The sequence below is a fragment of the Polyangiaceae bacterium genome (assembly GCA_015075635.1).
Taxonomy (GTDB): domain Bacteria; phylum Myxococcota_A; class Polyangia; order Polyangiales; family Polyangiaceae; genus JADJKB01.
In genome coordinates this window covers 228,490-286,160 of the sequence record JABTUA010000002.1, presented here as the reverse complement: position 1 = coordinate 286,160, position 57,671 = coordinate 228,490, and the positions used below count along the sequence as shown (strand labels likewise).

Below are 57,671 nucleotides of genomic sequence, written 5' to 3'. Positions count from 1 at the left end.
ACACTCGCTCGATCACCGTGGCGATGCCCATGCCGCCGCCGATGCAGAGCGTGATGAGCGCGGTGGCCTTGCCGGAGCGCTCGAGCTCGTCCACGGCCGTGCCGAGTAACGCGGCGCCCGTGGCACCCAGCGGGTGGCCGAGCGCGATGGCTCCTCCGTTCACGTTCACCCGCGCCGGGTCGATGTCCAGCCGGCGGATGGTGTTGAGCGGGACCACGGCGAACGCCTCGTTGATCTCCCAGAGATCGATGTCCTTCGCGTTCATCCCCGCCTTCTTCAGCGCGGCCTCCGAAGCCGGCGTCGGGGCCGTGAGCATGATCACCGGCTCCGCGCCGTAGGTCGCCGTGGCGCGGATCTTCGCTCGCGGCCTGAGCCCGCTCTTCTTCGCGTAGGCCTCGGAGGCGAGGAGGACCAGCGCCGCGCCGTCGACGATGCCGCTCGAGTTGCCCGCGTGGTGAACGTGCCGGATTTCTTTCACTTCCGGGTAGTGCTGGAGGGCCAGCTGATCGAGCGTCTCGCCGTTCGGGCCGAACGGGGCGGAGCCCATCATGGTGAACGAGGGCTCGAGGCCCGCCATGCTCTCGAGCGTGGCACCCGGCCGCGGGTGCTCGTCCTTCTCCAGCACGACCTTGCCGTCGTCGTCCACCACCGGGAACAGGCTCTTGGCGAAGCGGTTCTCCTGAACGGCGCGCGCTGCGTTTGCCTGGCTCGTCACCGCGAAGCGGTCCAGATCCTCGCGCGTCGTCCCGTCGATGGTCGCGATGAGATCGGCGCTGATGCCCTGGGGCACCTGGAACAGGCGCTTGCGCAGCTTGAGGTTCAGGCCGTCGATCATCGCCTCGTCCGAGCCCATCGGGACCCGCGACATGCTCTCGACACCGCCGCCGATCACCAAGTCCTGCTGGCCGCTCATCACGCCCATCGCGGCGAAGTTCACCGACTGAAGGCCCGAGCCACAGAAGCGGTTCAGCGTGACGCCGGTCACCGTCTCCGGCCAGTCTGCCGCCAGGATGGAGTTGCGCGCGATGCACGCGCCTTGCTCCTTGACCTGGGAGACGCAGCCGATGATCACGTCTTCGACGTCCTCGCGTCGGAGATCGACGCGCTTCGCCAGCTGGTTCAGCGTCTGGGCGACCAGCTCTTGCGGGTGGATCCCGGAGAGGGCGCCTTTTCCAGCTTTGCCGCGCCCGCGCGGCGTTCGGACTGCATCGATGATGTACGCGACGGCCATGGCTATGACTCCTCTGGGGGCGGCAGCCTAGCGCGCCCGACCGAGAAAAACCCGGGAAATTGGGCGGGTGTGTGCCGGAGCGCTACGCTGGTCAGTGTAGTGCGCGCTTTCTTCGCGGCCACCGTCGTCTTGGTCGTGCTGGTGCTCTCGGCACCGGGCCGGGCGGAAGAGCCCGCCGGCCGGCGCTACGTGGTCGCGGCCATCGGCGACTCCCTGACCGACACCCGGTCCGGCGGAGGGAAGTACATGAAGCTGCTCGGCGAGCGCTGCCCGGAGAGTCGCTTCGACGCCTACGGCGTGGGCGGACAGCGCACGGATCACATGCGCTGGCGCCTGACCGAGGACCTCTTCGGGCGGAGCACGCCCTGGAACAAGCGTCCGCGCTACACGCACGTCGTCATCCTGGGCGGCGTCAACGACCTCGCGGCGGCGACGCCTCGGGACGCGAGCATCGAGCGCATCAAGGGCAACCTGACGCAGATGTACCGCATGGCGCGCGCGCGGGGAGTGTCGGTGGTCGCGCTCACGCTGGCTCCCTGGGGTCGGCTCCGCGGGGTTCAGGACAGGAGGGTCGAGGCGACCGAGAAGCTGAACGGCTGGATCCTCGAGCAGGCCGTCGTCGACAACGTGGAGCACGCCGTGGACATCCACGGCCGGCTCAGCTGCGGAGACAGCCATCTCCTGTGTCCCAAGCACCGGCGCTTCCCGAACGACCACATCCACTGGGGTACCCAGGGACACGAAGTCGTCGCGGCCGCGCTCTTCAGTGAGGTCTTCTCCGACTGCCGCTGACGTCTCAGCCGCCCGCGACCTGGGTGAGCGCGTCGCCGGTCAGGCGGAACACCGTCCACTCGGCCATCGGGACGGCGCCGAGCGCTCGGTAGAAGTCGATCGCCGGTTGGTTCCAGTCCAGGACGGCCCACTCCAGCCGCGCGCAGCCCCGCTCGACGGCGATCCGAGCCACCCTGGACAGGAGCGCCTTGCCCACGCCGCACCCGCGTCGGCTCTCGGAGACGAAGAGATCCTCCAGGTAGAGCCCCGGGCGCCCTCGCCAGGTCGAGTAGCTCTGGAAGAACAGCGCGAAGCCGCAGGCGCTGCCGTCCAGCTCGGCGATCAGGCACTCGAAGGGCGGGACAGCGCTCGAGAGCTGCGCGCGCAGCGTCTCCGCCGTGGCCTCCACGGCCAGGGGCTCGCGCTCGTATTCGGCCAGCTCGCGAATGAAGCCGAGCACGAGGCTGGCGTCGGCCGGAAGTGCGGTGCGGATGCGGAGTGTCACTGAATGACTACGGTCTTGCTCACCGTCACGTGCTCGCCCGAGAAGGCCGGCACCTTGGCGCCGCGCAAGGCGCCCGCGATGCAGCCACCGGTCTTGGTGCCGGCGAAGGGAGGACCGCTGATGTTGGCGCTGGTGACGCGCCCGGACGGGGCGAAGGTGACCACGACCGTGGCGGTGCCCGACGGATCGCCCTCCTGGCGACACCCGGAGGCCGCGCCGGCGGCGGAGTTGAGGGCGGCGCGAGCTGCGTTCGCGTCGAAGGGCGGCGCCATCGCGACCTCGCCGCTGGTGCCGCCGGTGCCTGCTGCGGGTTTCTCTTCCTTGACGGGTGGTTTCTCTTCCTTGACGGGCGGCTTCTCTTCCTTGGCCACTGGCGTCTCTCTCGGCTCCACCTTCTCGACGGGCTTCTCTTCCTTCTTTACCGTCGCTGCGTCTTCGCTGGGACCGGAGTCGACGACGGCTGGCGAGACCGTGGGAACCGTCGTCGGTGTCGTGGGCTGGGGTGTGGGGTCGGTCCGAGTTTCCGCCGTCGGCCGCGGCGTGGGCTCAGTCGAGCCGGCGCCGTCCGGGCTGCGGAGGAAGAACCAGTACACGGCGACTGCACCCAAGAGCGCGAGGACGATCCACATCGCGGGCGAGCCGCTCTTCTCCTCCTCCGCGGTTGCGGCCTTGGCGCTCTTGTCCTGCCGGCCGCTCGGTGCAGGCGGCGGCCGCTTGGTCTTGCCAGTCTTGGACTCCGCCTTCTTCGTCTTCGCGCGCGGCCGATCGCTGCTGGCGGGTGCGTCGTCGTCCCGGCGTTTTCGCGAGGATTTTGGGTCAGACGAGGGCGGAGGCGGCTCGATGTTGGTGAGGTCGATGGTCGGCAGCTGAGCGGCGATCCCGCCGCCGCCGATGGCGAAGATGTCCTCGGACACCGACTCGTCCTTGCTGCCGACTTCTTCCTTCGGTGGCACCAGCGAGCCGGTCATGAGCGTGCGCAGATCGGGAGTTCCACTGGACGGTGCGACCTCTTCTCCCTCTGGCAGATCCGGGTCCTCCGTCGCCGGCGGCGGCTTCGGCGGCGCGCTACTGAGCCATGCCGGCTGCACCTTCGGCGGTGCGGTCGGGAGCTTCTTCTCGGGCTTCGGCGGCGGCTTCGACGGAGTCTCGCCTCCCTTGGGGCCGTCGAGCTTCGCGGGGGGCACGGCGAGCGGCAGCGTGGGAGTTCCCTCCACGGGTGGGGGCTCTTTGGTCGCGTCCGCCGGCTGCGGCTCGGGTTTGGCGGCGGGCTCCCCGAGCTCCGGGCGATCGCTCATCGTGCCGGCGCCGACGCTTCGGAACGGGCCGACCTCGTCGTCACCCAAGAGCTCCGCCTCCGAGCCGACCGCGACGCCCGTGCCCAAGAAGCCGCCCACCTCGTCTTCGGGAGCAAGCTCCGCGAGCGCCGGCACTTCGCCGAGCATCAGCCACTCGTCGAGGCTGGTGTTCCACACCAAGGTCTCGCGGTTGATCTCGCCGTTCTCGAGCGCCTTCTTGACCTGCCCGACCGTGAGCTCGCGGTCGTCGTCGTCGCCGAAGCTCACGACCCACAGTCCCCCGACGGCGGGCAGCGAGCCGGGTCCCGAGAGCGGGACGGTCGGTGTCATGTCGCCTGCGGGCTCGTGCTTGGTGCCGTCGACGGTGATGTCCGCCCGGCACTTCTTGCAGCGAATGGTCACGACGCGCCCGCGGACCTTGCGCTCGTACAGATCGTCCGGGAGCGTGAAGCGCGCGCCGCACTTGCCGCAGTTGACTTCGAAAGCCATGGAAGCCGAGCGTATACCCGCTGGCCGATAAGGAAAAAAGTCGGGGCTTACTGCTCAGCCGTGCAGCACCCGCGGGACGATGGCCGAGAGGTGCCTCCCGCTTCGCGCACCGTCGCGGCGGAACGAGAAAAACCGCTCCGGTTCGAGCACCGTGCAGCCGGCGACGTCGTCGATGGCCGCCGGCGCGAGCCCGCGCGCGATCAGCTTGGCTCGAACCAAGCGTCGCAGATCCACGTGAGGGCGCGCGCCCGGCCGGCGCTCGACGACCCCAGGGTCCGGGGAGCAGGCCAAGAGCTCCGACGCGACTTCCTCGGAGACCTCGAAGGACTCGAGGGAAATGTGAGGGCCGATCGCGGCCACCAAGTCGGTTGGGGTCTCGACCAGGGTGGACAGCCGTTCGATGGCGCTCTCCACGGCGCCAGCCACCACCCCCCGCCACCCGGCATGGACCGCGGCCACGGCGCCGCTCCGGCGATCACCGAGCAGGACCGGAACGCAGTCGGCGGAGCGTACCCCGCAGGCGACGGTCGGGTCCCTGGACACGAGGGCATCGCCCTCGGTGCGGATGACGTCGTCGCGGAGCGCGCTCCCGTCCACGCCGTGGGCCACCCGCCCATGCACCTGAGACAGGAAGAACAAGCGTGCGGGCTCGACCCCGAGCGCCCGCGCCGCTCGCGCCAGATTTTCGCGCACGTTCTCGGGGTCGTCACCGACGGTGTGCGAGAAGCTGAGCGACGCGTAGGGTCCCGTGGACACGCCGCCATTGCGCGTGAAGAACGCGTGGACGAACCCCGCGTCGCGGAGGAGCGGGCTCTCGAGGAATTCAGCGGAATTCATGCTTCATCGCGAAACGGCGGGGGAGGCCTCGTAGTGGGCAGCCAACTTTGGTAGAAGCGGCCGTGGTGCGTCCAGCGGATCCGTTCATCGGCCGGGAGATTCTCGGCGGCCAGTTCCGGATCCTGCAGAAGATCGGCACGGGCGGCATGGGGTCCGTCTACAAGGCCGAGCAGCCGGCGATGAACCGGATGGTGGCCATCAAGATCCTCCACCCGAAGCTCGCCAATCGCAAGGATCTGACCTCGCGCTTTCGACGCGAGGCGCGCGCCATGAGCCAGCTGACCCACCCGAACACGGTGAAGGTCTTCATGTACGGCGAGCTCGAGGAAGACGGCTCGCTCTACATCGTGATGGAGTTCCTCGAAGGGCGGAACCTGAACCAGACCGTGCGCAAGGAAGGCCCGATGGCCATCGAGCGTGCCATCCCGGTTCTGGTCCAGGTGTGCGGCGCGCTCCACGAGGCCCACGAGATGGGGATCGTTCACCGAGACCTCAAGCCGGAGAACATCTTCCTCTGCTCCCAGGGCGGGCTGAAGGACTACCCCAAGGTGCTCGACTTCGGCTTGGCGAAGGTGACGGAGCGCCAGATGCGACCCGGGTCCATCATCCTGACGCAGGAGGGCATGGTGTTCGGCACGCCGGAGTTCATGTCGCCCGAGCAAGCCCAGGGAAAGACCCTCGACGCGCGCAGCGACATCTACTCTCTCGCCTCCATCCTGTACGAAGTGCTGACCGGCAAGCTGCCGTTCAACGCGAAGACGCCGATGGAGTACATCCAGAAGCACGTGATGGAGCCACCCATCCCGCTGAACGAACGCGTCCCGGGCAAGACCTTCCCGCCCGGCCTGGGCGAGGTGATCGCGAAGGCGCTGGCCAAGAAGCCCGAAGACCGCTTCCAGACGGCGGCCGAGTTCGCCCACGCGCTGGCGGCGTTCGGCGAGCCGGGCTCGGAGCGTGCGCTCCCCCTGCCTTCCTCGCCGCAGGCGAGCCCCCCGGCTCCCCCGGTGGCCAATCCCAGCGCCAATACGCTGCGCGCGCCCACCCGCTCGGGGCCCGGGGCCGGCCTGCTGATCGGCGTGGCGGCGGCCTGCCTGGTCCTCGGCGTGGTGATCGCCGTCGTGGCCATGAAATTCCTCGTGAAATGAGCGACGGGAAGCCGGCGTGACCCGCAGGCGTTTTCTTGTCGGTACGGGCCGCGCCTTGGCATGAAGGACGGCGAGCATGCTCCGGCGCATCACGAAGTGGCTGAAGAGACTGGCGCTGGGCGCTCTGGTGCTCGCCCTCGCCGGCGCCCTCACGGTCTACACGGTGATCCGCTACCACGAGGCGGATCTGCCGAGCGTGGCCGAGCTGCGCTCGAGCTACGCTCCGCCGCAGGTCACGCGAGTGCTCGGGCGTGACGGCTCGACGCTGGCCAGCCTGTTCACCGAGCGCCGCACGGTCGTCGAGCTCGGCGAGGTCTCGGACGTCGCCAAGCTCGCGTTCCTGGCGGCGGAGGACGCGAGCTTCTACGAGCACAAGGGGCTCGACTACTTCGGCATGCTGCGCGCGCTGGCGGCGAACCTGCGCGCGGGTCGCACGGTCCAAGGTGGCAGCACGATCACCCAACAGGTGGTCAAGAACCTGCTGCTCGACCCCGAGCGCACCTACCGGCGGAAGATCCGCGAGACCATCCTGGCTCGGCGCCTCGAGCAGCAGCTGAGCAAGGACGACATCTTCTCGCTCTACCTGAACCACATCTACCTGGGGCACGGCCGCTACGGCATCGAAGAGGCGGCTCGCTTCTATTTCGGCAAGAAGGCCTCCGAGCTCACGCTGCCGGAGGCATCACTGCTCGCCGGCCTGGTCGCTTCGCCCGAGCGCTTCTCGCCGCGCAAGAACGCCACGGGGGCGACGGAGCGCCGCCGCTACGTGCTCTCGCAGATGCTGGCCAAGGGCTTCGTCACGCCGGAGCTCCACGCGGAGGCGCTCGCGGCGCCGGTCCGCCTGGCTCCCGCCTCCGAGGGGGAGTCCGAGCTGGCGCCGGAGATCGTGGCCCACGTCTCGAAGCTGCTCGAGAACTTGGCAGGCGAGCAGGCGAGGCGCGGCGGGTTCACCGTCACGACGACCATCGATCCCACGCTGCAAGCGGCGGCGCGTCAGGCCGTCCGCAAGAACCTGGGGCGCCATGCGGAGAGGCAGAAGCTCGAGCCGCCGCACACCGCGACCAAGCGGCGGCTGTTCGGCGCGCCCTTCGTGGGCACGCCGAAGCCCCACCACGCCTACGTCGGTCGGGTCCTCCGCGTCGACGACAAGGCGGGCACGATCGACGTCGAGCTCGGCAGCGTGGTCGGCCGGATCCAGCTCGCTCGAGAGGAGCGCTTCAATCCCAAGCACCTTCCCCCGAGCGAGTTCACGAAGGAGGGGGCGCTGCTCCGGGCGAGCGTTGCCGCGCTGCCGGAGGGCTCGGAGCCCGTGCCGGCGCGGCTGGAGCTGGGGCCTCAGGGAGCGCTCGTCGCCATCGACCCGCGCTCGCGCGAGGTGCTCGCCCTGATCGGCAGCCACGAGGCCGTCGCGGGAGGGCTCGACCGCGCGACCCGCGCGCGCCGCCAGCCGGGCTCGGCGTTCAAGCCCTTCGTGTACGGCTACGCGCTCCACTCCAAGCGCTTCACCGCCGCCAGCCTGCTCGAGCTCCCGGCGTCGAAGGACGGCAAGCTCGAAGCTCGCAGCGTCAGCGTGCGCGCGGCGCTGGCGCAGAGCGACAACGCCGCCGCCGAGCGCTTGCTCGCCGAGGTGGGTGCCGAGAACGTGGTGCAGTGGGCGCGCGCGGCGGGCATCGAGTCCCGGCTCGAGCCGACGCCGAGCCTCGCGCTCGGCGCCTACGAGATCACGCCGCTGGAGGCCGCCAACGCTTACGCGACCTTCGCGAGCGGAGGGACGTACGCGGCGCCGATCTTGGTGACCAAGATCGTCGGCCCCGACGGCAAGGAGCTGCCGCTGCCGGCCGCGCCCCCGTCACGCCGGGTCATGAACGAGGACGAGGCTTATCTCGTCACCAGCTTGCTCACCAGCGTGGTCAAGGAGGGCACGGCGAAGCGCGCGCTCTCGCTCAATCGCCCGCTGGCAGGCAAGACGGGCACCACCAACGAGGCGAAGGACGCCTGGTTCGTCGGCTACTCCACGGATCTGGTGTGCGCGACCTGGGTGGGCTTCGACGACGCGCTGCCCCTCGGCTGGGGCGAGTCGGGAGCAGTGACCGCGCTGCCGGCCTTCATCGAGCTGATGAAGGCGGCCCACGACAAGAAGCCGGCCACCGATTTCCCGCGCCCGGCGAGCGTGCTCGTGGTGCGCATCGATCCGGCGACCGGACTCCTCGCCCGAGCCGATCAGGCGGACGGCAAGGACGAGCTCTTCCTCGAAGGCACTGCGCCGACCGAGACCGCGGACGCGGGCGTGGACGCCGCTCCGAGCGATGACGCCGGCGTCGAGCTCGATCCCGAGGCCGTCCAGGCGGGCGCCGCGCCGAGCGAGCCTCCTGCCGAGGTCGAAGACGCTGGCGTGGCCGACGACTCCGGACCGAGCCCGGAGCTGCCGCCGTTCTGAGCCTGGGTCGCACAGCTTCTCGGATGCTCCCGTCCAGTGCAGCGCAACGGGTGCGCGCCACGATGCGCTCGAAGTGAGCTCTCGGGTTGACCACGTGCCAGGGCCGCGCGAAACTGACGTCCAAGGGTGGAGGACAAAATGCCGACGCAGAGCACGCAGCACGCAGCACGCAGCACGCAGCACGCAGTACGCTATTGTTGATTGCGTTGAGCGGGTCGGTCGCAGCGTGCGGGGAGGCGGGCGAGCTCGACCTGGGTCGCGTGCAGGACGGCGTCGTTGAAGCTTGTGCGGGGCCGCCGGTGCTGACGACGCGCCACACGTTCGAGAACATCAACCGGGCGGTCGTGATCCAGACGTGCAGCTCGTCGACTGGCGCTTCGCACTTCGCCGTGACCGACGAGGCAACGGGACTGCCGGCGGACTTCGCGGAGCTCGAACGACTCGACGCGCTGGCATTCCACAACGTCAACGCCAGCACTCGACCGGGGTTGCGCGCCGCGCTGGACGCCAGTCCCGCCGGCGAGGTCAACGTGCACATCTGGTTTCGACCGGACCTGCCCGACGAGACCCCGAAAGAGGAGGTCGTCGCAATGAGCGGTCACTCGCAAGAGCAGTCCAAGCGGGAAGCGAGAACCTTCGCGCAGGCGAAGCAAGCTCTGAAGCGCCTTTCCGGCATCCCGGGCCTGACGCTGCTCTCGAGCGCGGAGGGGTTCTCGGAGTTCGGTCCGCCCATCATCCTGGCCCGCGGCAACCGGAGCGCGCTGGAGCAGGCCGGCATGGCGGACGAGGTGTGGGAGATCGTCTCCGCCGAAGAGACCTGGGTGCCCGGCACCACCGACTACTTCTTCACCACGAACGATGTTTGGCTGGATTATGCCGGCCATGACGGAACGGGGCAGACCGTTGCGATCCTCGAGTTCGAGCGCCCGGAAAGCTCCCTGAACCTCCCGGGGTGGCCCTCTGGTTCCTGTGCGCCGTGGTCGGGTTTCGGCACCGCGCGCCTCTGTCACTGCTCCGCAGGGACCCGCGGAGGGCACCCTCGGATGGTCATGGGGGTCGTGCGCGCCTCGAGCGGCTCGCTCTGGTTCGAAGGCATGGCCGATGAGGCGACCACCATCGCTGCGAACACGGACGGGGGGTGCACGACGAACGGACCGGATGCGTTCTCGAGCGCGCTGAACTGGTCGACCTCCAATGGCGCGAGGGTGATCAACTGCAGCGATCAGATGGGACTCGACCCGCTCGTCGACTCCTTCCAGTCCTCGCGGGATCGCCTGTACGACTACAAGGCGTCGGTTTCGCCCTATCCGTTCATCGCCGTGATCGCCGGTAACGCCGGAACTGGCTCGAACGTGATGAGCCGCCCGCGCAACGGCGTCTCCGTGGGCTCGGGTCAGGAGAACTCAGGTACTGACCGCAACGGCGTCGTCATGGCGGCGCACTCGAGTAACCTGAACCCCAACGGGGGCTCCGGCTTCGAGGTGCCGCACCTCGTGGCCATTGGAGTGAACGTGGACACCGCCGGCAGAGATCTCAACACGACAGACACGGTCAACGGGACGAGCTTTGCCGCCCCGCAGGTGGCCGGAGTCGTCGCTGCTCTCCACGAGCGCAATCCAGCGCTGAAGTCCTGGCCGGAGGTCGTTATCCCGGGCCTGCTCGCGTCTGCCGACGAAGACGTGGACGGCACCCCGCTGAGCCTGCACGACGGCATCGACGACTCCGATGGGGCTGGCCTCCTGAACGCGGCGCTCGCGGCGGGCGTGCTCGGGGCCAGCTCGAAGCGCGACGGGAACAACCCCGCGTCGGTTCAGGGTCACGACTACGGCAGCATCTGGGAATCGACGACGCCGACGTACACGGCCTACTCCGAGAAGTGGAACGCCAGCGTGGCGCCCGGCAAGGTCCTGCGAGCAGCCGCGCTCTTTCAGTCTCGGCCGACTTGCCCTGCCAGCCCGGGGTGTTCCTCACCCGGCGGGTTCAACGGCTGCACTGCCTCTCAGGTCTGCTCGGCGAACCCGTTCGTCATCTTCTCGCTCATGGTCTACGACGGGACGACCCTGGTTGCGGCCTCGAACAGCACGAGCAACAACTACCAGTTCCTCCGCGTGACCAACGGCAGCGGCTCGACGAAGACCTACAACATCCGGCTAGTGCCCCTGAACTACGGCGGACTGCCGGGGACGACCTGGGGAGTGGCGTGGGCCGAGGCGGACGAATGAGCGCGCCGCGCGCCGGGCTCGCGTGCGCCGTGATTTTTGCCCTGCTGCACGCGTCCGCTTGCGGCGCGACGACGACCGATCGAACCGACTGGGACGACCTGTCGAGCTTCGAGGACAAATTCCCTCCGCCGTGCCCGGCCCTGACCGAGCTGGTCCGCTTCGTCTACGCGAACAAGGCCTGCACCGCGAGCTCGGACTGCGCGCGGGTGGATGGCTGCTGGGAGGTGAAGGAGCACTGCGGAGGGGCGCTCTACCTGAGCTCGAGCGCTCCTTCGGCCCAGCTCGAGGCGCTGAAGGCAGGGGCGAACGCCTGCACGCTGACCGCGCCGTGCTGCGGCGCGCTGCCGGTCGAACCGGCCTGCGTCCATGGCGCCTGCATGCCAAAGCCGGATGCTTGGGTCGAGACCTGCCTTCAGGAAATCGGAGAGACCTCGCCCTGCGCGCTGTGCCTGTGCGCGACCGACTCCGGTGATGCGGACTGCGCCAGGACTCCCGCGTGCGCTCCGATCTTCCAGTGCGCCACGCAGGCGGGTTGCTACGGCACGCTGCCTTGCGATCTCGCCTCCAAGACCTTTCCGTGCCGGAAGGAGGTGGACGCCGCCGGCGGGCCCAAGTCCGAGATCGCCACGATGTACCGGATGTCGAACGTGTGGGCCGTGCGGTCCGGCTGCGACGTCGCCTGCGGCAAGTAGCGAGGCGAGGCGCCGGAGCGCGGTCGCGCTACTCGAGGTCCATCGCCAGCCGAATGACGCGGCCCATCCGCGCGAGGGTTCCCGGCCGCAAGCGTCCGATCCTCTCGGGCGCAAACCGCTCGAGCGGCAGGCTCGTGAGATGGGGCACCACGGCCACCTTCGTCTTCCAATCCCCCGGCTCGGTCGGTGCGAGGGGAACGACCCCTGGAATGCCAGCGTACTCGGGAACGGATCGATCGAGCGGGACGACAATCACCGTCTCGAGCGAGTGCGAGAGCCGATCCGACTGCACCACGACGAAGGCTTCCAGACGCTCCCCGGGCAGAAACCCGATCCCGCGCCGAAGAGCCAGGACGTCACCGCGAGCCGCCACGAGCCTTCTCGACTGCGCGAGCGAGCGCGGCGAGCCGGCGCCGTGCGGCAGGCGTCATGTTCTGGTCCATGGCGCGGAAGAACTCGTCCCGCTCCGCCTGCTCGACCGCCTTCACGAGCAGCTCGCGCGCCAGTTCGGCCTCCTTCAGCTTCGCGTTCGCCGCGAGCTTCTTCAGCGCGGCGCGCGTCTCCGCCGGGACGTTCAGGTTCAGGCGCTCCATGACCTAGCTCAACACATTCTTGGGGACATCATCGAGGATGTCAACCGCATCCTGATGGACGAACGATTGATCGAAGTTCGGTCCAGAGAGGACGGGGGCGCGTGGACATCGTGCGAATATCGCGGTGACCAAGCGGCCAAGCTCGCAGCCATCGGCTGCGAGATCGACGTCGACGTCGTCTACGGAGAAGCTCAGAAGAATCTGCGCTCGGGCTCCTGACGGGCCGAGCACTGGTGCTACCGCCGCGCCGAGCTCACGGCCCGACGAGCTTGCACGTCAAGTCTTCGCTGTGCTCCGCGCCCAGAGCGAAGCCGCGGCGATCGGCCCGGGGCGTGGCGCCGAAGCGCGCGAGCACCATGGTCGCGATCTCCTGTCCGCCGAGCTCGACGGGTGCGGCTCCGACCGCGATTGCTTCGGCGCAGAGCCCGGCTTCGCTCCAGCGCACCACCGCCAGCGTGAAGGTCTCGCCGTCACCACCGAGGGCCGGGGCCTCCAGCGTCACCCAGCTCCGCGGCACGGCGATCAAGGCGCGCGCGCCGGTGCCGCCTGCGGGGCAGGCGCCGAGCGCGGCCCACGGGGCGAGGCTGACGGGCTTCTGCCCTGGTCGGAGCAGGAGCGCGGGGTCGTCCGGAGACGGGGGCTCGAGCGAAGGCAGGCGAATGACCGACAGGCTTCCGTCGTCCCCGAGCCCGAGCGCGTCGTCGTTCACCGGACAGGCGCGCCGCGACGGGCGCTGCGGGAGCTCGAGCAGGGTGCGGGCCCCGGCAGTCGTCACCGAAACGACGCGGGCCGCGCAGGCGTCGTCCTCCGACAGGACGACCAGCTCGTCCTTGCCGCGCACGAGGGCGCTCTTCGCGGAGAACGCCGCGTTCTCGCTGCCGAGCGACACGACCCGCGCGGCCTGCCCGGGGCGCGCCCAGAGGTAGACTCCGCTCGGATCCTGCACCAGCAGCCCGGAAGCGCCGTCGGTCTTCTCGGCCAGGACCGGGATGACGCTGCGGCGGTCCTCACCCAGCGCGCTGGGCGGCTCGCTGCTCGTCTGCGCTGCGCGCGTGAAGATCTCCTGCCAGCTGAAGCGCGTGTCCACGACCCTGGCTTCGCCCAGCGGGTCGACGAAGCGCAACACACGGGGCCGCCGGAGGGCCGCGGCGAACCCTGGCGCAGCCGTGTCTTCCGCCGCGCGCTCGAAGAGCGTCGCGCCCAAGAGAAGCTCGTCCGCCATGGCCTCGAAGCCCAGGCTGATGGTTCCGAGCGCGCCTTCTCGGGCCGCGAGCTTCCTGGCACCAAAGTCGAACTCTTCGCTCAGGACGCCGTCGGTGCTGCGGGCGCGGGTCACCCAGCGCGTGCGCGGCGGTGAGCTGCGCTCGCACGAGAGCCGCGGTCTCTTCCCGGGCGGCGCGAGCGCGGGGCGCGGCGCTTCGTTGACGAGGCTCGGCTTCGGCGGGCTCTTGCGATAGCCCAGTCGGTACCAGCCGCTGGCCTCGCAACCGACGCGCGAGCAGCGCTCGGGGTAGAGCGCTTGGCGGGCGTCGCTGCCCGGAGGACGCGCGACCTCCACCCAGTGCTGTCCGAAGTCGGCCGACTGCCAGAAGCGGTTCTCGCCGTCCACCGCCAGCGCCAGCGGGCCAGCGCTCTTGAGGGCGCGGAACGACTGCGGCGAAGGCTCGACGCGACCGTCGGCGTGGAGCGTCGACGAGCCGTTGCCGACGTAGCCGACGATGCGCCCGTCGTCGGTCTGGCCCACCTCGTCCGAGAGCAGGCCGCTCTGCGCGGAGAACAGGGCGTATTGGGTCTGGTGCTGATCGCTCTCGAAGCGAGTCAGCTTGCCGGTCGCGGGGTCGTAGAGGCCAGCGTTCTCACCGCTCACCAGCCCGATCGCGCCGCCGTCCCGCGTCGGCACCCAGCGCCCAATGTTGAGGGCGCGCGCTGGCGTTCCCGCGTCCGCAGCGGCGGCGGAAGCCGGAGACGTGAGCTCTCGCCAGGAGCCGTCACGTTGGCGGACGCACACCGCTGGCGCGGTCACGGCCCGCGCCTCGCAAGGCCCGGCGAACAGCAGCGTGCCGTTGCTCCCCGCGTAGAACGTGCCGGACCGGGCGAACTGGCGCTCGAGCCTGGGGCTCGGGCCGTTCACTCCGGACAGCACGACGTCCGTGCCTTGGCTGGTCCGACACAGCGCGAGCACGTCGGCTTCGACCGGCAACAGCTCACAATCCCGAGCGCTGGCCAGGAGCGCGGGAGACATCCCGAGGAGCGCTCCGCTCGCGAGATCGACCCTGGCGAGCGCACCGGCGACCTCGACGAGCGCGGTGTGCTCGTCCAGGGGGACGCCCCGGCGTACCGCGCGCGCGAGTGGCTCCTCGCCGACCGACGCAGGCCAGCGCGGATCGAGGAGCTTCTTCGGGCGAGTCAGCTCCTCTGGCAGCGTGCGGTGCGACGACAGCGAGCCATCCGCCTCCAATCGGAGCGCCGAGCCGTTCGCGCGTCGGAGCCACAGCTCGCCGTCACCCGCTACGAGGCCGGTCACCGGTCGCGCGGAGTCGCTCACGTCCCGCCAGGCCTTCTGACCGGCCCCCAAGCTCACGACCACGTCGGGCTCGACGAAGAGGACGCTGCGACCATCCGCGAGCGAAGCTGCGTCGATTAGCCCTGCCACAGGCAGAGCGATGCGCTTCCTCCCCGGCCACGACAGCGCCTGGCGCGCGCCGCTCGCCGAGTGCACGAGCACGTAGGAAGACGCGAAGCTCACTCGGTCCACGGCGGCGTCCAGCGCGACGACGGGCTCCAGATCGGCGAGGAACGTCCAGGCGAAGTACAGCGCGTTGGCGCTCCAGAACAGGAAGCCGCCGCCCATGTGTCGCGGCACGCGCGTGCCGCCGACCAAAGGCGGAGCTGCGCGTTGCGTCGCGGCGGCGCCGCCGAGCACGATGCGCTGGCCCGAGACCAGGGCTCCACCGTCGGGATTGGAGGGCGTGGGAGCCAGCGTATCCGCGGCGTTCCTGGACGCGGGCAGCCACTCCGGAAGCGGCGCACGCGCTCTGCCGGACGTGCCCGCGCTCGGGCTCGGCGGCGGCGCCGGCTTGGGGCTCATTCGGTACTGATGGCAGGAGACGACCAAGAGCACGGCGGCGAACGGCAGTCCCCAGGCGCGCATCGGCCCCATGATAGCTGCCCGTATGATCCGGTCTAGACAACCTCTTCGCATCGAGTAAACCGGGGCCAAAGCCATGACCATGAAGGGCGTTCTCCTCACGCTGTCCGCTACGGCACTCCTCTCCACGATGCTCGGCTGCGAGGACAAGCCGAAGGAAACCAAGGCGGCCGAAGCTGACGCGGGGCGCGCAACGACGACCGCCGTCGATCCGAAGCTGGCCGAGGCGGTCGCCGCAGCGGGCACCAAGGCGGGGAAGGGTGACGCGAGCGCCGCGGCAGAGGACGGGCCCCCGGAACGAGGAGTGTTCGAGGACGGCAAGGCCGACACGCAGCTGAAGCGCGGCGAACCGCCGAAGATCGTGCTGGGTGAGGCGGGTAGCGAACCGCGCGCGGTGCTGGCCGGCGACGTTCCAGCGGGCTGGAAGCAGAGCGGGAGCTTCGACGTCACGCTGCGCCTTGGCCGCGCGCAGCTGCCGGGCATGACCATCTCGGTGAACCTGGAAGCGCCCAAGCCCAAGGCGCCCGCGGCCGCCGCGCCGGGTGCGGCGCCCGCGCCGGTGGTGGCGCCCGCTGAGGACGGAGCGCCGCTCAGCGCCAAGGTCACGGAGGTGAAGCTCACCGCCGACACGGCCGGTCCGCAGGGCAAGGAGCTCGCGGCTCAGCTCGCCAAGATCAAGGGCAGCAGTATCCACTTCCGCGTGGTCAGCGGGGTCGGCACCGACTTCTCGCTCGAGCTGGCCAAGGGCGCCGCGCCGGATCTGGAGATGATCTTGCGGGCGGTCGCCGAGGCGCTGGAGTCCACGACCATCGGTTTTCCGAAGGAAGCGGTGGGCCCCGGCGGCTACTGGTTGGTGACAACCCGGGGCATGGTCAGTGGCGCCGAGGTCGTCTCATACCGTCTGGTGAAGCTCGAGAAGGCCGCGGGTGAAGAGCTCACCTTCAGCGTGAACACCAAGCGCTACTCGGTCTCGACCAAGCTGGAGTTCGCTGGCCTTCCGCCGGGCGCCGAGCTGGATCAGTTCCAGTCGACGACCGAAGCCAGGCTCACGCTGCACAAGGGCGAGCCGCTCGCGCGCACTGGGACGTCCAAGCAGACGTTCGCCGCCGCGCTCATTCCAGCGGGCGGCGGCGATCAGCGTCTGGGAATGCAGTCGGTCGCGGACGTCGCGATCACGCTGGGAAAGAAGTGAGGGCTTCGGGTCTCAGAACCCGAGCTCCTTCTTGCGGTCTTCGGCGCCGGGCAGCGCGCTGCCCTTCTCGTTGACGACGGGCAGGCCCTTGGCGCGGTCCGCGTTGACCTGCTGCCAGGCCTTCTGATCGTCCGGGAGCTGGGTCTCGTCGTAGATGGCCTCGACGGGGCACTCCGGCACGCAGGCGCCGCAGTCGATGCACTCATCCGGATCGATGTAGAGCATCTCGTCGTCGCCGTGGAAGCAGTCCACCGGGCAGACCGCAACGCAGTCCGTGAAACGACACCCCTTGCAGTTATCGGTGACGACGAACGTCATGAATCCTCGGCTCCTGTCTCTGGCGCGGGCGCGCGGCCCGCGACGAATTCGGGGGCGAATTTAATCCAAACCGGGGCGCACTGGGCCAGCTTTTGTTGTCTTGGCGCAGATTCAGCGCCCGAGATCAGTCTTGGAACGCCGACACGTCGCCGGCGCCCTCGCGAACCACGACCGGGGCCTGGCCGGTGAGGTCCACGACGCTGGTCGCTTCGATGCCGCCGGGACCGGCGTCCAGGACCAGCGCGAGCCCCGGAAACTCGACGTCGATCTCGTGGGGGTCGGGGTTGCCTTCGGCGCCGTGGCGCGCCGCAGTGGTCGAGATGATGGGCCGCCCGAGCTCGCGCACCAGCGCGAGCGGCACGGCGTGGTTCGGGATCCGGACGCCGATGGTCTTGCGCGGCATGTGCACGATCTTCGGGACTTCGCGCGTTGCCTCCAGGATGAACACGTACGGTCCGGGTAGATGGCGCTTCAGCGTGCGGAACACCTTGTCGTGCATGACGGCGTACTTCGCCGCGTCGCTGATGTCGGCACACACGAACGCCAGCTTCTGGTCGCGCTGCATGCCCTTGATTTGGTACAGGCGCTCGACCGCCTTCTTGTTGAACAGGTCGCAGCCCAGCCCGTAGACGGTGTCCGTCGGGTAGGCGATGACCTCTCCCGCCTCGAGCGCGTCGACGGCCCGTCGGATCTTCCGGGGCTCGGGGTGCTCGGGGTTGATCTCCAGAATCATGGCCGCGCGCGCTCTTACACGCGTTGCCCGGGAGAACCAAGCGGCGAACGTTCAGTCGTCGCGGACAAGCTCCAGCATGCGCGCGGTGCGACCGCTGATCGGCAGCTTCAGCCTGCCCGCGCTCGCCTCGAAGCGCGTGCCATCCAAGGCGTCGACGGCGAATTTTGCGCCCTCTGCGCCGACGCTCGCCTCGGCGGCCCACTCGCTCGGGTTGATCACGAAGAGTACCCGCGGCGTCCCCGCGCGATCGACGTGGACGGTCGCCTGTAGCTCGCTCGGAGCGACGTCGAGCGCCGGCAGCTCGAGCGCGGTCTTCATGCTCGCGACAAGTTCGTGGAGGCTCTCCGCTCCCAGGCCGACGCAGGGCGGAACGGGACGTGATCCCTTCGGGGGCTCGAGGGTCCCGTCCATCGGAAGAAAAGCGGCGTCGCGTTGCGGCAGGTAGGGGCCGATGCTGAGCGCTGCGCCTCGCTTCCAGGCGCGGCGCAGCTTGCGGCAGAGCTCTGGCTCGAGGCCGCCAGTGCACGCTACCACCACCCAGCGGGCCCGCCCGAGCGAGTGCTCGAGCAGATCTCCTCCCACGATCGCCCAGGGGATGCGAGCATCTTCCAACGCGTGCTCGAGCTGGCGAGTGAAGCGCTCCGTCTCGATCGCGACGGACGCGCCGAGGCCGAGATCGTCCTCGAAGCACGCCTCCTGCGCGCCGCCGCCCAGGATCTGGAACAACGCTGCGCTCAGCGGTCCGAAGGCGTGACACACCCGCGTGAGGCGGCGGAAGCTGCGCGGCACGACGATGTGCACGGCCGCGTCCCGGCGCAGCTCGGCGAAGCGCGTGCGCTCGAGGGCGGCGAGCAGCTTGCGCCAGGGCTCCGCAGCCGGCCGGATCTTCCCGGTCGGATCGATGGGCGCGCCGATCCAGCGATCGCGGTCGACCAGCATGTAGGCGTTGAAGCCGCGCAGCCCGTAGGCCAGCGCGGTCAGCACCGCGAAGGCGTTGTCGCGCTCGGTGAGCGGCGGGAAGAAGGGCGGGAAACCCGCGCCGAGCTCGCAGGCGAACGCAGAGTGGCCGCGCGCCGCCGAGCGCTCGGAGAGATCCGTGGTGCGCCGCGCGATCTCGGTGCGCTGCGGCGCGGAGGCGCCGTGGTAGTAGTCCAGCCCGACCAGGTCGACGACCTTGCCGATGCGCTCCGGATCGAGCGGCGTCGCGCCCTCGCTCACCGGCAGGTTGTGGGAGATCGGCACGCTGCCCAGGCCCACCTTCGTCAGGTGTTCGCGCATCAGGGCGAAAGACTCCGCGAGCATCTGTTCTTGCCACTCGGCCCAGTCGAGGTGCGGAGCGAGCTCGTCGGCGCTCTTGGCGTCGAAGCGCTTCGGCGGCTCGACTCGCGCGAAGGTCACGTGCTCGTCGCGGTGGGCGCGGCGCAGCGCCGCGACCTTCTCGTAGCGTGCCTGGAGGAACCGCCGGTACTTCCGCAGCGAGTCCGGGTGCCAGTCCTGGTCGTACACGCCGTCGCGAAAGTAGAGCGCGCCCTCGTTGTCGACCTGGCAGAGCACGATGGGACCGTTCGGGTAGACGTGCCCCGAGAGCTCGGCGCCGACCGCGGCGAACCAGCGCGCCACCTCGGAGTGGAAGGTCTCGCTGGCGTAGCTCGGAACCGGGAACGCCAGCGGCGGAACCGGCAGCACCACCGGGTTTCCGTGGGGGGAGCGCGCCTGACACTCCGCGTCCCAGATCACGCGCTCCGGCAGCCCGAAACCGGTGAGCTCGGCGTTGATGTGCGGTCCGGGGCGGACGATGCAGTAGAGCTCGAGCTCGGCGATCAGGTCGACGAAGGCCGCGACGTCCCGCTCGTCGGCGAGCTTGCCGAAGTCGAAGGTGCCGGGTCCTACTTCGTGGACGCTCCAGGGCACGTAGACGTCGATGAAGCGGAAGCCCAGGCTCTTCGTGGCGTCGAGCGTCGCGCGCCAGTGGCGCGGGTCGAGGCGCCAGTAGTGCACGGCCGCGGCGTGGAGCGGCAGTGTCTTGCCCCCGATGCTGAGCCCCTCCGGGACGAGAGCGACCCGACCTTCTGCGCGGGGGCGCGAGCGACGACGGGCGGCGTGCATCTTCGAGGCGGGAACGCTATCCCGACCCCATTAGTTGATCCAGAACAAGTAGCGGAGCTTCCGCTCCAGGGACTCTTCGCCGCGATCCACTTCGCCCTTCATGCGCGACAGCCGACTGGGCAGGGGCGACGGCTTCATCTGCCGACGGTAGTTGGCGCCGAGCAGGCTCCCGAGCGCCGCCTCGACGTCCTGCTTTCGTTCGGCACGCTCGAGCAGGTCGAGGTCGATGACGATGTCCCGCGGCGCGCTGAACGAGCCGCCCACGTCGATGAAGCCGCCGGGCGGGTTCTCCCAGCGGTGGTCGCCGAGCTGGGCCAGCTCGCGGACGCTGAGGCCCTCCTGTCCCCGAACCAAACGCTCGAGGTCGCCGACCACGCCTTCCCAGGTCGCGTACAGGGCGCCGTCCACCGGCAGCGGCAGCGGGTGGCTCTTCTGCCTCGGACTCGGCACCCACTCGCGGTCGTCGTCGCGCTCGCGCAGGTACGCTCTGCGGCTCTGCTCCGAGTGGGCGAGCCCACGAAGGACGTGCTCGCGCGCGCTCCGCATCCGCTCCGGGTGAACCAGGCGCAGGCGCAGCCGCTGCGGGCGCGTGCCCCGCTCGTCGAGCAGTCGATCCAGCTCGCTGAAGTCGTAGGCGGAGAGCACGTCGATCGCCGCGCGCTGGAAGGCGACGAACGCCCGCGCCCAGTACACGTCGCCCAGGTCGAAGCGGAAGGTCGGCTTGCGCCGCGGGTCGCCGTCGGGGATGGGCCGTCCCGAGGCGTCCTGCTCGATCTGGAAGAGCAGACGGTCACGCGAGTCCACGCGTCCGTTGCCGTTCCAGTCCTTCTCCCAGCAGGCCAGGCAGAGCTCCAGGGAGATCTCGGGATCCTGGCTCGCGAGCGCCAGGTCGCCCTCGACAGTGCGGAGCGCTGCGTCCAGCTCCGCGAGCGCGCTGGTGAGGTAGCGCTGATTCAGGCCGCCTGCCATCGCCCCGCCGATCACCACGGTGCGCAGATCCTTGGACGCCTGCTTCATCGCCCGTTCGTAGCGCGTGATGGCGCGCACGAGCGCGGCCTGCGAGTTCTTTCGGTCGCGGGACAGCGCTGCCTCTGCGTGGCGCCCGGCCGCGCCGAGGTCGCCCTTTCCCAGAGCACCCGTGGCAGGGGCGGCGGCCGCGCGTTGCTCGCCGGCTCGCGGCCCCGCACACCCGGAGAGACACGAGAGCACGGCAGCGGCGATCACCAGGCGTCGGAGCTCGAGCATGCCCCGGGGGCCAAGCAAGCCCGGGACCAGGCGGATTCCCCGGGTTTGTGAGCCGTGCTGCGCGATCGGTTACGCGCACCGGCGCGTAGCTCACCCACCCGAAGCAGCTCGGGCGTGTGAGTGTCTTGCCAGGCCGACGCGCTCGCTCGACCGAGGCTCCGCGGCGATCAGCCGCTGGAGCTCCCGCTCGATGGCCGTTCGGAGCTCCTCGCCGCAGAGGCGCACCAGTCGATCGAAGGTCATCTGCTTGGAGAGTGAGCGGGCGAGCCTATACCCGATGTAGTAGCCGGCGCGCTTGGGCACGTCTTCGCGCTGCCCAGCGCCCAGAAAGTAGTCGCGGTAGTCCTCTTCGCGCGCGTCGTCGAGCAAGCGCAGGAGCTCGCCGGCGAGCGGAGCCATCCTGGCATCGGCGGCCGACACCATCTCCGAGCTCAAGGTGAGCTCGCGCAGCGTCGCCTTGGGGTTCAGGTGGTGCGACACGTAGACCGCGAGCCCCTCCGTCCAGAGCGGAGGCCAGAGCCCGTTCGGACCTTCGGGCTTCGGCTCTGGCATCGAGCAGAGCTTCTGGTGATGGAGGTGGAACAGCTCGTGGTGGAAGAGCGGGCCGACGCTCGCGTCCGGTCCGTACAGGAGCGCGATCTTGTCGAGCCCGAACAGGAGCGCGAGCCGGCCGTCCACGCGCCGCACGGCGCCGTCGAAGGCATCCACCGAGACGGTGAAGTACACGGTGCCGTCCCAGCTCATGTCGGGGAAGACCTGGCGGAAGCTCGCATCGAAGCGACCCAGGTCCTGCTCCACGCTCCGGCCCAGGGCGCGCATGGCGTCGATGCGCGCGTCCAGGCTGGCGAGCCAGGGCGGAAGGCGCGCGCCCAGCTCGTCGGGGTTCAGCGGATCGCGGCCGATCACGCCGTCGCCGAAGAGCGCGGGGTTCTTGGCGATCACCAGCTCGCGAAAGCCGGCGAGGCGCGCCTCCGGCGTGGAGCGGGCGTGGGATTGCCAGAACGCCCAGAAAGGCGCCGTCGCGTCCACGACCCGGTAGCTCGGTGCGCGCGTGTCGGCGGACGCGGCGGGCGGGGCGGGAGCGCGTGCTGGCTCCGCCGGCCCGCACGACGCGAGCAGGGCTGCGGCCGCGGCGAGCTTGGCGAGGGCCCTCATCGATCGGCTCTGAAGCTCGCGCGGCGTGGAGCTCTCTCCGGCTCGAAGCGCGTCAGACCTTCTCGACCTTGTTGGTCCCGGACGCCGTCTTGTACTTCGAGATCTTCACGTTGCCGTCGAAGTCCTTCGACTTCACGTCGGCCACGCCGAAGAACGTCACCTGGACGTCCGTGCCGGCGTTGACATCCATGATGGCGATGCCGTGCGCGAAGCCCTCGACGTGCTTGTAGTGCGGGCTGGACTTCTGCACCACCTCGTCGAACTTCGCCTTGTCCGTCGCCAGGGGCTTGAGCCCGTAGTTGCCGTCGGGATCCAGGCCCAAGACCTGGGTGGCGACGATCTCCTGGAAGGGCGAGGAGCTGATGCCGGCGCACACGTACTCGACGCCGACCGGCTTGGCTCCGGGTGCGTCGAAGTCGGGGTGCAGCTCCCCGGCGTAGAAGGCGTGGATGTCGCCGGTGATGACCACCAGGTTCTCCACGCCGGAGAGCGCCTCGAGGATCTCCTTGCGCTCGCTGCGGAAGCCATCCCACTGATCGACGGTCAGGTACCACACGCCCTGGAACAGGATCGGGACGCCGGGTAGCGTCAGATCAGCGCACATTTGCAGGAGCTGCGTCTCGTTGCCCCAGATCTTCCAGCTGGCGTCCGAGGCCTTCATGCCGTCGATCAGCCACTGCTTCTGCTTCTGGCCGAGCATGGTCGGCTTCACGAACGCCTCGATCTTGTCGAACGCTTCTTTCTTGCAGAAGTTGCGGGAACCGAGGGCCTGGTTGGCCGAGAGCTTGCCGGCTTCGGCGTAGGTCGGCACGTCTGCCGGGGCGCCCGCCGGCTTGTCGGTGGTCTGCGCGCCCTCCGGGATGACGTGGTCGTCGCGGTAGCTGCGCTGGTCCGTCAAGAACAACTCGACGTGTTTGCCGTAGCGGAGCGTGCGGTAGATGACCAGGTCGTCGGGGAAGCTCTTGTTCGCGTCGAAGGTCACGTCCGCCGGTTGGTACTCGAACCAGGCCTGGTTGGCGTTCTCGCGGCGCTCGGTGCTCTTCTCGGCGCCCTTCTTCTCGTTGAAGTCGGTGGCGTGGTCCTGCCACGAGTCGTTGGCGAACTCGTGGTCGTCCCAGATGCTGATGAACGGGAAGGAGGCGTGGGCCTTCTGTAGGTGCTCGTCGCTGCGGTATTGCCGGTACAGGCCGCGGTAGTCCTCGAGGGACTTGGCGGCCTTCACCCCGGGCACGATCTCGATGCCGTCGGGGATGTCGATCTGGCGGTTCGGATCCGGAGTCTGGAAGTCCGGGTCGCCGTCCGTCTCGTAGATGTAGTCGCCGAGCCAGACGATGAAGTCCACCGGGGCCTCCTGCTCCAGGAAGGCCTTCCACACGTGGTAGTAGCGTCCGATGAAGTCCTGGCAGGAGGCGAACGCGAAGCGCACCGGCACGTCCTGGTCGGCGGCCGGCGCGGTCTTGGTCCGGCCGACGATGGACTGCGTCTTCTCCGCCTTGAACCGGTAGTAGTAGCTGGTGAAGGCCGAGAGCCCGGTGGGCTTGATGCGCACGGTCCAGTCGGTGGACTCGTCCACGCTCACGGTCTCCTTGCCTATGATCTTCGAGAAGGCCTCGTCGCTGGCGATCTCGCAGATGACCTGGACCGGGCCCGAGCCGGACTTCGGCACCGCGCGCGTCCACAGGACCACGCTGTCGGGCTTGGGATCGCCGGAGGCGACACCCTGCGGGTAGACCGCGGCCTGATCCGCGGGGTCGGTGCTGTACTTGGTGGGCTCTTCGCCGCCCCCGTCGTCGGAGCCGCAGCCGAGCGGCGTGACGGCGACCGTGATGACCAGCCCTGCGAGGAAATCGCGACGCGCAATTCGTGAAGCCATGGCGCGGCAGCCTAGCCGCCGAGGGGCCGGCTCGCAACGCACCCGGGCGTCAGTTCCGGGCGCGCTCGAAGCTGCCGCGGATCTCGGTGTGGCGCGACAGGAAGAGCGTCCACGCGAGGGCGCTCTCGGCGCTCCGCCCGAAGCGGATGGCGCCGAGGTCCCGGGCTTCGAAGACCATCACGCTCGCGCCGTCCAGGTGAGGGAAGTAGGCGTTGCGGTCGTTCCAGATGCCGACGAAGAGCTTGGGGCGTTTCACGTCGATTTGGCAGATCGACGGACGGCAGCGCCGAAGGATTCAGCCGACCTCCACGTCCGTACGCGTCATCACGGGGTTAGACGCGGCGCGCCCGCATCGAGCGGATGGTCTCCCGCAAATTGTGCCGTGCGGCGAAGCCCGTGGCCTTGGCGAACCGGGTGCCGTCCACGGTGCAGGGGAACTTGAGGAAGTCGAGGGCGCCCTGCGGGATGCGCGCGAAGCCCAGGCGTCCGCGCACCAGCTTGATCACCGGCTCCGGCAGCGGCACGCGGCTCGCGCCGCTCTCCTCCACGACGACGTGCAAGGGCACCTCGCCCGGGCCCGTCACGTTGAACACGCCCCGGAGCCCCGGTTCGAGCGCGTACTCGAAGGCCACCGCGAGGTCGTCTTCGTGCAGCACCTGCTGCACTGGATCGTAGCCGGCCACCGTGAACACCCGCTTGGGCGAGAGGTAGCGAGAGAAGAGCGTGTTCACCGTCGGTCCGAGCACGTTCACGGGGCGGAGCACCACGACCTCCGTCTCCGGGTTCCGCCAGAGCATGGCGCAAGCGAACAGATCCGCGGCGACCAGGTCCTGGATTTCCGGGAAGGTGCGGCCTGCCGTGGGAGGGTGCTCCTCGAGCAGGAACCCTGGGTTGTCCGGCAGGGCGCCGTAGACCGTGTGGCGGCTCGGGAAGACGATCTTCTTCACGCCGGCCGCCATGGCGAGCTCGAACACTCGGGTCGTGCCCTCGAAGTTCACCCGGTAGCGCTCGGCGGCCGAAACGGTGAAGCGCCGCTCCCGGGCCAGGTGCAGCACGGCGTCCGGGTGGACCTTGCGCAAGGTGTCGTCGAAGCCCCGCTTCTTGATGTCGGCGACGTGGGCCACCACGCCTTTGGGCAGGCGCGTGAGCGGGCGCTTGTCCACCGCGTGGACGACGAAGCCCCGGCGCGCCAGGTGGTCCACGGCGAGCTGGCCGATGGAGCCGGCGGCGCCGGTCACGACCACGCTCTGGCCGGTCATCCGAAGAACACCCCGGTTCGGAGGGCGAGCCCCGCGTCGATGAGCTGCTTCACGCGCTCCTCGACCCGGCGCACCTTGGGGATGACCACGTCGTCATCCTCGTCGCCGCGACCGTCGAAGCGCATCGGCTCGCCGAACAGGATGTGGACCTTCGCGGGCAGCGGCAGCGGGAGCAGGGTCGGCGTGAGCGGCGCGTAGGGCACGCCCAGGAGGCGCGCCACCGGCTTCATGCGCGAGAAGCTGGGGCACATCTCCTCGCCGCCGATGAACGCAAAGGGCACGACGGGCGTCTGGGTCTTCATGGCCAGGCGCAAGAACCCTTGGCCGAAGCCCATGATCTTGTAGCGGTCCTTCCAGACCTTCCCGCCACCCCGCTCGCCCTCCGGGAAGACCAACACCGCCGCCTCTTCTTCTTGGAGCAGGCGCTCCGCGTTCTCCGGCAGGCCGATCAGCTGGCCCATGCGCGTCATCAGCATGTTGACGAAGGGCGGCACGGCGAAGAAGCGCTCGATCATCGCGCGCAGGAAGCGCGGCGGCTCGGCGTCCAGGATCATGGCGGCGGCGACCAACATGCCGTCGTACGCGAGCTGCGCGCTGTGGTTGCCGATCAGGAGCACGCGCCCGGGCGGAACGTGCTCGATGCCATGCACCTCGACACGGAAGTAGTTGCGGTACAGAAAGCGCACGAACGCGAAGGCGCGCTTGGTCGCGGCCGGCGAGGCGCCCCAGCGGTCGTAGCCGTATTCGTTGACGTTCGGCGCGAGCCGCTCGATGCGCTCGCTGGTCTCGTCATCGACCAGGCGGTCGAGCGCGGCTTCCCAGGCACGGAACGGGCGGGGCACGAGAGGTAGCTTATGCCAGCCGCTCCCGGGCCAAGAGCGCTTCTTTCTGGTGGAGCCCCCAGCGGTAGCCGCGCAGCGCGCCGTTCGAACCGAGCACGCGGTGGCACGGGATCAGAATGGCGATGGGGTTTTGACCGTTGGCAGCCCCGACCGCCCTGGTGGCCGTCGGTCTGCCGATGCGCGCGGCGATTTCGGCGTAGCTCCGGGTCTGGCCGTGGGGAATCTCGGCGAGCGCGCGCCAGACCTGGCGCTGAAAGGCCGTTCCCTCGGGCGCGAGCGGGACATCGAAGCGCTGGCGCGTTCCGGCGAAGTACTCGTGGAGCTCCGCCCCGAGCTGCGCCAAGAGCGGTGTCTGGTGGCTGGCAGTCGAGGCTCCGAAGCGAAGCTCGACCAGGGCGTCGTCGGAGGCGACGAGGGTGAGCGGGCCGATCGGGCTCCGGTACTCGGTCTCGTATCTCATGGGGATGCTCCTTCTGCCCACAGGTGCAAGGTTGCGTAGGCGCGCCACGGTCGCCAGGCCTCCGCGAGGGCGAGGGCCGCGGCCTTCGACTTCGTGCCGAGCGCCTTCTGCACGCCGAGATCGGTGGCTGGAAAGGCGTCCGGCCACGAGAGCGTGCGCATCGCGACGTACTGCGTGGTCCAGTCGCCGAAGCCGGGTAGCTCGCCGAGCGCGCGCAACGTCGGCTCGAGCGCGGCGCCGGGCGAGAGCTCGAGCCCGGCCTCTACGGCGCGGGCCAGCTCCATCAGCGCACGGGCTCGCGCCCCGGGCATGCCCAGCGCAGCGAGCTCCGAGACGCGAGCGCGCGCCAGCACCCCGGAGCTCGGGAAGACGCGACGGAGCTCGGGGAATGGTGTCTCGACGCGCGGACCGAAGCGCTCGACGAGGCGCCCGGCCACCGTGGTCGCACCCTTCACGCTGACCTGTTGCCCGAGCACCGCGCGCACGGCGGTCTCGAATCCGTCGAATGCCCCGGGTACCCGCCGGCCCGGCGTGCGCTTCACGTACCGGGACAGTCGCGGGTCGCGGACCAGGCGTCGATCGATCTCCTCCGGCTTGGCGTCCAGATCGAACAGGCGGCGCAGACCCGCCACCACAGCCGGCAGCTTGTCGGCGAGCGAGAGCGACACCTCGGCCGAGAGGGCCGGTCGGGTCGGATCGCGCTCCACGGAGAGCCAGCCGGTTCGGTCACCGATGCGTACGACCCGGCGATAGCGCTCTCCCTCGACAAACTCGACGCCCGGGAGGGCCCGCGCCGCCAAGAAGCCCAGGTGCGAGGTGAAGGCCAGCGGCGGGCGGTAATCGAGGCGCAGGCGCACCGAGCCCGCCCCGGCCGCGCTGCTCTCTGGGCCGCGGCGCAGCGCCGAGGGTGGCTTGCCGAAGCGCCCGCGGAACGCCGAGTTGAAGCGGCGCACGCTGCCGAAGCCGGCCGCCAAGGCGATCTCGGTCATGCCGAGGGACGAGTCGTGGAGCAGGCGCTTGGCCAAGGCGAGGCGCTGAGTCTGGGCGAGCTCGACGGGCGAGAGCCCCAGTGCGTCCACCAGCGCGCGATGCAGGTGCCGCTCGCTGACGCCGAGCGAGCGTGCGAGCTCTTCGACGCTCTGTTCGTTCAGCGCGCCGGCGTCGATCTTGCGCAAGGCGGCGCGCACGAGCTGCGGCACGGCGTCCACCGGGGCCGAGCCCGGTGCCAGCTCCGGGCGGCAGCGGAAGCAGGCGCGAAAGCCCGCTCGCTCGGCGTGCGCCGCGCTCCCGAAGAACACGCAGCGGCTCCTACCCGGCGTGCGCGCGGGGCACACCGGCCTACAGTAGACACCCGTGGTCGTGACCCCGACGAAGAAGACTCCGTCCAGGCGACAATCGCGGCTGGCGAGCGCGCTGTAGCAGGCGTCGTCGTCGAGCGTCATGCGCTTGGAGATAGCGCGTGGCGTGGAAGCCGTCTGGCCATTTTCGGACGCGACGGCCACTGTGCTACTCTTTCTACGAGTGCGCGCTGTATCGGCAACCTGGGGCTTGCTCCTGCTCACGGTGGCGTGCGGCGTCGAGGAGACCGGCGGCGCAGTGGCGAGCGGTGGCGCCGGTGGTACGGCAGGCGCCTCGGGCAGCGGCGCTACGGGCGGCGTCCCCTCCGTCGGGGGCTTCCCCGGCACCGGGGGCAGCGCCGGGGTCAGCGGCAGCGCTACCGGTGGCGCGAGTGGCAGCGGCGGGGGAGCGGGCGCGGACGGCGGCGGCAGCGGCGGCAGCGCGGCCACCGGCGGCACCGCGGGGACCACCAGCGGCGGCGGCACAGGGGGCACCTTCATCGACTCTGGGGTCTGTCAGCCCGCCGAGGTCGCCACGGCGTGCGAATCGGGAAACGTCCCGGGCTGCTCGTCCACGTGCGCCGGCGCCAACGGCTGCAGCTCGGTGTGCCAAGGCAACGAGTGCATCACGATGTGCACCGCGGCGGACGCCTGCAAGAACAAGACAATCACGTGCTCACCCGGTCAGATCTGCAAGGTCGAGTGCAACGCGAACGGCGCCTGCGAGGGCGCCACCATCAACTGCGGCGACGCCACCGAGTGCAAGATCCAGTGCAAGGGGGATCACGCCTGCAAGAACGCGAACATCACCTGCGGCAAGGGCCCTTGTACCTTGTCCTGCGAGGGCCACGACCACGCTTGCGGCGAGAACACCAAGCTCAAGTGCGGCTCGCAGGCCTGCAACGTGCTCTGCAACGGCTTCAAGGGTCCGGTCATCGACTGCGGCGTCGCCCCTTGCTCGGGCTGCCCGGCCGCCTGCCCTTGAGGTAAGCTGCGCGGATGCGAGCAGCTCTCGGATTCGCTTCGCTCGGCTGCGCCCTGGTGCTCTCGACCCCCGCGCTCGCCGCCGAGACGGTGCTCGACCTCTCGGGCAACGTCCCGGACGATCAGCTCCGGCACTTCTTCGTGGAGTTCGACGTGCCCGCGGGCATCAAGGAGATCGAGATCGCCCACGACGACCTCTCTCCCGACAACATCCTGGACTGGGGCCTGGTGGACGAAATGGGCGGCTTCCGCGGCTGGGGCGGCGGCAACACGGAGAACGCCGTGGTCGGCGAGCAGGCGGCGTCGCGCTCGTACCTGCCGGGCCCGATCGCCGCGGGGAAGTGGAAGGTCGTGGTCGGCAAGGCGCTGGTGAAGGTGAAGCCGGCGAGCTTCAGCCTGAAGGTCACGCTGCGCGACGTGCCCACGCTGCCCGCGCAGACCAACCGAGTGCCGTATTCCGCGCCGGCTCCGCTCTCGACCGAGACGCGCTGGTACGCCGGCGACTTCCACGTGCACTCCATGGAGAGCGGGGACGCGGAGCCGCCGCTCGACGCCATCGCTGCCTTCGCCAAGGGCCGCGGCCTCGACTTCGTGCTGGTCAGCGACCACAACACCGTGTCGCAGCTCGACTTCTACGCCGAGGCGCAGAAGAAGCACTCGGACTTCTTGTTCTTGCCCGGCGTCGAGTTCACGACCTACTGGGGTCACGCGAACGCCATCGGCTCCACCAAATACGTGGACGACAAGACGGAGCTGCCAGGGAACTCCATCGGCGCGGCGGTCCAGGCCTTCCAGGCCCAGGGCGCGCTGTTCTCGATCAACCACCCGACGCTGGCCCTGGGCGACGCCTGCCTCGGCTGCGCCTGGGAGCACGACTTGCCCGTGGACCAGATCGACGCGGTGGAGATCGGCACCGGGAAGTTCGGAATCCTGACCGACAGCGCCATCGGGTTCTGGGACGATCTGTGCGCCAAGGGACGCCACCTGGCCGCGCTCGGCGGCAGCGACGACCACAAGGCAGGCGTGAACGAGACCCCCACGCAGAGCCCCATCGGCAACCCGACCACCATGGTCTACGCCAAGGCGCTCAGCGTGCAGGGCATCATCGACGCGGTGAAGTCCGGGCGCACCGTCGTCAAGCTGAAGAGCCCCGACGATCCCATGGTCGAGCTCGCCTCCAGCGTGGCGCCCAGCGGTGACACCATCGCGGCGCCGAAGAGCGAGCTCTCGGCCACCATCACCGGGGGCGTGGGGTACACGGCGCGCTTCGTGAAGAACGGCGCCCCCGAGCCCGAGGTGGAGGTGGACTCCGATCCTTTCGTGCTGAAGCTGCCGGTGACCGCGCCCGCCTCCGGCGAGGATCGCTACCGCGTCGAGGTGCTCGAGGGCGGCGCCCGCCGCACCGTGACCAGCCACCTGTGGCTGAAGCTCGGCGCCGCCGGGGACGGCGGCGTCGGCGGTAGCGCCGGCGGCGGGGGCTCCGGTCCCGGCGCGGCCGACGAGTCGGACGACGGCGGCTGTGGCTGCGCGGCGCCGCGGAGCTCGCCGTTCGCGTGGGCGGCGCTCGCGCTCGGCGCGCTCGGCGCGCTCGCGCTCCGGCGTAGCAGGAGCTAGAACCACGGCGTCTTGCGGATCCCTGCGCGGCGCAGTGCCCACCGGACGCGGCGACGCCTGCTCGCAGCCGGCGTCCTCGTGCTGCCTGGTGTGTCGCTGCTGGCGCTGGACTTCGCGCGGCGCCCGGGCTTCCTGAGCGGGCTCCGAGGTGTCGAGCTCTGGACGTACCTCGGGACGAGCGCGGGGGCCGCGCTGCTCTGGGCATCGCTGCTCGTGGTCGCCGCCGGTCGGCGCGGTCGGGCACGCCGAGTCGGCGCGTGGGTGTTCACGCTCCTGTTCAGCCTCGCGTTCGCCGTTCAGCACGCCTTCCTCAGCCGCTATCGCGTCTACGTCAACATCGAGCCCTTGATCTTCGTCGAGCCGATCCCGCTCGGCGTGCTCGCGGCGCTGCCGCTCGGGAGCTCGCTCCTGCTGCCGTTGCTCGGGCTCGGCGTGCTCGCCGCGCTCGCGCTGGTGTGGCTCGCGCGCAGGACCCTGCGTCCGTCCCGCGGCTGGCGCACGCGGGCGCCGGCGCTGGCGTCGGTCGCCGTGGTCGCCGCGTTCGCCGCGCCGGTGAGCCCGCCGGTTCCGCGGCAGGCCGCCGCCCCCGAGCTCATGTACCTCCACGGCGTCGCCGTGCTGGTGAACGACCGGCTCAGGCGCCAGGTCCGGGACGTGAAGCCGACCATCGTCCGGGTGCAGCGTCGCACTCCGGAGGCGGTCCCGCCGCTGAACGCCACCCCACCGTCCAAGCGCAACGTCATCCTGCTCTTGCAGGAGGCTCAGCGGGCGGACGTGACCTGCATCGCTTACGCGCCGGACTGCGCGCTGGCCACCCGCGCGACGAATCGGCTCACGCCGGGGCGCTTGCCGTTCCATCAGGTCCGGGCCGCCGGCTCGTCCACGGCGGTGGCGGTCGCGGTGCTCTGGTCCGGCATCGACCCGACGGAGACCTTCGAGCGGCTGCACTCCGCTCCGCTGCTCTGGGAGTACGCGCGCGCCGCGGGGTACGACGGCGCCTACTGGACCAGTCAGAACCTGATGTTCGGCAACGCCCGGCTCTGGGTGCAGGACCTGCCGCTCACCTCGTTCGCCACCGGCACGGACATCGATCCGCACTGCGACACCCTGACCGGTGCCGACGATCAGAAGCTGGTCGATCACGTCATTGCCGAGCTGCCGAAGCTGACGGAGCCCTACTTCGCCGTCGTACACTTCTCCAACATCCATCGGCCGCGGGTCGTCGATCCGAACCACGCGCCGTTCCAGCCCACGAACCTGGAGGACAAGGGGCCCGGGGGCCGGATGCGCAACAACCACTACAAGAATGCGGTCTACCTGTCGGACCTCGCGGTCGCGCGCCTCGTGGAGCACGTCCGCTCCACGGAGGCCGGCAAGCGCACGGTGCTCTTCTACACCGCCGACCACGGCGAGGCGTACGGCGAGCACCGGAACGAGAACGACCACTCATCGACGGTGTTCGACGAGGAGATCCGCGTGCCGCAGTGGATCGACGCGCCCGGGGGGACGCTCTCGGAACGGGAGATCTCCGGCTACCGGCAGAACGAGGAAGCGCTGATCAGCCAGTACGATCAGGCCGCGACCTTGCTCGACCTGCTCGGGGTCTGGGACGATCCGGCGCTCGGGCCGTTTCGCCAGCGCATGCTGGGAACGACCGCCGCGAGGCCCATCCCCGAGCGCCCCCTGCCGCTCACGAACGTGTCGTGGGTGTGGGAGTACCACCGACCCAACTGGGGCATGATGCTCGGTCCGTTGAAGGTGCTCGCCCAGATCGAGGATCCCGAGTACCAGTGCTTCGACGTGCTGAAGGACCCGGCGGAGAAGCACGACCTGGGTGCCGCGGCGTGCGCCGGGCTGATCGCGGAGGCGAATCGCACGTTCGGCATGCTGCCGAAGGACATGCGCCGCCTGCGCGATCGACCGGACTTCGGACGCTCGGGCGAACGCGGTGCCGGACCGCGCTGAGCTCAGGCCGCGGAGTCGAAGGACGGCGGCAGGATCAGCGGCAGGCCCGCCAGCGCGCAGTCGGCCACGAGCACGCCCAGGTGGTACGAGCGCTCGTGGCCCGTGCGCTCCGTGAGCTCGTCGGCCGCGCTCTTGAGCTCGGACAGGGTGGGCACCTGCGCGGCCATCGGTTGCACGCGGCAGCGAGCGCGGGCCAGGCGGTAGGCCGCGAGGGCGAGGTTGCCGCTGTCCGCCAAGAGCGCGCGATACGCGGAGGCGTCCTCTGCGAAGTGGCGCAGCCACTCGCCGGGGCGCTCGGTCTCGTCGTTCTTGCGGATCATGTTCGTCGTCTCCGGTCTCGAAACGGGCCCGTGGGGGCGCGCTTACATGACGCTTTGATGCAACCGGCGGGCCCGACCTTGGGCACGGCGCGTCAGCGGGCTGGCCTCGGGGTTTTTCTCGCAGAGTCTGCGGGTCGGCATTTATTCCCGCGCTGCACTCGGCGGTCTCCCCGGATCGGGAAGTCATGGGCTCATGCGCGGAAAAGTCCCACATGGTGGGCTATCATCGCCGAGCCATGGGCTGGCTGACCGACATCCTCGCCGAAGCCCAGAGCGCTGGCACGCTCTGGCTGTTCGTGATCGTCGTGCTGAACGCGGCGCTGGGGCGGCCGAAGCAGACCGGTCGCCGCATCGTCGTCGCGCCGCTCGTGCTCTTCGGCCTGCACCTGGTGCTCTTGCCGGTGGCCGGCTTCTTCCGCGGGCGCGGGCTCTCGGCGCCGGGCTACACCGAGAGTCGGCTGCCGCTCCTGATCTTCGCGGCGCTGACGGCCGTGACAGCGGTCGGTTCGCTGCTCTTCACCGTGGTCTTCCCGCGGCTGCGCATCAGCGTGCCTCGCATTCTGCAAGACGTGCTGATCGGCGCCGCCGCCGTCATCGGGGTGTTCACCGTCGCCTCCCGCACCGGCATCAACCTCTCGGGCCTAATCGCCACGAGCGCCGTGCTCACGGCGGTCATCGGTCTGTCGCTTCAGGACACCCTCGGCAACATCCTGAGCGGGCTCGCCCTCCAGACGGACGACAGCGTGCACGTGGGCGACTGGATCAAGATCGGGGACGTGTCGGGTCGCGTAGTTGAGATCCGCTGGCGTTACACCGCCATCGAGACCCGCAACTGGGAGACGGTGATCTTCCCGAACTCGCAGCTGGTGAAGGGCCAGGTCATGGTGCTGGGGCGGCGCCAGGGTCAACCCGTGCAGTGGCGGCGCTGGGTGTGGTTCAACGTGGACTATCGCTTCCCGCCGTCGGACGTCATCGCCGCGGTGACGGACGCGCTGCGCTCGGCGCCCTTCGACAACGTCGCTGCCGAGCCGCCGCCGAACTGCATCCTGATGGACTTCCACGAGAGCTACGGCCGCTACGCCGTGCGCTACTGGCTCACCGACCTGGCCGCGGACGACCCCACGGACAGCGCGGTGAGGACGCGGGTGTACTTCGCGCTGAAGCGCGCGGATCTGCCGCTGTCGATCCCCGCCCACGCCATCTTCATGACGGAGCAGACGGCGGAGCGGCGCGAGGAGAAGTCGAGCGCGGAGCTGGAGCGAAGGCTCCAGATGCTGTCGCGCATCGCGTTGTTCTCCAAGCTGTCGAGCGAAGAGCGCGAGGCGCTGGCCGGGGCGCTGCTCTACGCGCCCTTCGCCGCCGGCGAGACCATGACCAAGCAAGGCGCCGACGCGCACTGGCTGTACATCATTGCGAGCGGCGAGACGAGCGTGCGGGTGAAGATCGAGGGCGAGGGCGAGAAGGAGGTCGCCCGGCTGCGCGCCGGCGACTTCTTCGGGGAACGCTCGCTCCTCACCGGCGAGCCGCGTTCGGCCACGGTCGTGGCGGTCACTTCGGTCGAGTGCTGGCGGCTCGACAAGTCGGCTTTCCAGGAGCTGATGAACCGCCGCCCCGAGATCGCCGAAGAAGCAGCGGAGGTGCTGGCAGTGCGCCAGACGGAGCTCCTGCGCGTGCGCGAGAACCTGAGCGCCGAAGCGGCCTCGCGCCGCACGGCCGAGGCCAAGACGGATCTGGTGGACAAGATCCGCCGCTTCTTCCGCGTGGACAGCGAGTCGCTTCCGCCGGGGTCGAAGAAGGGCTGAGCGTGAGAGCCGGCGCCTGGCTCCCGCTCTGCCTCGGCCTCTGGGCCTGCGGCTCCGAGTCGGCGGAGACGCCCGCGGAAGATGCCTGCCCGAACGTCGCGGCGACGCCGAAGGACGCAGCGTTCACGCGCATCCAAGACGCGCACGCCCAGGACGACCCGACGCTGACGCGGCTCTGCCAGGAGGGGGCAAAGCCGCCGGCCGAGCTCGCCAATCCCTGGGATCTGCACTGCGACATCGCTTCGGGGAGGAGGGCTCAGGTGGACGAGGACGCGCCGCCACCCGAGCGCCTGCGCATCGTCGAGTGGAACATCCACTTCGGAACCGAGCTGGCGAAGGTGCAGGCGCTGCTCTCGCAGCACCCCGTTCTGTCCACGGCGGACGTGCTGCTCCTGGTCGAGGTGGACCGCGGCTGCGATCGCTCGGGGAAGCTCGACGTCGCGCGGGAGCTCGGCTCGAGCTTGGGTATGGACTGGGTGTTCGGGGTGGAGTTCGTCGAGCACGCGCAAGGCGGCTGCGAAGAGGGTAACGCCATCCTGTCGAAGCGGGCGCTGGGTAACCCCGTGCACCGGTTCCACGACGTGGGCGACGTCGCGCGGGGCGAGCTCCACGCGCCTTACGACTGGTCCCTGGACGCCGACGAGCCGCGCACCGGCCGCCGCTCGTTCGTCGGCGCCGATCTGCGCTTCGGGAAGGGGTTGCTCCACGTGGTGTCGGCGCACCTGGAGAACCGCTCCGACGCGCCCGAGCGCGCCGGACAGGTCGGCGAGATCGTGGCGCTGCTCGGCGCGCTGCCGCGCCGAGAGGCCTGCGTGGCGGGGGACTTCAACGTGTTCCCGAACATCGGCAGCGCCGTGGTGGACCAGCCCTTGTTCGACGTGATGAGCGCGTCGTGCTTCGAGAACCCGCACGGCGACATGCCGGACGCGGAGCGCCGGACCCGCCCCAACCTCAACTACCAGATCGACTTCACCTACCTGCGCGGGCTGAAGGTCCTCGGGCGCGGCGTGGTCAACGATCTCGCCGACGTGCCCAGCGACCACTACCCGGTCTGGGTGGACGTGGCGCCCTAGCGCACCTCGAGCAGTTCGACCTCGAAGATCAGCGTCGCGTTCGCTGGGATCTTCGCCATCGCGCGCTCGCCGTAGCCGAGCTCGGGGGGAATGGTGAGCCGGCGCACTCCGCCGACCTTCATGCCGGCGACGCCCTCTTCGAAACCCTTGATCAGGTGACCCTTGCCCAGCTCGGCCTCGAAGGGTGTGCCGCGCTCGCGCGTCGAGTCGAACACCGTGCCGTCCTCCAGCGTCCCGACGTAGTGCAGGCGCACGCGTTTGCCGGGCTCCGCCATGACACCGGAGCCGAGCGTGAGCTCCTCGACCTGGAGGCCGCTCGGGGTCGTGCGTGCGGCGGAGCGTTCCGGAGCCGGCAGGTCGTCGTCCGCCGAAGCGTTCGTCGGCTCCGGCACGACCAGCGTCGGCGCGGGCGCGGGGGCCGGTGGCGCGGGGCTCGCCGGGTTGGCGGGGCTCGTCGCGCAGCCCGCGAGCAGGAGAGCCAGCACGAAGGTCCTCGCCATGCGCCGCGAGCTTAGCGCGGTATGCTGCCGCGGGTGGGCCAAACGCGGCTGATCCACCCCGAGCTGCCGGTCGATCTCGATCTGACCCTGGGGCTCTTCGTCCGCGGTCGCCACGATCGCTGCACGCGGCGCGACGCCACGGGGGCGTGGTGGCGTGCGCTGCGCACGCCGGAGGGCCCCGCGACGCTGCGGCTCTCCCGCGACGGCGCGGCGGTGCGCGCCGAGAGTTGGGGACCGGGGAGCGACTGGGCGCTGGAGAGCGCGCCGGAGCTGGTGGGAGCCAGCGATCGGCTCGACGGCTTCGCGCCCGTCGGCTTGGTCGCCGAGCTGGCGCGGCGCTTGCCCGGGCTCAGGGTGCCGCGCGCGCGCACGGTGTTCCAGTGTCTGCTCCTGCCCATCCTGGAGCAGAAGGTGACGGGCAGCGAAGCCTGGCAGAGCTACACGGCGCTTCAGCGCGCGCTGGGTGAGCCGGCGCCCGGACCTTTGGAGCTGCTCCTGCCGCCCGACCCGAAGGCCGTCGCCACGTTGCCGTCGTTCGAGTACCGCGCTCTCGGAATCGAGGGCAAGCGCGCCGACACGCTGGTCGCCGCGGCGAAGCGCGCGCGGCGGTTGGAGGAGCTGCCGGCGATGGAGCTCCCCGCCGCCCACCAGCGCCTTCGGGCCATCGCCGGCATCGGCCCCTGGACGAGCGCCGAGGTGGCGCGCGTCGCCCTGGGCGACGCCGACGCGGTCTCGATCGGCGACTACAACCTGCCGAGCTTGGTCGCCTACAACCTGCTCGGAGAGGAGCGGGCCGACGACGCGCGGCTGCTCGAGCTGCTCGAGCCGTTCGCGGGTCACCGCGGTCGCGTCTGCCTCCTGCTCATGCTCGGCGGGCGCAGCGTGCCCAGGCGCGGGCCGCGCTTGGCGGCGCGACCCTTCGCCCGCGAGCGGCGAGGGGCTGGCCGGAGGCCCGCGAGCTGAGGGGGACGATTCTTCGGGGCCGGTCACCAGCACGGCTCGAACGGCGCGCTGATTTGCCTGTGGTCATCTGCAGCGCCCCGCCGGTTGCCATTCTCGGCAGTCGGCATGTAGCGTGGTCGCGTGGGACACTCGGGCGGGAGCGGACCGCGTTGGTTGGGCGCGTGCGGGACCTGCGCGTAGGCCTCCTGTCCGGGTGAGATTGCTGCTTGCGTTCCGCCGCCCTGAGCTCACGCCCCCGATCCGACCGTCCGCTCACTCACTTGCACTCGTACTGGCCTTCCCAATCGCCGGTGCAGCTCGCCTTGCAGTCCGTCTGGCAAGCGTCCGCGCTCTTGCTGCCGAGCGTCGTCGGAGAGCCGCCCGCGCAAGTGCACGAGCACGAGCAGGTCGTGTCCTCACCGTCGTCACCGCCGCACGCCGAAAGAAGCAGAAGCACGAACGACGCGAGCACCGAGCCCCGGATGATGTTCTTCACGATGACGACCCTCCACCTAGGGAGCGCGACCCCGCTCCAATCAGAGACCCTAGCACCGAGGCGCCCTCTTTCGCCAGCGGCGGGACATGACTTCCATCAGGCCCGGCGTCTTGCCACGCGCGGCATCCGCATGTAGCGTTGATCGCGTGGGACACTCGGGCGGGCGCGGACCGCGTTGGTTGGGCGTATTGGGAGTGTCGGTGTTCGTCGCGGTCGCCTGCGGCTCCGACGACGGCGACTCGAGCGGGCAGAGCACCCGGTTCTTCGGTGGCCACACCGGCGCGGCCGGGTCGGGCGGTAGTGCGGGCGACGCGGCCGTCACCTGCAACGGCACGGAGTGTCCGCCGCCGCCATCGGCCGCAGCCGGGCTCGCCGAGCCGTGCTGCCAGACCAGCAACGCGTGCGGCTACAAGATCCCGTCCCTCGGACAAGAGTGCTACGCGCCCACGGATGCTGACGCGACGACGACGGACACGGACTGCCCCAACGTGACCTGGCAGGGCAAGACGCTCCCCGGCTGTTGCTTGCCCGATGGCAAGACCTGCGGCGCGGTGGAGAACGTGGTCGGAACGGGCTGTCTGGACGCGACGCTCTTCGGCGTGAGCCCGACCGTCGACTGCGACGGTAATCCGGTCGGTACCGGCGGCACGGGCGGCGGCGGCGGCACGGGCGGCGGTGGCACGGGTGGCGGCGGCACGGGCGGCGGCGGGACCGGCGGCGGTGGCACCGGCGGCGGCGACGGGGGCAGCTGTCAGTCGTGCAGCCTTGCAGCGGGCACGACAACTGGCGATCCAACGAAGATCTGCGCCGGGGCCGAGGCGGGCAAGTGGTCCGCGTTGAAGACCTGCGCGGGGTGCGGCGGAGAGATCGGGTGCGTAAACGAGTGCTTTGCCAGCTTGTGCTCGGACAAGCCGCTCAAGGGAGCGAACACCTGCATCAACTGCCTGATCACGAAATGCAACAACGTGCTCAACGCCTGTTGGCCCCAAGGCTGAGCTCGCGCAGCGCCCTTGTTTCATCGCGCTTCGGGGTCTAGGCTTGGACGTGTGACCTCTCCGGGCGGGTGCGGATCGCGGTGGCTCGGCGTCCCGCGCCTGCTGCTCGCGACGCTCTGTCTCGCCGCCGTCGCGGGTTGCTCGGAGGAAGAAGAAGAGCCCGGCCAGATGGTCGTGAGCGTCCATGCCGACATGGCGATCCCGAAGGACTTCGAGTCGTTCGGGATCGAGGTCCTGTCCGGCGGTGAGCAGAAGCGATTTCCCGACCCGGTGGAGATCGGCCCGGGCCCCTCTCAGATCCGCCTCCCGGCGACGCTCACGCTGGTCGGCAACTCGGATCCATCGACCACCGCCACGGTGACCGTCATCGCCTATGCGAACGGCAAGCCCGTGACATTGAGCCGCGTGGTCACGCAGGTGCCCCCGGCCAAGCTCTCGCTCTTGCGCCTGCCCGTGCAGTGGCTGTGCAAGGGCAAGGTCAGCGGACCGGTGGAGCTACCGATCTCGACGTGCCCCGAAGGGCAGAGCTGCGTCAACGGAGACTGCATCGACGACGGCGACCATCCGCTCACCGGCTATGGCACCGGTGATGTCTACGGCGGTGGGGACGGCAAGAACCAGAGCGGCACCTGCTTCGACACGGTGACCTGCCTCGATCAAGGCTTCGACGTGAGCGTCGACCAGAAGGACTGCTCGATCGCGGCGCCCGCGAGCGACCCCGATCAGGTCAACGTCGGGCTCGTCACGGAGCTGGGAAGCGACGGCATCTGCGGGCGCAAGGACTGCTACGTCCCCATCGACAAGAGCGACGTGTTCGGGTGGTCCGTCACTGCCGGCCGCATCCAGCTGCCCATGGAAGCCTGCACGCGCCTGAAGGACGGAAACGTGACGGCGGTGCGGCTCGCCACGGGCCCGTGCCAGACGAAGACCGTCCAAGTGCCGACCTGCGGACCGTGGTCCAGCGTCGGCGGCTACAACGAGCAGAGCTCGGCCGAGTGCGAGGCGCTGTGCGCGCTGGTGTCGGCGTCCGGGTGCGTGGACGACAACAAAGCTCGCTGCTTCTCCCGTTGCTACCCCGCCGCGGGTGTGTGCGACGACATCATCTCCGATTACACGAAGTGCGCGCAGCAGTTTCCGTTCTCGAATTGCCCGGCCGGGTCCAGCGAAACGCGGACCCAGCCCCACCCGCAGTGCACCCTCCAGTCGGAGCGCTTCCAGGTCTGCCGCAAGTGCGCGCGGGCCGGGCGAGACGAGTGCGACTACTGCACGTGCAGCTCGTGTGAGAAGGAGTACACGGCGTGTGACGCGGACCCCGCGTGCTCGCAGATCCTCGCGTGTGCCGAGGAGAGAGGCTGCCGCGGCAAGGCCTGCGACACGATCTGCGCGGACGCCATCGGCAAATACTCGGCCGGGGTCGGCCTCTTCGCCGCCATCGACGCCTGCCGCGCGGGCGGGTGTCAGGGCAAGTGTGGGGGGGCCTGATGAGCGGCGACGCCGATCCCCAGCCCAGCATCGCGGCGCCGGTACGGCCGGGCGATGTGCTCGCCAAGAAGTACCGCATCACGCGCGTGCTCGGCGCTGGCGGCATGGGCGTCGTGGTCGCAGCCGAAGACGTCGAGCTCGATCGCGCCGTGGCTGTGAAGTTTCTCTCTCCGGAGGGCGCGGCGAACCCGAACATCGTGGCGCGCTTCAAGCGAGAGGCCCGCGCCGCGGTGAAGATCACGAGCGAGCACGTGGCCAAGGTGATCGAGGTCGGGCAGCTCGACGGCGGCGAGCCGTACATCGTAATGGAGCTGCTCGAGGGTTCCGATCTGGCCGACCGCGTCGCCGCGGGCCCGCTGCCTGTCGAAGACGCGCTCGACTACGTGCTCCAGGCCTGCGAGGCCATCGCGGAGGCGCACTCGAAGGGCATCGTCCACCGCGACCTGAAGCCGGCGAATCTCTTCCTCACCAAGCGCGCCGACGGCTCGCCCTGCGTCAAGGTGCTCGATTTCGGCATTTCCAGCATGAGCGGGCCGAACGCTCCGGACCACGCGCTCACACGCACCGGCGCCATCATGGGCTCTCCGTTCTACATGTCGCCGGAGCAGGCGAAGTCCGCCCGCACTGCCGACGGCAGGAGCGACATCTGGTCGCTCGGCGCGGTGCTGTTCGAGCTGCTCGCCGGAAGGCCGCCGTTCCTCGGCGAGACCATGGGCGAGCTCATCGCCGCCATCCTGACCGAAGAGCCGAAGCCCCTCCGCGCGCTGCGACCCGACGCGCCTGAAGGCCTCGAGGCGGTCGTCGTACGTTGTCTCGCCAAGGAGCCGGCCGCGCGCTACGCGACCGTGGGCGAGCTGGCCAAGGCGCTCGCTCCGTTCGCGCCCGAGCGGGCGCGCCTCTCGATTACCCGGGCAGCCGCCGTCTCCGCGGGGCCGGACAGCGCCGTGACCGCGGACACCGTGCCGGGCACCGGGACGCTGGTGATGACCGAGACTCCGCAGAAGCCTGCGCAGGGCAGCAACACCGCTGCCGCTTGGTCGGAGACGCGATCGCCGGTCGAGCAGGCTGGCGAGCCCGACCAGCGCAGGCGACCGTTCATCATTGGCGCGGTGGCGCTCGCCGTCGTCGCGGGTGTCTCCGTCGCACTGCTGCGCCCTGGAGGCACCGTGCCGCCGGCTGGGTCGGGCGCCCCGACCGACGGCGTCCCGGCCGCAGCAGTCAGCCCATCGCCGTCCTTGCCGGCGGCGCCGCCCACCGAGGTCGCGACCCCGGCGAGCGCGCTCGTTCCGTCACCGAGCGCCGAGCCCCGAGCGTCCACCGCCAAGCCCGCCTCACCCGCCGCCAAGCCGCTCGCCAAAGCTCCCACCAAGGCCGCCCCAGGTCCCGGCGCCGAGCCCGTGAAGCCGCCGTCCCCCACCCCCAACGCCACGACGCCCGGGAAGCCCAAGGCGCCGCTGGGCATGGAACTCCAAGAATGACCGCGCCGCACCGTCCTGCCTCGAACCGCATCGTGGCCGCCGTGATGGCCGGGCTTCTGGCTTGGACGTCACCCCTGGCCGTCAGGGCGCAGCCGGCCGACGCGCCGCCGGCTCCGAGCACGCCGGCGTCGCTGTCCGAATCGCTCACGGGTGCCGCGAAATCCGCGTTCGACCAGGGGAAGCTGCTGTTCGAGGATGGCGATTTCGCCGGTGCGAAGCTGAAGTTCGACAAGGCGTATCAAGAGTCCAAGGACCCGCGCCTGCTCTGGAACATGGCCGCCTGTGAGAAGGGGCTCAGGAACTACGGCAAGCTCCTGACGCTCCTCGAGCGCTACCTGGGTGAAGGAGACGAGCGCGTCACGGAAGAAGCCCGAGCGCGCGCCATCGAGCTCAGGAAGACCATCAAGGGTTTCGTCAGCGAGCTCACGGTCACGGTCGATCAGCCCGGCGCCAAAGTCAGCATCGACGGCGAGGAGCTGGGCGCCTCGCCGCTGCCTGGCCCCGTGCGCGTCAACCAGACCAGCCGCGTGCTGCGCGTCACCAAGGCCGGCTTCGCTGCCTTCGAGCAGCCGCTGAAGCTCGAAGGCGGTGCCGCGACGAGCGTCAACGTGACGCTGAAGAAAGAGAGCACGCAGGCGCGCTTGCGCGTGACCGCCGGCGAGGGCCAGCGGATCGTGCTCGACGGTCGTGACGTGGGCACCGGCGAGTGGGAGGGGCACCTCAAGCCCGGCTCCCACACCCTGCAGGTGAGCGCGCCAGGCATGCGTACGTTCCGCTCCGAGTTTCTGCTCGAGCCGAATCAGGCCAAGGTCACGCGCGTCTCGCTCGACGCGCTCCCGAAGGACTCGGGGAGCTCGCTGCCCTGGATCCTCGGCGGCGCGGCGCTGCTCGTGGGGCTCGGCGTGGGGGGCTACTTCCTCTTGAAGAAGGACGACGAGAAGAAGGTACCGGACGCGCCCGGGTCCATTCCCCCGGGGCAGGTCTTTCTCTCGTTCTGAGGCGCATGACCAAACGGGACTTCCTCAGCACGCTGCTCTGGGTCGCCGGGCTCGCAGCGCCAGCGCTGGTCTCGTGCTCGGACGACGCCGGTCCGGCAGAGGTGCCGCGGGGCAAGACGTCGTTTGGCGGGAGCTACTCGGGGCCCGTCACTGGCCCGGGGACGGACGCATCGCTACCGGCGCCGCCCGAGGCAGGGACGAGCCCGGATTCGTCCGCTCCCGCGGTGGATTGCGTGGACAGCGGGAGCGCCTGGGATTGCACTTGCGTGCCGGACAGCAAGAAGGCGTGCACGTGTGGGGATGGCGGTCCGCCCGGCACGCAGACTTGTCGGCCCTCCGGCGCCGGCTACAACCCGTGCGATTGCGGTTCGCCGCCCAACGACAAGCTCGGCGCCGCGTGCGTAACGGCCGACGAGTGCGGCGCCGGGTTGATCTGCCTGACCTCGTCATCGACCGCGCTCGATGGACAAGGGCCGCCCGGTGGGCTCTGCACCCGCGAGTGCGCCGCCGACGGCGCGGTGTGCGACAAGGTCAAGCCGGGGGCGAAATGCGTCGGCTTCCCCGACCAGGCTTCGACCACGCGCTACTGCCTGGAAGGCTGCGAGTTCGGCACGCCCGACGCGGCGAGCAAGTGCCACGGCCGCCTCGACATGGGCTGCGGGTCGTACGTGGTCACCGGCGTCGGTGAGGTCGGCAGGCTGTGTTTCCCGACCTGCAACTCCGACGACGATTGCGGCGCAGGCTCGCTCTGCGATCCGGGCACCGGTCGCTGTTTCCAGGGCACCGCGCCGTCCGGCGACCCCGTCGGCGCATCGTGCACCCAGGGCGGCACCAAGACCTGTCGCGGCTACTGCGAGAAGCTGGATTTACCGCTGACCTCGAGCTCGACCCAGCTGTGCGCCGAGCGCTGCACGGCCGGCGCCCTCGCTGCCTCCAAGGTGTCCTGTGGCTGGAAGCTCGGCACCGTCGCGCCGGCGCAGTCCGCCTGCATCTACTACCCGGGGACGAACCTCTCGCCGGGTGCGGGTGACCGCGGCGCCTGCGGGCAGCTCTGCGACTGCAACTCCCAGTGCACGGGTGCCGGGCTCGTGTGCCAGCCGCTGACCGGTGGCCTGGATGCGCTGTTCAAGCGCAAAGGACAGTGCTCGCCTCCGACGGCGGTCGATGGCGGCGCCGTCGGGATCCCCACCTGCACCTGAGCGCGCTTTCTGCTGTCTTGCTGCGCCGGATCACCTCGGGCCGCCGCCATCTGGAGCCGACGACGTGGATGCGTTAGGACGGGCCACCCATGACGCAGCCCATCATCGAGTGTGTTCCCAACTTCAGCGAGGGTCGTGACGCCGCGGTGATCGAGGACATCACCGGCGCCATCGCCGCCGTTCCGGGCGCGTGGTTGCTCGACGTCGATCCGGGCAAGGCGACCAACCGCACCGTGGTCACGCTGGTGGGCGCGCCGGACGCCGTGCTCGACGCGGCGGTGGCCGGGGCGAAGCGCGCGGCGGAGCTCATCGACATGCGCAAGCACCGCGGGGAGCACCCGCGTTTCGGCGCGCTCGACGTCTGCCCGCTGGTGCCGGTAGCGGGCATCAGCATGGCGGAGACCGTGGTGCTCGCGCGCCGGCTCGCCGAGCGTCTGGCCGAGGAGGTGGGCCTGACCGTCTACTGCTACGAGCAGGCCGCGTTCCGCGAGGAGCGGCGCAACCTGGCCCAGGTGCGCGAGGGCGAATACGAGGCGCTGGCGGCTCGCCTGGCCCGGCCCGAGCACAAGCCCGACTTCGGCCCCGCCGCCTTCAACGCGAAGAGCGGCGCGACGGCGGTCGGCGCCCGCGACTTCCTGGTGGCCTACAACGTGAACCTGAACACGACCTCGACCCGGCGCGCCAACGCCATCGCCTTCGACGTGCGCGAGAAGGGCCGCGAGCGTCTGGATCCGAAGACGATGAAGCCGGTGCGCGACGCGCAGGGCGACGCCATCTGGGATCCGGGCTCGCTCCGGGCGGTCAAGGGGATCGGCTGGTTCATCGAGGAGCTGGGCATCGCGCAGGTGTCCCTGAACCTCACGGACATCGGCGTCACGCCGGTGCACGTGGCGTTCGACGAGGTGTGCCGGCGCGCCGAGGCGCGAGGGGTGCGAGTGACCGGCTCGGAGCTGGTCGGCGTGATCCCCATGCGGGCGATGCTGGACGCCGGCCGCTACTTCCTGCAGAAGCAGCAGCGCTCGCTCGGGGTCTCGGACGCCGAGCTGATCAAGATCGCCATCAAGTCGCTGGGGCTGAACGACCTGTACCCGTTCGAGCCCGAGAAGAAGATCGTGGAGCTGGCCATCGCGGCGCGGCAGGGCAGCCCCGCGCGACGCCTGGTCGATCGCACGCTGCAGGGCTTCGTCGAGGAGACCGCCAGCGAGTCTCCGGCCCCCGGCGGCGGCTCGGTGGCGGCCGCGCTCGGCGCCCTCGGCGCAGCGCTCGGCACCATGGTGGCGAACCTGTCCGCGCACAAGCGCGGCTGGGACGCGCGCTGGGAGGAGTTCTCGGGCTGGGCGGAGCGCGGCAAGGCCCACTCCGTCCGCCTGCTCGAGCTGGTGGACGAGGACACGCGGGCCTTCAACGCGGTGATGGACTGCTTCGGTATGCCCAAGGGGACCGAGACCGAAAAGGCCGAGCGCAAGCGCGCCATCGAGCGCGCGACCCTGAACGCCATCCAGGTCCCGCTCTCGGTCATGCGCGAGGCGCTGGCTGCGATGGAGGTGATCGGGAAGATGGCCGAGATCGGCAACCCCGCTTCGGTGTCGGATGCCGGCGTGGGCGCGCTCTGCGCGCGCTCCGCCGTGATGGGCGCGCACCTCAACGTGAAGATCAACGCGAGCGGCGTCTCGGACAAGGCCACGCTCGGCCCGCTCTTGAGCGAGGCGCTGGAGATCGAGCGACGCGCGTGCGAGGCGGAGCGCGCCATCCTCGCCGCGGTCGAAGCCAAGCTCTGAAGAGCTGTCCAGAATTCACCCTGGACAGCTCTTCAGGAGCGACAGAGGCGCGCCCGCGTGGAGTGGGCCCCAACGAATTCACTTCTTGGGGCGGCGGGGGGGCTGAACCCGATGCGAACAGTCTTCCCAGGCGACCGCGGTGATGCGCGAAACACTTACATTGACCACGGGGGAACTTCGTGAAGAATCGACAACGATGGGGGCGCGTTTGCGCTTCCGTTGGAGGGAGCCATGCATGAGCCGCAGAGCCGCAGAGCCGCAGAATGGCCGATGGGTCCTCGCCGCCGTCATCTCTCTGATGGTGGCGCTCGCGCCTTCTCGCGCTCTCGGGCAGGTCAACGTCGCGCTGAGTTACTGCGCGCCTGATCTCGGCCACGGCTGCGACGGCCAGAGTCCCAGCAACTGCCCTCAGTTGCTCAAGGGGTACAAGGGCACCGGCACGGCGAACAGCCCGAGCGCGCGCAAGCTCAGGGTAGTCCTCGCGTACTACGTCGGCTCGACCGCGAACAAGGCCACGGAAATCGCGGCGACCGACCGAATCGAGATCTGCCGCGTCAAGTCCATCAATGAGGTCGAATGTCCGGGTGCGGTGCCTTGGCTCGTCTACGACAAGAACGTGCCGGGGACGAGCATCGACGCGAACACCGTTGCTCAGGGCTTCACGCTTGCAGGTCCACAGCCCCCTCGTCTGATCCCCATCGACTGGGCGAGCCCGGCTGAGGCGGAGACTCATCTGATGGTGAGAGTGAACGGCGGTAGCACCGTACTTGGCGACATCGGAGCGCACGGAGTGTGCGCGAGCTGGAGGCAGCTTGCCGCCGACCCACCGGGCGGCAGGTTTCACGTGTTCGGCGTGAACCCGACGACTCTGCCTTCTCTCCACGCGTGCACGGAGGGGTCGAAGCTCGATTGGAGGGGTGGGCTCCTGGGACACGTTCCGCAGCGCAACGCGTGCTTGTCGCCGGAGATAGCTGACTACGTCAGGCAGGCGTTCGGAACGATCGACGTCGCACAGCGGGATCGCATCCAGAGCGGGTTGGCGCCGCCGAACCTGGGCAATCCTTCGGAAACGGACGCCAAGGCCGCCTGGTTCAACGGCCGCGACGCTGCCGGCGTGGCGTTGCCCACCCGATTGCTGCTCGGACCGAACCCGGCGGGTGGACAGTTCGATTGGGGCGCGCTCCGCATCAACGTCGATGCCATCCGCAACATCCAGCCGGGGCTCTTGCCGCACCAGTCCCTCCCGGGAGCGGCGATCGACGCGCTGGACCTCAGCACCCACGAGTACTTCCACGCCCTGCAGGTCGCGTGGGGGCGAGAGGTCCCGACCAGCAACGTCCACATCAACGGCTTCATCAGCGAGGGGCTCACCTCGTCCGTCGAGCACAACCTCTGCCTCGCCGGCTTCCCCGGCGCGAGTGGCTACCCAGCGACGGACGTCCGCCGTACTTGTGTCTCGGCGGGGAAGTTGGAGACGAAGCCGAAATCCCGGGGGCCTTACACCAGCGACGAGCTGTTCACGATCCCCGCGCTGGACATGCTGAAACGCGAGTACGAGTCGGCGCTGTTCTGGCGGTACCTGCAGGAGCAGTTCTCCTATCCGCTCAAGTCGAACCCGCACCCATCCGGACTCCAATCTGGTCTCCCGCGACTGGATGACGTGCTTTCGCAGCGGCCATCTGACGAGGGGATGGACCTTGTCGGCCAGATGTTCCTCGGTTTCGCGGAGCCGGCCTCCGCCACGCTTTCGACACCCACGGCCATCAACAAGGTTCTCACCAGTCGCCTGGGCCGGAGCCTCAGCGACGCCATGTTCGACTTTCATACCGCCTTGGTGCTCAAGGAGTACACGGACACCGACCCGCGCTGGCGCTTCGAGTGGACGCACGGCTACGGGTACCACAGCGCCATCCCGCTCTCGGACGGTAAGCCGTTCACGATCGGTCCGCAGCTCACGAACAACACGTGCGACGTTGCCCTCAACGACCCCTGCGACAATTTGCCACGAGCGTTCCGAATCATCGACACCTGGCAGCCCGGGCCGACGAAGAAGGAGCTCCCGGCGGGTGCCGGCGTCTCGAGCGTTCAGCCGGCCGGCGTCGGCGCGCGCGGTGCCGCGTTCTTGTCGGTGCGACCTGCGCCAGGTTGGGTCGGCAAGAAGCTCTACTTCCGCGCGGAAGTGCTCCCGAAGTCCAACGGGCCTCGCATCCGGGTGTTTCGAATCGACCGCCAGTCGTCCACCCAGCTCGTCCCCAAGCCGGTTTGTCAGCTCGGCTCGGACGGCGAGTGCCCGGGGGTGCAGCTCTCGACCGGCTCGCTCTTCTTCGGCGTCCCGGTGCCGATCGGGGCGAGCACGGAGGAAGTCGTCGCGGTGGTCAGCGGCGGCGCAGGTGCGTCGAATTTCACCTGGTCGTTCGGCCCGGTCTCGGAGCAGCTCGCCATCGTCGATCCCGTTCAGGCGACTCCGGCGTTCGCGGGCAACAAGTTCGCGCGCAAGAAGTTCCTGGTGAAGCTGAGCTACCGCGACGCCGAGAACCACCCCATCCCGCTGCAGAACGTGTCGCCCGATGCGTACGACGTCAGGGTGCCGAACTGCGCGGCGGCTGGAACGACCGGCTGCAAGCTCGAGCCGTGGATCGACTTCTATCCGTTTCCGCTGACGGGCGGTAATCTGCTGATGGTCACGTCGCTGCCGGCGGCGTTCTACCCGGCAGTCGCGAGCGAGCTGGACCTCCAAGTCTCCATCAACGGCACGACGGCGTCGGCGCCCGGAGCGATCAAGACCGGGCTCGGGTCGGAGGCCGTCGTGTTGGCCCTCGACCGGAGCGGCAGCATGCTCGGCGATCGACTCGAAGCGGCCAAGGTCGCTGCGCAGGTTCTGGTCGACTCCTTCGCCCCCGCGAGCGGATTCCCGACCACTTCCGCGGGCGTCGTCACGTACGGAAATGACGCCACCACGCTGCCGATCGGGCCGAGTGGCATGGAGTTCGTCGGGGTGGGCAACGTGACCGCGATCAAGTCGGAGATCGGGAAGGTCTCCGCGTTTGGCGCGACCAGCATCGGCGACGGGCTGCTCGAGGCACAGTCCTTGTTGGCGGTCCGCTACGACCCGCCCGCGACGCTGACTGCGGACCGCCACCTGATCGTCGTGCTGTCTGACGGCAAGAACTCCGCTGCCGCCGATCCAGCTGCATACTACCTCGCAGCCGAACCACCCACGGGCGACGGCAACGGTCCGTGGCCGAGTCTCCCCCTGGGCAGGAAGCCGCGCGGCGGAGTGCCCGGCCTCCGGCTCCCCGTCGTTTCGAGCATCGCCTTCGGACAGGACGCTGACCTCTCTGAGCTCGATCACCTGGCGCGGCTCACCAACGGTACCCTGGTGTACGCGCCGAATCCACCAGCGTCGCTGGCACTGGCGACCCTCGATGTGTCCGACGCGATGCTCTCCGCCTACGGAACCAGTTCCCGTTTCGAGAGGGTCGTCGGACGGCGTGCAGTTGGAGGGGCGGCTCCGGTCGTTTTTCCCGTCGACGCGGGCGCGCACGAGCTGCGGGTCACCGTGGTCTCGACGGAAGCCGAGGTCGCCAAGGGCAAGCTCGTCGCGCCGTCCGGCAACGAGTACCTCCCGCTGCTGGTGAATTCGGCCGAGTCCACGGCGACCTACCGCATCCCGGATCCGGAAGCGGGGCCGTGGATGGCCTTCACTCGGCCGGGGGCGGAGACGTCGGAGGCGAACGTGCTGGTCGAAGCCAGCCTCGACGCCGAGGCGCAGATGTTTGCGACCGTGGACGTGGGAGACGTTCTTCCCCTCGGTCAGACGCTCGGAGCCGGTGAGCTCACCGCATGGGTGGGCTCCGACGTGGCGCTGCGCGCCGTGGTCATCGACCAATCGCCGCTCACTCGCTGTGTCGTCGATGCGACGGTGACCCTCCCCGACGAAGTGACGCGTATCGCGCTGCGCCTCCACGACGACGGCAAGCACGAAGATGGCCGTGTCGGAGATGGCATCTTCGGAGTGCCGTTCCACCAGACCAGCCTCCCGGGCATGTACGCAGTTCGGCTCTTCGCCACCTGCGCCGTAGAGCCGGGCGACGCGCGAGTCGTTCGGGAGAGGCAGCAGGCGTTCGTGCTGGCGCCGCTGCCGGATCTCGACGCCGACGGCCTCCCGGATCGCTGGCAGCTCCGCTACGGGCCAGCGGTGGAAGCGGACTCGGACGTGGACCGGGATGGCCTGACCGCGGCCGGCGAGTTCCAGGCCGCAACGAACCCGCTCCTGAGCGACACCGATGGAGGCGGTGAAGCGGACGGCTCCGAGGTCGCCGGGGGGAGAGATCCGCGCGATCCGTCCGACGACGCGATAGACTCGCCGGTCATTGACCCACGAGCAGGGAACGGGGTGGTGTTCCTTCCCGCGGGTATGGGCGCCGCGGAGACCGTCCTCGTCGTTGAGCGTGCCGGGGACGAGCAAGGGCCCTTCGTTCCGGTCCTCGGCGCTCGAGATGGCGAATCGCCTTTCTTGGTCGTCCCGGCACCGAACGGCCAGCGCGTGTGCCATCGGATGCGCGCCGAGCGCGGTCCCGTGATCAGCGGCTGGTCGGACGTCGAGTGCGCGACGCCCAACGTCGATCCCGTCCCGCCAGTCGTGCGTGTCACCAGTGGCTTGGTGGTGTCTAGGAGCCGCGACGTGAGCTTGGAGCTCGAGTTCGAGGATCCCAGCTTGCCCACCCACGTCCACCCGACCGTCGAGCTCGGAACCGTGGTCTCCGGCGTGGTCGAGCTGCGCTACTCGTTTGCCGGCGCACCCATCGAGAGCGTGGCGTGGCAATCGGTCGTAGCCCAATTGGACCTCCGCCTACCAGACGTCCCGGCAGGAGAGATCCACGTCCAGGTGCGCGACCTCGCCGGGAACGTCAGCAAGGTGGCGAGGGTCGGGTTCCGCCGGTTGCTCGACACCCGAGTCGATCAGGCCATCGCTGCCGAAGAACGCGCCGAAGACCAGCTGGACGCGGGCGATCTGGGCACGGCCAAAGCGGAGATCGTGGCCTCGCTCCTGAAGCTCGACGAAGCCGTGCTGGCGTCCCTCGCCCGTCTGTCCCAGTCGAAAGGCGCGAACCTGGACGAAGTGCACGTGCTCACGAAGTTGGTGAGGGTGAAGGCGCTGAAGCTGACGTGTGTTGCGCTGCTGAAAGCAAAGACCCTTCACCTCGCGAACCAGCGGCTCCAAGAAGCGCTCTCACTCGAGCTCGAGCTTGCTGAGTTTGCCGGGGAGCGGGGGTTGCGACTGTGAGACGTTGGGCGTGTCTCGGCACCGCAACCGCGCTCGCGTGCCTGAGCTGCGGCGAATCGGCCGACAGTAACGGCGATGGTGGAACCGGAGGCGCGCCGCCGAGCTGCTTCGACCTGGTGTTGACGCCCGAGATCCTGCCCGACCCAGAAAATTGGCTCTGGGGAGCGGACGCACTTCCCAGCTCGTTGTTTGCTTCAAGCGCCGGGCTCCACGTGGTGTGGGTCGCTGATCGCTTCTACCCGAACGGAAAACAAGGCTCCTCTCTGGAAGGGACCAGCCCGATTCCGATCGTCACGACCATCGCCTTGGACGGGGTAGTGTCCCACCAAGCTCGGCCCCTCCTCCCGGAAGGCATCACGTATCCTGACGGGCGCATCGACTCAGTCGCGGGGCGGTCCGACGGAACATTCGCAATCGGATACGAGTGGCGAGAAGCTGGCGTCTGGCACAACGAGGTGGCGTTGCTCCGCTTGGACGAGACCGAGCCCTATGCGCGCGTCGTGCTGCCCGCGGCCAGCGCGGCTGACGATTTGGGCCCGCAGACGCACGCCGCATGGGATGGCGAAGCGTTCGCGATGCACGCCTACGGCATCCCGCCGCAGTTCAGCCTGTTCGTGGCGAGGGTCAGCGCCGAAGGAGAGTTGCTGCTCCCGTTCACGCGCTACGGGGAGACCGTCAACGTCGGCTACGGCCCGCTGGGGCACAAGACGGCCACCAGCGCGGAGAGCGGGCGGAGCTATGTCCTCGATGGTGGGTACTCGGTCTTGCTGAGCGGGCACCTCCGCGATGGTGACCGGCTGCCCGGAACCGAGGGCGGCGCGAAGGTGGTCGATATCGAAGACGTCTTCGTGGGTGGCACGACTCCCGTGGCGGTTGCGGCGGACCCGACGGGCGCGTGGCTTTCGGCCAAAGCGGGAGGTGCTGAGCTGGCCATCCCCGTTCAGCGCACGAACCTGGACGGCGCTCCGCAAGGTCCACCGCTCTTGCTGGACCCATTCGTTGGCGGCGGGATCGTGAGTATGGCGATGCTCCCGCTGTCAGATTCGTTGGTCTTGTTGCTGGGGTCGGGGACCAACATTCATCGACAAGATCTCGCGGGCGGCAAGCTGAGCAAGCCCGTGGCGCTTCTCGACGGGACCAAGTGGGGGGACATCGACATCCGCCAGATGTCCGCCGTCCAGTGGAACGGCGAGACCTGGCTCACTTATCACCAGGCCTCGTACGCGAGCCACGTCCGTCTGCTGAAGGCCACGCCAGGATGCGTGTACGTCGCCGAGCCGCCCGGCTTGCCCGACGGGACCTGACTGCACGCCTTTCGAGCGGACGCCGGCGTGGGCGCGCTCTGCGCGCGCTCCACCATCAACGCGAGCGGCGTCTCGGACAAGGCCACGCTCGGCCCGCTCTTGAGCGAGGCGCTGGAGATCGAGCGACGCGCGTGCGAGGCCGAGCGCACCATCCTCGCCGCGGTCGAAGCCAAGCTCTGAGTAGACTTTCGCTGTCTTGGCGGCCGCGAGCCGATGGGGAGATTTCTCCAGGGCCCGCTGGTCCATAAGGCGCTATGCTCCCGGCCAAATGGCCGGCGCTCCAGGTGATCCGTTCGGGTGGGTAGGCGCCACCGCGGACGGCAAGTACCTGATCGAGGAGTGCGTCGGCGAAGGGGGCTTCGGCGTGGTCTACCGCGCCAACCACCTGGGCTTCGGCGAGAAGGTCGCCTTCAAGTGCCTGCGCGTGCCCGACGACTTCAAGGGCGAGGACAAGGACCGCTTCTTCGAGAGCTTCCTGGCCGAGGGCAAGCTTCAGCATCGCCTGTCTCGCATGACCGCCGGCATCGTCCAGGCCCTGGACGTCGGAGCGACCACCTCGCCGAACGGCCAGTGGACGCCGTATCTGGTGCTCGAGTGGCTCCAGGGGCGCACGCTCGAGAGGGACATGGACGAGCGGCACCAGCTGGGGATGCGCGGCCGCCCGCTGCACGAGGCGCTGGCGCTGCTGGACCCCGTCGCGCGAGCGCTCGATCTGGCCCACGAGCAAGGGGTGGCCCACCGCGACGTGAAGCCGGCCAACCTGTTCCTGGCCGAGATCGGCGGGCGGCAGACGATCAAGGTGCTGGATTTCGGCATCGCCAAGGTCATCACCGAGACCGCGAGCGTGAGCCGGGCCTTCGAGGTCACGGGGCGCACGCTGCAGGCGTTCACCGCGCACTACGGCGCACCCGAGCAGTTCGCGCGGCGCTTTGGCGCGACTGGACCCTGGACCGACGTGTTCGCGCTGGCATTGGTCTTGATCGAGCTCGTGAGCGGCAAGCGTGCCCTCGAGGGCGAAGACGCGGCCGAGCTCTTCGTTTCCTCGGCAGATTCCGCGCACCGTCCCACGCTGCGTGCGCGCGGCGTGGAGGTGAGCGAGCCGGTCGAAGAGGTGTTCAAGGTCGCGCTCTCCGTGGACCCGCGCGAACGCTTCCGCACCATGGGGGAGTTCTGGGACGCGTTGTGCGAAGCGGCCTCCTGGGTGCCAAGGGCACCGATGTCGTCGGTTCACACGGCGGTGCTGCCCGCCGACACCTTCATGCCCTCCCCGGGCACCGGCTCGGACGTGGACGCGCTGGTGCCCTCGGTGCCGCGCCCGGACACACCGACCACCGTGGACCCGGCGGCGCCTCCAGCGAAGGTGCCGGAGGCCTCGACGCAGCTCTCGTCGAGCACCCAGGTGCCGATGGAGGCCAAGCCCGCGAGCGTGACGCGCGCGCCGGTCAAGAGCGGCGGAGTCGTGCTCAAGGTGGCCGCCGGCAGCCTCGCGCTCGGCGCCGTCGTGGGCGGTGTGGCTTATCTCTCGGCTCGACGCGCCGGGCCGGCGCCGGCGGCTTTGGTCCAGCCCGCGGTGTCGAGCGCGCCGGTCGCGTCCGCCGCGCCGGCTCCGCCGCCGCCGGGTCCGCTACCGCCGGCGTCCGCCAGCGCGCGGGTCGATGCGCCGCGGGCGGCGCCGTTCGCCAAGTCAGTCCCGGCCGGAACGGTGCCGGGCACCAACGTGTGGGTCGAGGAGTTCCGCGCGCAGTCGTTGCCCGGCGACACGGCGCGGGGCGTGCTCGAAGCCCAGACCCAATGCGCCGACGCGGGCCTGTCGCTGTGCACCGAGCAGCAGTGGGCTCGCGCCTGCGCCGAGAACGCCGAGATCGGGCGCGAGCCCTCCTGGACCTTGACCGCGCAGACCCACGGGTTCGTCGTCCGCGGCGGCGGCGCGTGCAGCATCCGCGCCGTGGCCGGCGGCACGAGCCACGCACCGGACCGGCACGGCCTCTGCTGCGAGCGCTCGGTCGCGGTCGAGACGAACAACCCGAACAAGAACTTCGTGGCCGCGACCTCGCGACAGCTGGAGAAGATCGAGGCCGCGCTGAACTCGCGCCGGAGCAGCGTCTTCATGGGCCTGGTCAGCGACGGCGCGGCGATCGACGGCGAGCCGCGGACGCTGGCGGAGATCGGCAAGCTCTTGGACGAGTCCTACCAGCAGCACCCCGACCAGTGGACCATCATCGACACCTGCAGCGTGAGCATGAAGGCGACGGCGCGCCCCGCGCGCAAGCCGACCAGGACGAAGCGGAAACCCCGACCGCCGGAGAGCTCGTCGTGGAGCGCCGAGTGCGAGGTGCTCCGGCACCGCGGCGGGGAGATCAGCGTGGTGACCACGAGCTACGTGATCGCGGGCAGCGGGCGCCTCCAGAGCATCGACGACATCCGCGTGAGCCGCGGCTGGTCGAAGCCCTGAGCCCGCCGGTCAGCGACGGCGCATCCGCTCCTGGCGCCGCCGACCGATGCGCGTCAGCACGGGCTCGACCAGGGAGCCGAGCTCCGGCCAGGCGCCGACCAGCTTGGCCATCACCCGTTGTCCCGAGCGCGGTGCTGGGAGGACGAGCTCGAGGGGTTTCTTCCCGAGCGCGCGCTCGATGATCGCCGTCGAGACCTCCTCCGGCGCGAGCGCCCGGGCGCCGCTGAAGGTGATGGCGGCCTCGTCGCGGGGCAGCTGCACGTCCAGCATCGGCGTCGCCACCGGGCCCGGACACACGACCGTCACCTGGACGCCGTGCTCGCGGACCTCCTGCGCCACCGCCACGGAGAAGCCACGCACGGCGTGCTTCGACGCACAGTACGCGGCCAGGCCGGGTACCGGCACGATGCCGGCGATGCTGGCCACGTTGATCACGTGGCCGTGCCCCTGGCGGAGCATGCGGCGCACGGCGGCGTTGGTGCCGAAGATGACGCCCTTGACGTTGACGTCGATGGTCAAGCCGACGTCGGCGACGGACGTCTCGTGGGACCAGCGCGCCACCAGGTATCCCGCGACGTTCATCAGCACGTCGATCTGACCGAAGCGCGCCTCGGCGCGATCGAGCACGCGCTCCCAGGCCTCGGCCTCGCGGACGTCGAGCGCCAAGATTTCCACGCGCTCGGGGTCCGGCCAGTGGGTGGCTCCCCAGCGTCGCATCGCCTCGTCGTTGACGTCCGTCGCGACGATGCGGTGACCCAGCCGGTAGAGATCCGTCGCGAGCTGCCTGCCGATCCCGCTCGCGCACCCCGTGAGCACGATCGCCAGCGATTCCTTCGGAGCCGTCATGACCGGCGACGATAGCGGAAGCCGGGGTGATATCGTCGCGCCCGATGGCTCTCCGCTGGGTTCTTCTGGGGATCCTCCTCGCCGCCTGCGCTCGTGAGGCGGCGCCCGTCGCGCCCGGAGCGCAGCCGACGGCTCTTGCCCCAGAGCCGGCCGCGCCTGCCCAAGAGCCGGGGAGCGCGGAGCCGGAGGTCCGAGAAGTACTCGAAGGCGAGGCGACCTACTACTCGGACAAGCTGGCCGGGCGGAAGACCGCCAGCGGGGAGCGCTACGACCCCGGCGCGCTGACCGCCGCGCATCGCACGTTGCCCTTCGGGACCGTGGTGAGGGTGGTCCGCCAAGGCACCCAGCGCTCGGTAGTCGTGCGGATCACGGATCGCGGACCGTTCGGCAAGCCGAGCCGGATCATCGACCTGTCCAAGGCTGCGGCGCGGGAGCTCGACATGCTGCGGGCCGGCGTCGTCCCGGTCCGCGTCGAGGTGCTGTCGTCGGCCCCGTCGCCGCGGTAGCTTGCGCGGCCATGAGCGAGGGAGGCACGCACGAGCCCTACATTCCCGCACGATCCACGCTGCGGGAGCTGACCCCGCTGCCGCTCGTCGCCGGCACCTTGCTGGGCATGGTGTTCGGCGCCTCGTCCCTCTACCTGGTGCTGAAGGTCGGGCTCACCGTCAGCGCGTCGATCCCCGTCGCGGTCATCTCCATCACGCTGTTCCGCCTGCTCTCGAAGCTCGGCGTGAAGAACGCCACCATCCTCGAGAACAACGTGGTGCAGACCGCGGGCTCCGCCGGCGAGTCCATCGCCTTCGGCGTCGGCGTGACCATGCCCGCCATCATGATCCTGGGCTTCGACCTGGAGATCACGCGGGTCATGCTGGTGGCGGTGCTGGGCGGCCTGCTCGGGATCTTGATGATGATCCCGCTCCGGCGCGCGCTCATCGTCGATCAACACGGCTCGCTGAAGTACCCCGAAGGCACGGCGTGCGCCGAGGTCTTGAAGGCAGGTGCCAGCGACGAGTCGCGCGCCGCTGCCCACTCGGCCGGCGCCCCACCGGACGAGACCGAGGCCGGCGGTGGCAAGACCATCTTCGCCGGCTTCGGCATCGGGCTCGCCTACAAGGCGGTGATGGTGGCGCTCCGGGGCTGGAAGGACGTGCCCGAGAAGGTGTTCACCTCCACGCTCAAGGGCGGCAGCGTGTCCACCGAGATCTCGCCCGAGCTCCTGGGTGTCGGCTACATCATCGGCCCGCGCATCGCCGCGATCATGTGCGCCGGCGGCGTGCTCGCGTACCTGGTGCTGATCCCCGCCATCAAGTTCTTCGGCGACGCGGCGACCGTGGCGATCCCGCCCGGGACCATCCCGATCCGCGAGATGAACCACAACCAGATCCGCGGCGCCTACGTGCTCTACATCGGCGCGGGCGCGGTGGCGGCCGGCGGCATCATCAGCCTGGCGCGCTCGCTGCCCACGATCTGGCACGGGATCCGCGGCGGATTGCGCGACTTGCGCGGCGGGTCCAAGACGGGCGAGGGCGCGCGTCCACGCACCGATCAGGACCTCTCGCTCAAGTGGGTCTTGATCGGCGTCCTGGTGCTGATCACCGCCATCACTCTGGCGCCGGCGCTGCACATGAACGTGCTCGGCGCGGTGCTGATCGTCGTGCTCGGGTTCCTGTTCGTCACGGTGAGCTCGCGGCTCACGGGCGAGATCGGCTCGTCGTCGAACCCGATCTCGGGCATGACCGTGGCCACGCTGCTGCTGACCTGCGGCGTGTTCCTGCTCCTGGGCTGGACGGCGCCGCCGTATTACGTGACCGCGCTCAGCGTCGGCGCCATCGTCTGCATCGCGGCGTCGAACGGCGGGACGACCTCGCAGGATCTGAAGACGGGGTTTCTGGTCGGCGCGACGCCGAAGTACCAGCAGTACGCGATCTTGGTCGGCGCGCTGGCGTCGGCGCTGGTGCTGGGGCCCATCCTGCTCAGGCTGAATGCTGCCGCAACGGTCTACGTGCCGCAGGCGACCTTCGAGAAGGTCGCACCGGTCGCCGTCGCCGACGACGTGGTCAGGGGCCTGCCGCCCTGGCAAGGCACGCTGCCGGAGGCCGGCAAGAGCTACCGGCGGCTTCAGCAGGCGGACGAGAAGGCGACGCCCGAGCCAGGCGCCGTGCAAGTTCCCGGGCTCGCTCCCGGCAGCTACGTCGTCGACGAGAGCACGAAGCAGGTCACGCACAAGCTCGAGGAGACCTTCAGCGGCGGGCTCGCCACCAGCGTGGCGGG

The 57,671-nt window shown here is 69.8% G+C and carries 43 protein-coding genes and 3 pseudogenes (1 of these 46 running past the window's edge); 24 read left to right on the top strand and 22 right to left on the bottom strand.

The window, feature by feature from the left end; translation table 11 throughout:
* Positions 1–1,231 carry the 5' portion of an acetyl-CoA C-acetyltransferase gene (locus HS104_17550; protein ID MBE7481770.1) on the bottom strand. The gene continues 2 nt to the left of window position 1, outside the view, so only the first 1,231 of its 1,233 coding nucleotides appear in the window; the start codon lies at positions 1,229–1,231; the stop codon is cut by the window's left edge — 1 of its three bases falls inside, at position 1.
* A gap of 99 nt (positions 1,232–1,330) precedes the next feature.
* On the opposite strand from HS104_17550, the gene HS104_17545 reads away from it, so the two are divergent.
* Positions 1,331–2,023 carry an SGNH/GDSL hydrolase family protein gene (locus tag HS104_17545; protein ID MBE7481769.1) on the top strand — a complete coding sequence of 231 codons (693 nt, stop codon included), beginning with the start codon at positions 1,331–1,333 and terminating at the stop codon, positions 2,021–2,023.
* Between the two features lie 4 nt (positions 2,024–2,027).
* On the opposite strand, the gene HS104_17540 is transcribed toward HS104_17545, so the two are convergent.
* Genes HS104_17540 through pgeF form a run of 3 tightly spaced genes read right to left on the bottom strand, consistent with a single transcriptional unit; the run spans position 2,028 to position 5,128 of the window.
* On the bottom strand, positions 2,028–2,507 hold the full coding sequence (locus HS104_17540) for a GNAT family N-acetyltransferase (GenBank protein MBE7481768.1): 480 nt from the start codon (positions 2,505–2,507) through the stop codon (positions 2,028–2,030).
* The gene (locus HS104_17535) at positions 2,504–4,291 is read right to left on the bottom strand and encodes a DUF4339 domain-containing protein (protein MBE7481767.1); all 1,788 of its coding nucleotides are present in this window, start codon (positions 4,289–4,291) and stop codon (positions 2,504–2,506) included. Before HS104_17535 ends, HS104_17540 begins: the two co-directional genes overlap by 4 nt.
* 54 nt (positions 4,292–4,345) lie before the next feature.
* Positions 4,346–5,128: a peptidoglycan editing factor PgeF gene (pgeF, locus tag HS104_17530; GenBank protein MBE7481766.1), complete on the bottom strand. Its 783-nt coding sequence runs from the start codon at positions 5,126–5,128 to the stop codon at positions 4,346–4,348.
* Positions 5,129–5,274: 146 nt separating this feature from the next.
* Between pgeF and HS104_17525 the strand changes: the two genes are divergently transcribed.
* The 4 genes from HS104_17525 (at position 5,275) to HS104_17510 (ending at position 11,624) form a co-directional block, all read left to right on the top strand.
* A complete protein-coding gene (locus HS104_17525; protein MBE7481765.1) occupies positions 5,275–6,273 on the top strand; it encodes a serine/threonine protein kinase in 999 nt (332 codons plus the stop codon).
* 76 nt (positions 6,274–6,349) lie between these two features.
* Positions 6,350–8,710: a PBP1A family penicillin-binding protein gene (locus HS104_17520; protein ID MBE7481764.1), complete on the top strand. Its 2,361-nt coding sequence runs from the start codon at positions 6,350–6,352 to the stop codon at positions 8,708–8,710.
* A gap of 206 nt (positions 8,711–8,916) precedes the next feature.
* A complete protein-coding gene (locus HS104_17515) occupies positions 8,917–10,932 on the top strand; it encodes a S8/S53 family peptidase (GenBank protein MBE7481763.1) in 2,016 nt (671 codons plus the stop codon).
* Positions 10,929–11,624: a hypothetical protein gene (locus HS104_17510; protein MBE7481762.1), complete on the top strand. Its 696-nt coding sequence runs from the start codon at positions 10,929–10,931 to the stop codon at positions 11,622–11,624. Before HS104_17515 ends, HS104_17510 begins: the two co-directional genes overlap by 4 nt.
* Positions 11,625–11,652: 28 nt before the next feature.
* Here the strand turns inward: HS104_17510 and HS104_17505 are convergent, their stop codons facing one another.
* The 3 genes from HS104_17505 to HS104_17495 all read right to left on the bottom strand — a co-directional run bounded on the left by HS104_17505 (position 11,653) and on the right by HS104_17495 (position 15,368).
* Positions 11,653–11,997: a type II toxin-antitoxin system PemK/MazF family toxin gene (locus HS104_17505; protein ID MBE7481761.1), complete on the bottom strand. Its 345-nt coding sequence runs from the start codon at positions 11,995–11,997 to the stop codon at positions 11,653–11,655.
* A complete protein-coding gene (locus tag HS104_17500) occupies positions 11,981–12,217 on the bottom strand; it encodes a hypothetical protein (GenBank protein ID MBE7481760.1) in 237 nt (78 codons plus the stop codon). Before HS104_17500 ends, HS104_17505 begins: the two co-directional genes overlap by 17 nt.
* 253 nt (positions 12,218–12,470) lie before the next feature.
* Positions 12,471–15,368 (bottom strand): hypothetical protein, encoded by a 2,898-nt coding sequence (locus HS104_17495; protein MBE7481759.1) that lies wholly within the window; start codon positions 15,366–15,368, stop codon positions 12,471–12,473.
* 79 nt (positions 15,369–15,447) lie between these two features.
* On the opposite strand from HS104_17495, the gene HS104_17490 reads away from it, so the two are divergent.
* Positions 15,448–16,557, top strand: coding sequence for a hypothetical protein (locus HS104_17490; protein MBE7481758.1), 1,110 nt, complete (start codon positions 15,448–15,450; stop codon positions 16,555–16,557).
* 12 nt (positions 16,558–16,569) lie between these two features.
* Here the strand turns inward: HS104_17490 and HS104_17485 are convergent, their stop codons facing one another.
* The 11 genes from HS104_17485 to HS104_17435 form a co-directional block, all read right to left on the bottom strand.
* On the bottom strand, positions 16,570–16,875 hold the full coding sequence (locus HS104_17485; GenBank protein MBE7481757.1) for a ferredoxin family protein: 306 nt from the start codon (positions 16,873–16,875) through the stop codon (positions 16,570–16,572).
* A gap of 124 nt (positions 16,876–16,999) precedes the next feature.
* On the bottom strand, positions 17,000–17,608 hold the full coding sequence (locus HS104_17480; protein MBE7481756.1) for a threonylcarbamoyl-AMP synthase: 609 nt from the start codon (positions 17,606–17,608) through the stop codon (positions 17,000–17,002).
* Between the two features lie 51 nt (positions 17,609–17,659).
* A complete protein-coding gene (locus HS104_17475) occupies positions 17,660–19,714 on the bottom strand; it encodes a beta-galactosidase (protein MBE7481755.1) in 2,055 nt (684 codons plus the stop codon).
* Between the two features lie 30 nt (positions 19,715–19,744).
* Complete coding sequence (locus tag HS104_17470; protein MBE7481754.1) at positions 19,745–20,959, bottom strand: hypothetical protein; 1,215 nt, start codon at positions 20,957–20,959, stop codon at positions 19,745–19,747.
* Positions 20,960–21,049: 90 nt separating this feature from the next.
* Entirely contained in the window at positions 21,050–22,114 is a 1,065-nt protein-coding gene (locus tag HS104_17465; protein MBE7481753.1) for a hypothetical protein, read from the bottom strand.
* A 52-nt stretch (positions 22,115–22,166) separates the two neighbouring features.
* Positions 22,167–23,987: an alkaline phosphatase D family protein gene (locus tag HS104_17460; protein MBE7481752.1), complete on the bottom strand. Its 1,821-nt coding sequence runs from the start codon at positions 23,985–23,987 to the stop codon at positions 22,167–22,169.
* A 49-nt stretch (positions 23,988–24,036) separates the two neighbouring features.
* On the bottom strand, positions 24,037–24,243 hold the full coding sequence (locus tag HS104_17455; protein ID MBE7481751.1) for a hypothetical protein: 207 nt from the start codon (positions 24,241–24,243) through the stop codon (positions 24,037–24,039).
* Between the two features lie 76 nt (positions 24,244–24,319).
* On the bottom strand, positions 24,320–25,246 hold the full coding sequence (locus tag HS104_17450; GenBank protein MBE7481750.1) for an NAD-dependent epimerase/dehydratase family protein: 927 nt from the start codon (positions 25,244–25,246) through the stop codon (positions 24,320–24,322).
* The gene (locus tag HS104_17445) at positions 25,243–26,088 is read right to left on the bottom strand and encodes an acyltransferase family protein (GenBank protein ID MBE7481749.1); all 846 of its coding nucleotides are present in this window, start codon (positions 26,086–26,088) and stop codon (positions 25,243–25,245) included. The genes HS104_17450 and HS104_17445 overlap by 4 nt, the downstream gene beginning before the upstream one ends.
* A 10-nt stretch (positions 26,089–26,098) precedes the next feature.
* Entirely contained in the window at positions 26,099–26,548 is a 450-nt protein-coding gene (locus HS104_17440; protein MBE7481748.1) for a methylated-DNA--[protein]-cysteine S-methyltransferase, read from the bottom strand.
* Positions 26,545–27,990 carry a DNA-3-methyladenine glycosylase 2 family protein gene (locus HS104_17435; protein MBE7481747.1) on the bottom strand — a complete coding sequence of 482 codons (1,446 nt, stop codon included), beginning with the start codon at positions 27,988–27,990 and terminating at the stop codon, positions 26,545–26,547. Before HS104_17435 ends, HS104_17440 begins: the two co-directional genes overlap by 4 nt.
* A gap of 79 nt (positions 27,991–28,069) precedes the next feature.
* On the opposite strand from HS104_17435, the gene HS104_17430 reads away from it, so the two are divergent.
* The 3 genes from HS104_17430 to HS104_17420 are packed head-to-tail and all read left to right on the top strand — an operon-like array spanning position 28,070 to position 32,448.
* Positions 28,070–28,870, top strand: coding sequence for a hypothetical protein (locus tag HS104_17430; GenBank protein MBE7481746.1), 801 nt, complete (start codon positions 28,070–28,072; stop codon positions 28,868–28,870).
* Positions 28,871–28,884: 14 nt separating this feature from the next.
* Positions 28,885–30,483 (top strand): CehA/McbA family metallohydrolase, encoded by a 1,599-nt coding sequence (locus HS104_17425; protein MBE7481745.1) that lies wholly within the window; start codon positions 28,885–28,887, stop codon positions 30,481–30,483.
* Between the two features lie 12 nt (positions 30,484–30,495).
* Entirely contained in the window at positions 30,496–32,448 is a 1,953-nt protein-coding gene (locus tag HS104_17420; protein ID MBE7481744.1) for a sulfatase-like hydrolase/transferase, read from the top strand.
* A gap of 2 nt (positions 32,449–32,450) precedes the next feature.
* On the opposite strand, the gene HS104_17415 is transcribed toward HS104_17420, so the two are convergent.
* Complete coding sequence (locus HS104_17415) at positions 32,451–32,768, bottom strand: hypothetical protein (protein ID MBE7481743.1); 318 nt, start codon at positions 32,766–32,768, stop codon at positions 32,451–32,453.
* A 236-nt stretch (positions 32,769–33,004) separates the two neighbouring features.
* Here HS104_17415 and HS104_17410 point away from each other — a divergent pair, with 236 nt between their 5' ends.
* Both HS104_17410 and HS104_17405 read left to right on the top strand, forming a co-directional pair.
* Positions 33,005–34,570 carry a mechanosensitive ion channel gene (locus tag HS104_17410; protein ID MBE7481742.1) on the top strand — a complete coding sequence of 522 codons (1,566 nt, stop codon included), beginning with the start codon at positions 33,005–33,007 and terminating at the stop codon, positions 34,568–34,570.
* Positions 34,571–34,572: 2 nt separating this feature from the next.
* Positions 34,573–35,643, top strand: a complete 1,071-nt coding sequence (locus tag HS104_17405) for an endonuclease/exonuclease/phosphatase family protein (protein MBE7481741.1) — start codon at positions 34,573–34,575, stop codon at positions 35,641–35,643.
* Here HS104_17405 and HS104_17400 read toward each other — a convergent pair.
* Positions 35,640–36,143: an FKBP-type peptidyl-prolyl cis-trans isomerase gene (locus tag HS104_17400; GenBank protein MBE7481740.1), complete on the bottom strand. Its 504-nt coding sequence runs from the start codon at positions 36,141–36,143 to the stop codon at positions 35,640–35,642. The genes HS104_17405 and HS104_17400 overlap by 4 nt on opposite strands.
* 21 nt (positions 36,144–36,164) lie before the next feature.
* Between HS104_17400 and HS104_17395 the strand changes: the two genes are divergently transcribed.
* Entirely contained in the window at positions 36,165–37,106 is a 942-nt protein-coding gene (locus tag HS104_17395; GenBank protein MBE7481739.1) for a DNA-3-methyladenine glycosylase 2 family protein, read from the top strand.
* A gap of 256 nt (positions 37,107–37,362) precedes the next feature.
* Here the strand turns inward: HS104_17395 and HS104_17390 are convergent, their stop codons facing one another.
* A complete protein-coding gene (locus tag HS104_17390) occupies positions 37,363–37,581 on the bottom strand; it encodes a hypothetical protein (GenBank protein ID MBE7481738.1) in 219 nt (72 codons plus the stop codon).
* Between the two features lie 635 nt (positions 37,582–38,216).
* Here HS104_17390 and HS104_17385 point away from each other — a divergent pair.
* From HS104_17385 to HS104_17340, 10 genes and pseudogenes are all read left to right on the top strand, one after another.
* A pseudogene (locus HS104_17385) lies at positions 38,217–38,330 on the top strand (dicarboxylate/amino acid:cation symporter).
* A 297-nt stretch (positions 38,331–38,627) separates the two neighbouring features.
* Positions 38,628–40,058: a hypothetical protein gene (locus HS104_17380; GenBank protein MBE7481737.1), complete on the top strand. Its 1,431-nt coding sequence runs from the start codon at positions 38,628–38,630 to the stop codon at positions 40,056–40,058.
* On the top strand, positions 40,058–41,536 hold the full coding sequence (locus tag HS104_17375; GenBank protein ID MBE7481736.1) for a protein kinase: 1,479 nt from the start codon (positions 40,058–40,060) through the stop codon (positions 41,534–41,536). The genes HS104_17380 and HS104_17375 overlap by 1 nt, the downstream gene beginning before the upstream one ends.
* On the top strand, positions 41,533–42,534 hold the full coding sequence (locus tag HS104_17370) for a PEGA domain-containing protein (protein ID MBE7481735.1): 1,002 nt from the start codon (positions 41,533–41,535) through the stop codon (positions 42,532–42,534). The genes HS104_17375 and HS104_17370 overlap by 4 nt, the downstream gene beginning before the upstream one ends.
* Before the next feature lie 5 nt (positions 42,535–42,539).
* Positions 42,540–43,733 (top strand): hypothetical protein, encoded by a 1,194-nt coding sequence (locus HS104_17365; protein MBE7481734.1) that lies wholly within the window; start codon positions 42,540–42,542, stop codon positions 43,731–43,733.
* Between the two features lie 89 nt (positions 43,734–43,822).
* Positions 43,823–45,511: a glutamate formimidoyltransferase gene (ftcD, locus tag HS104_17360; protein ID MBE7481733.1), complete on the top strand. Its 1,689-nt coding sequence runs from the start codon at positions 43,823–43,825 to the stop codon at positions 45,509–45,511.
* Positions 45,512–45,746: 235 nt separating this feature from the next.
* On the top strand, positions 45,747–50,798 hold the full coding sequence (locus HS104_17355; protein ID MBE7481732.1) for a VWA domain-containing protein: 5,052 nt from the start codon (positions 45,747–45,749) through the stop codon (positions 50,796–50,798).
* Positions 50,799–50,917: 119 nt separating this feature from the next.
* The gene (locus tag HS104_17350; GenBank protein ID MBE7481731.1) at positions 50,918–52,102 is read left to right on the top strand and encodes a hypothetical protein; all 1,185 of its coding nucleotides are present in this window, start codon (positions 50,918–50,920) and stop codon (positions 52,100–52,102) included.
* A gap of 27 nt (positions 52,103–52,129) precedes the next feature.
* Complete coding sequence (locus HS104_17345) at positions 52,130–52,282, top strand: hypothetical protein (protein ID MBE7481730.1); 153 nt, start codon at positions 52,130–52,132, stop codon at positions 52,280–52,282.
* Between the two features lie 88 nt (positions 52,283–52,370).
* Positions 52,371–53,285, top strand: a pseudogene (locus tag HS104_17340) (serine/threonine protein kinase).
* Between the two features lie 1,278 nt (positions 53,286–54,563).
* Here the strand turns inward: HS104_17340 and HS104_17335 are convergent.
* On the bottom strand, positions 54,564–55,400 hold the full coding sequence (locus HS104_17335; GenBank protein MBE7481729.1) for an SDR family oxidoreductase: 837 nt from the start codon (positions 55,398–55,400) through the stop codon (positions 54,564–54,566).
* A gap of 44 nt (positions 55,401–55,444) precedes the next feature.
* Here HS104_17335 and HS104_17330 point away from each other — a divergent pair, with 44 nt between their 5' ends.
* Together HS104_17330 and HS104_17325 are read left to right on the top strand one after the other, a co-directional pair.
* Entirely contained in the window at positions 55,445–55,906 is a 462-nt protein-coding gene (locus HS104_17330; GenBank protein MBE7481728.1) for a septal ring lytic transglycosylase RlpA family protein, read from the top strand.
* Between the two features lie 11 nt (positions 55,907–55,917).
* Positions 55,918–57,435: pseudogene (locus HS104_17325) on the top strand (oligopeptide transporter, OPT family).
* Positions 57,436–57,671: the final 236 nt, after the last annotated feature.

Bases quoted from the DNA above. Each gene is read 5' to 3' on its own strand.
- HS104_17500 (MBE7481760.1), bottom strand. From the start codon at position 12,217: ATGGAGCGCCTGAACCTGAACGTCCCGGCGGAGACGCGCGCCGCGCTG.
- HS104_17335 (MBE7481729.1), bottom strand. From the start codon at position 55,400: ATGACGGCTCCGAAGGAATCGCTGGCGATCGTGCTCACGGGGTGCGCG.
- HS104_17370 (MBE7481735.1), top strand. From the start codon at position 41,533: ATGACCGCGCCGCACCGTCCTGCCTCGAACCGCATCGTGGCCGCCGTG.
- HS104_17440 (MBE7481748.1), bottom strand. From the start codon at position 26,548: ATGAGATACGAGACCGAGTACCGGAGCCCGATCGGCCCGCTCACCCTC.
- HS104_17435 (MBE7481747.1), bottom strand. From the start codon at position 27,990: ATGACGCTCGACGACGACGCCTGCTACAGCGCGCTCGCCAGCCGCGAT.
- HS104_17330 (MBE7481728.1), top strand. From the start codon at position 55,445: ATGGCTCTCCGCTGGGTTCTTCTGGGGATCCTCCTCGCCGCCTGCGCT.
- HS104_17470 (MBE7481754.1), bottom strand. From the start codon at position 20,959: ATGCTCGAGCTCCGACGCCTGGTGATCGCCGCTGCCGTGCTCTCGTGT.
- HS104_17525 (MBE7481765.1), top strand. From the start codon at position 5,275: ATGGGGTCCGTCTACAAGGCCGAGCAGCCGGCGATGAACCGGATGGTG.
- HS104_17490 (MBE7481758.1), top strand. From the start codon at position 15,448: ATGAAGGGCGTTCTCCTCACGCTGTCCGCTACGGCACTCCTCTCCACG.
- HS104_17495 (MBE7481759.1), bottom strand. From the start codon at position 15,368: ATGCGCGCCTGGGGACTGCCGTTCGCCGCCGTGCTCTTGGTCGTCTCC.
- HS104_17520 (MBE7481764.1), top strand. From the start codon at position 6,350: ATGCTCCGGCGCATCACGAAGTGGCTGAAGAGACTGGCGCTGGGCGCT.
- HS104_17415 (MBE7481743.1), bottom strand. From the start codon at position 32,768: ATGATCCGCAAGAACGACGAGACCGAGCGCCCCGGCGAGTGGCTGCGC.
- pgeF (MBE7481766.1), bottom strand. From the start codon at position 5,128: ATGAATTCCGCTGAATTCCTCGAGAGCCCGCTCCTCCGCGACGCGGGG.
- HS104_17480 (MBE7481756.1), bottom strand. From the start codon at position 17,608: ATGATTCTGGAGATCAACCCCGAGCACCCCGAGCCCCGGAAGATCCGA.
- HS104_17375 (MBE7481736.1), top strand. From the start codon at position 40,058: ATGAGCGGCGACGCCGATCCCCAGCCCAGCATCGCGGCGCCGGTACGG.
- HS104_17400 (MBE7481740.1), bottom strand. From the start codon at position 36,143: ATGGCGAGGACCTTCGTGCTGGCTCTCCTGCTCGCGGGCTGCGCGACG.
- HS104_17460 (MBE7481752.1), bottom strand. From the start codon at position 23,987: ATGGCTTCACGAATTGCGCGTCGCGATTTCCTCGCAGGGCTGGTCATC.
- HS104_17535 (MBE7481767.1), bottom strand. From the start codon at position 4,291: ATGGCTTTCGAAGTCAACTGCGGCAAGTGCGGCGCGCGCTTCACGCTC.
- HS104_17425 (MBE7481745.1), top strand. From the start codon at position 28,885: ATGCGAGCAGCTCTCGGATTCGCTTCGCTCGGCTGCGCCCTGGTGCTC.
- HS104_17410 (MBE7481742.1), top strand. From the start codon at position 33,005: ATGGGCTGGCTGACCGACATCCTCGCCGAAGCCCAGAGCGCTGGCACG.
- HS104_17355 (MBE7481732.1), top strand. From the start codon at position 45,747: ATGAGCCGCAGAGCCGCAGAGCCGCAGAATGGCCGATGGGTCCTCGCC.
- ftcD (MBE7481733.1), top strand. From the start codon at position 43,823: ATGACGCAGCCCATCATCGAGTGTGTTCCCAACTTCAGCGAGGGTCGT.
- HS104_17465 (MBE7481753.1), bottom strand. From the start codon at position 22,114: ATGAGGGCCCTCGCCAAGCTCGCCGCGGCCGCAGCCCTGCTCGCGTCG.
- HS104_17395 (MBE7481739.1), top strand. From the start codon at position 36,165: ATGCTGCCGCGGGTGGGCCAAACGCGGCTGATCCACCCCGAGCTGCCG.
- HS104_17475 (MBE7481755.1), bottom strand. From the start codon at position 19,714: ATGCACGCCGCCCGTCGTCGCTCGCGCCCCCGCGCAGAAGGTCGGGTC.
- HS104_17510 (MBE7481762.1), top strand. From the start codon at position 10,929: ATGAGCGCGCCGCGCGCCGGGCTCGCGTGCGCCGTGATTTTTGCCCTG.
- HS104_17450 (MBE7481750.1), bottom strand. From the start codon at position 25,246: ATGACCGGCCAGAGCGTGGTCGTGACCGGCGCCGCCGGCTCCATCGGC.
- HS104_17485 (MBE7481757.1), bottom strand. From the start codon at position 16,875: ATGACGTTCGTCGTCACCGATAACTGCAAGGGGTGTCGTTTCACGGAC.
- HS104_17365 (MBE7481734.1), top strand. From the start codon at position 42,540: ATGACCAAACGGGACTTCCTCAGCACGCTGCTCTGGGTCGCCGGGCTC.